Genomic DNA, 46,381 nt, shown 5'->3' on the forward strand with positions numbered 1-46,381 from the left:
GGAGGAGAGGGTGGCCGCCGAAGGCGGTCGGGTGAGGGGTTGAAGGCGGTGTCCGCCGCGACGGCGGTGACTGCTGGGCGCCAAGCCGACAGGACGATCGACCCCTCATCCGGCCCTTCGGGCCACCTTCTCCCGCATGGGGAGAAGGAGCGGGGTTTTAGCCTTCTTCTCCCCGGAGAAGGAGCCCTCCTTACATCTCACGGCGAGACGATCGCAGGGCTGACCTGATCAGCCCTGCACGCTCCAGCCTCCAAGAGATGTAAGGATCGCACCCGACCCGGGGAGGTCGGGCTTGCGACTATTCGAGATCCCTCTCTCATAGAGAGAGGGCGGGGCCCGCCGCGAAGCGGTGGGAGGGTGAGAGGTTACACCCTGGCCGAATGAGGCTTTGACGATGGTGGGTCTTGGCGGTTGGCGACGAAACCCCTCACCCTCCCACCGCCTGCGGCGGCGGGCCCCGCCCTCTCCCTATGGAAGAGGGACTCTAGGCCTGCTGCCCCAACCGCTCCCAGCCGTCAAAGAACGGGAACCTCTGCTCCCAAAACCCCGCCAACCTCGGATCCGCATCCACCCGCTTCACCACCTCCGCCATCCTCGGCGCGACCTCGTAGAACCGCACCCGGCGCGGCCCCCACCGGCTGACCACCGTCACGTAGAGGTCCAGCACGCTCAGCTCGTCCCCCAGCAGGTACCGCCCCGGACTCACCTGGCTCTCCATCATCGCCCAGCAGTCCAGGATCCGCTCGGCCGTCGCCGCCTTGATCCGCGCCTGGACCTCCGGATCATCCCCGCCCAGCCGCGACGGATCATCCCGCACCCAGAACAGCGAATAGATCGAGGCCGGGATGAAGGTCATCCAGCGCAGGAACTGGGCGCGCTCGGGGGCGTCGACGGCCGGACCCAGCCGCGCCTCGGGGAAGCTGTCGGCCAGCCAGATCAAGATGGCGGCGCTCTCGGTGAGGGTCTCGCCGGCGGGGGTGACCAGGGCCGGGATCTGCTTCAGCGGGTTGACCACGGCGACCTTGGCCGCTTGCGCCTCGCCCTCCCAGGTCGGGGCCTCGACCACCTCATAGGGCAGGCCGATCAAGGACATAGCGGCCTCGACGGGCACGCCGCCGGAGCCCAGGGCGCTGAAAATCCGGTACGAATCCATGGTCAAGCTTCCTGACTTATCCACACGCACTCACAACATCTTGTGTGACTGCGACACCGGGACCACTAGATGAACCCGAAGGCTTTGGTAGGGTGAACCCATCCTATCGCCGCCTCTCGATTCTTGCCTCCAGGGTTCGCCATGTCCGCCAAGCTGATCACCACGCCCGGCCTCCTGACCCCCTCTGGCGCCTACAAGCCGTTCCGCTATCCGTGGGCCTACGACTTCTGGAAGAAGCAGCAGCAGGTCCACTGGATGCCCGAAGAGGTGCCGCTGGGCGAGGACCTCAAGGACTGGGCCGTCAAGCTGAACGACAAGGAACGGAACCTGCTGACGCAGATCTTCCGCTTCTTCACGCAGTCGGACATCGAGGTGGCCGACAACTACATGGAGCGCTACGGCCGGGTGTTCAAACCGACCGAAGTGAAGATGATGCTGTCGTCGTTCGCCAATATGGAGACCATCCATATCGCGGCCTACGCGCTCTTGCTTGAAACCATCGGCATGCCGGAAAGCGAGTTCGGCGCGTTCATGGAATACCAGGCCATGCGCGACAAGCACGACTTCATGCAGAAGTTCGGCGTCGAGACCAATGCCGACATCGCCCGCACCCTGGCCATGTTCGGCGGCTTCACCGAAGGCCTGCAGCTGTTCGCCTCGTTCGCGATGCTGATGAACTTCCCGCGCTTCAACAAGATGAAGGGCATGGGCCAGATCGTCTCGTGGTCGATCCGCGACGAGAGCCTGCACTGCGAAGGCATCATCAAGCTGTACCATGCGTTCAACGCCGAGACGAAGTGCGTGACCAAGGCCGTGGCCGACGACATCGTCGACTGCTGCAAGACCGTGGTCACCATGGAGGACAACTTCATCGACCTGGCCTTCGAGGCCGGCGAGATCCAGGGCATGACCCCGGACGACATCAAGAAGTACATCCGTTTCATCGCCGACTGGCGCCTGCGCCAGCTGCACCTGCCGGAAGTGTACGGCGTGAAGGAAAACCCGCTGCCCTGGCTGCAGTCGCTGCTGTCGGGCGTCGAGCACGCCAACTTCTTCGAGGCGCGGGCGACCGAGTACTCCAAGGCCGCGACCAAGGGCCAATGGCACGGCGGCGAGGGCGTGTGGTCCAGCTTCGACCAGATGATGGCCAAGCGCGGCGAGACGCTGTCGGCGGAATAGGCGCTTCACGAGGGGTGTCGGCGAGGGGCGGGACCGAAAGGTCTCGCCCTTCGTCGTTTCAGAGGGCTGGGTTTCAGAGGGCCGGAACGAAGCGGTCCTTGTCGCCCCGCGCCTGGCCGGGAACGAAGCGCCAGGCGTCGGGACGGGTGACGAACCGCTCGAGCAGGGCCTGGGCGGCGGTTTGGCGGCGCGGAACGGGGACGTCGAGATCGGCGGCCAGCTCGAACCCCTCGAACGGGGCGTCGTGGATCTCGGCCTCGAAGCGATGCCGGAAGTCCTCCTCGCCGGCGTAGAACAGCGCGATCCGGCCGCTCCAGCCGATGTCGAACAGGCCGGGCGAGGAGCCTTCGGCGAAGCTGATGCGGTGCTCGGCGACGGCGTCGTGACCCAGCAGATAGATCTGGAATGGCTGGTCGCCGGGGGACCAGCCGGGCGGCAGGTCGGCGACAGGATCCAGGTCGAAGGCTTGGCCGACCAGGTCGCGCGAATCGAACCGCCGGAACGGCGGATGGTCCAGCCGGACCAGCTGGTCGTTCAGATAGCCCCACGCGGTGTTCGACAGCGTGCACTCGCCGAAGTTTTCCCACACGTCGGGCGAGGTCCAGTCGGCATTGTCGCCAGCGTCCGCCCCCGGCCCGTCGGCGGCGTAGTCCTGGGTCTTCAGATGCAGCAGCAAGCCGACGCCGTGGCGGGCGTCCAGCGCCGCGCTCAGCGAAAAGGCGGCCAGCGTGTGGCCCTGCGGCCAGGGGTTGCCGGGAAAGCGGATGCGTCCTTGCACGCGGCGCATCTTGCCGAGATCGCCCGGGCGATCAAGCGGCGGAGGCGGACGCCAATCTTGGCCATGCCCGCCCTTATGGAGCCTCGCTTCCGACACAACTGAAACCTCACCCTCCACAAGCACAGGTTGGGGGCCGTGGGGCGGGCGATGAGAGGGTATCGACGACGGCGGAGCCGGTTCGGCTGGATCATGGGCCTGTCCCTCGTCCTGCACACGATCGTGCTGGGCTGGCTGGCCTGGCCGACGTCGCCGGACTTCCTGGCCGCCGGCCCCGACCTTCCCCTGATGTCCGTCGAGCTGGTCAGCCCCACGCGTTCGAAGCCCAGTGTGACGCGGTCCTCGCCGGCGCCCGCCGCTCGTCGGGCCGTGGACCGAGCGGCGGAGCCSGGGTCGGAAGCGATCGAACCGTCCCCATTCCCGCCCGTGAGCGCGGTCGAGGCCGTCCCGGGCGGACCCTCGGCGCCGGCGGCCAGCGGCCCCGCCGCGCCGGCCAACCTCGGCGCCGCGCTTCGCGCCGGCGTCGGCTGCGCGCGCGCGGCGTCCCGGTCGCGCCAGGAGCGCGAGGCTTGCGAGGAGAGGCTGGGGCGGCTGGATCCTTCCGGCCCGCGCTACGACGCGCCGATGGATCCGGGCAAGCGGGCCTATTTCGACGAGGTCGCCGCGGCGGGGGCGTCGGGACGGAGCTATGGCGATCCGAAACCAGGGGGCGCGGCCCCCGACGGTGACTACTTCAGAGTCCTGAACTGCTCGATCAAGTTCGGCGGCGGGCGAAAGCCGAAAGGCCGGCAAGGGGAGGTGCGGCTGGGCCGCACGCCCTGCGCCATTCCCTTGCAGGGCAATTTCTTCGCGCCCGAGGCCAGCGTCCGAAAGCGCTAGAAGCCGCCGCGAACCCGCTCTAGGACAGGCTGGACACAGTCGGGAGCTCCAGCATGACCAGCATAGCGGTGATCGGCCCAGGGGCCGTCGGCGGGACCGTGGCGGCCTGGCTGGCCCAGAACCCCGCGTACGCCGTCACCGTCTGCGTCCGCACGCCGTTTGAGAGCCTGGCGGTCGAGACGCCCGAAGGCCCGATCACGGCGACCTCGCGTGTGGCGACTTCGCCGGAAGGCCTCTCACCCGTCGACTGGGTGCTGGTGGCGACCAAGACCTACGACAGCGCCGGCGCCCTGGCCTGGCTCGACGTCCTGGTGGGACCGGAGACCCGGGTCGCGATCCTGCGCAACGGCGTCGAGCACACCGTCCCATTCGAGGGCAAGGTCGCGGCCGCCGGCCTGATCCCGGCGGTGGTCGATATCCCGGCCGAGCGCTCGGCCCCCGGACGGGTGCTGCAGCGGCTCAACGGCTGGATCAAGGTCCCGGCGGGCGACGCGGGCGAGGCCTTCGCGGCCCTATTCGCCCATACGCCGATCGACTTGTTGGTCGTCGAGGACTTCACGACCGAGGCCTGGAAGAAGCTGGCCCTCAACTGCGCCGGCGCGGTCAACGCCCTGGTGCTGAAGACCGCCATCGTCGCCCACGACGAGGGCGCGGCGGACGTCATGCGGACGCTGGTGCGCGAGTGCGTGGCGGTGGGGCGGGCCGAGGGCGCGGACCTGTCCGACGACCTGGCCGACCAGGTGGTCGCCGGCTATCGGCGCCAGGTCCCGGAGTCGATGAACTCGCTGCACGCCGACCGCGCCGCCGGCCGGCCGATGGAGCTGGACGCCCGCAACGGCGTCATCGTCCGCAAGGGCGCGGCGCACGGGATCGCCACGCCGGCCAATGCGATGATCGTCGCCCTGCTGAACGCCGCGGCGCTCTAGCCTAGGGCCGGTCCTTCTTCGGCAACGCCTGGATCTGTTCCGGCGTCAGCTTGGTGATGGTCTTGGCGCGGATCGGGATGGCGAAGCCCATGCCGTCCGAGACCCGCAGGTCCAGGTCCAGCGGGTGGCAGATGCTGTCGGGGCCGCGCACGATCGAGACCAGGTGGGTGCCGGGCCAGGTCAGCTGGTTAGAGCCGTAGGCCAGGTCGACGCGGTAGACGTCGCGGCCGCGCACCTTCATGTACAGGGTGTTCTTGTCCGGCGCGGTCCAGCCGCGCCAGTCGGACAGGTAGAAGCACTGGCGGATCGGCTTGATGGCCTTGGTCGGGGCGTCGCCCTGGGCCGCCGAAGCGCCCGAGGCGCCCAGGCCGGCGACGGCGAGCCCGATCAGCGCGGCGCGCGTGACGCGGGTGAGCTTGCTCATGGCGTGATCGTCCTAAAAAGTCCCTCGGATCAAGAGATTGGTCCTCTCCTGAAGCTTGTCAAGTTTTTACTGTACATTTGAAACTGTACACGAAAACGGCCCGCCTCCGGGTGGGAGGCGGGCCGTCCGGCAGGCGTTGTCGTGTAAGGCTTTTAGGCCTTGGCGGGCTCGACCGTTTCGACCGGATCCAGCTCGCCTTCCCACTTGGCGACCACGGCGGCGGCGACGCTGTTGCCGACGACGTTGGTGGCGCTGCGGCCCATGTCCAGCAGATGGTCGACGCCCAGGACCAGGGCGATCCAGGCTTCGGGCAGGCCGAAATAGGTGAGGGTGGCCATGATCACCACCAGCGAGGCGCGCGGCACGCCGGCCATGCCCTTGGAGGTGACCATCAGCAGCAGCAGCATCGAGGCCTGCTGCTCGAACGTCAGGTGGACGCCGTGCACCGCCGTGATGAACAGGGTGGCGAACGTGCAGTACATCATCGAGCCGTCGAGGTTGAACGAATAGCCCAGCGGCAGGACGAAGCTGACGATCTTGCGACGCACGCCCACGGTGGGCAGGCCGTCCAGCAGGCGCGGATAGGCCGCTTCCGAGCTGGCGGTCGAGAAGGCCAGCAGCACCGGGGTGCGGATGAAGGCGAACAGCTTCAGGGCCCGCTTGCCCAGGAAGGCCAGGGCGGCCAGGAACAGCAGCAGCCACAGCACGCCCAGGCCCGCGTAGAACGAGCCGATGAAGCGGGCGTAGACGCCCAGGATCGACAGGCCTTCCTTGGCGACGGTGTTGACCAGGGCGCCGAAGATGGCCAGCGGGGCCAAGGCCATCACGAAGCCTGTCACCTTCAGCATGATCGAGGCCGCCTGCTCGGTGACCTGCAGCACCATCGGCGCCTTGTCGTCGAGGGTGGCGACGGCCGTGCCGACGAAGATCGAGAAGACGACGATCTGCAGGATCTCGTTCTTCGACATGGCCTCGAACAGCGAGGCCGGGATCAGGTGGTCGATGAAGCTCTTGACCGTGAAGGCGCCCGCGGCTGACGGCGGCGCGCCGGCTTCGGCGACCTCCTTCAGCACCACGCCATGGGCGGGGTCCAGCAGGTGGAACATGCCGATGCCGATCAGCAGCGACAGGATCGAGGCGGTCAGGAACCAGCCGATCGCCTTGACGCCGACGCGCCCGACGGCGGCGGCGTCCTCCATGTGGGCGATGCCGGCCACCAGGGTCGTGAAGACCAGCGGCGCGATGATCATCTTGATCAGGCGCAGGAAGATGTAGGGCAGCAGCGAGGCCAGCTCGGCGGCCTTCTTGGCGCCGGCCGGATCGAGGTACTGGTTGCATCCCCAGCCCACCGCGACGCCGAGCACCATGGCCAGGACGATCAGAATGGCGAAGCGTTTGTTCATGTATCCCCCTGGCGCCCCCCACCAACGTCTATTGGCGGGCGTCGACGGCGTATTCTGGTTTCGGAAGAACGACGCACGAGAACGACAGCGCCGCCATCCGCTCGCTCTTTGAGCATTTCAGCCCTTGTGGCCGACGAACGCGGGTTCGTCCATGCCCTTGAGGTGTCCGGCGCGGCTTGGCGCGCGCCAAGCCGGATAAACAGGCTCACCCTGCGGCGGCGGGAGGCCGTGCGGTTCTCTCTCTCGATAAGTAATAAATCATTCCCACGAGCGGGCCGATGTCTCGCCAATGTCGCGAAACATCGCTATAAGGCGCCATGTCAAACCAAGAAAAAGCAATCGCCGTCGTCGAACGGCTCAATGACGAATACGAACGCGCCGTCGGCGCCCTTCGGACCGCCCTCAAGGCCTATCTGGAACACGGAACCCGCCCCGACCCGCAGCAGCGGTTCGACGGGACCTTCGCCTATCCCGAGCTGCGCCTGACCTATGACCCCGAGGCGCTGCCGCCCAAGCTGGCCCGCTCCTACGCCCGCGTCAGCCGTCCAGGCGTCTACGCCACCACGGTCACCAAGCCGGCCCAGTTCAAGGACTATCTGGTCGAGCAGCTGACTCTGCTGATGGACGACTTCAACGTCGAGGTCGAGGTGGATCGTTCCAACCAGGAGATCCCCTATCCCTACGTGCTGGACGCCACGATCGACCTGAACCAGGCCGACGTCCGCAGTGAGGATATCGCCCGGTTCTTCCCGACCACCGACCTGGCCTTCATCGGCGACGAGATCGCCGACGGGGTCTGGAACCCGGCTCTGGAGGAGGAGCGCCCGCTGTCGCTGTTCGACGGCCTGCGCACCGACTTCTCGCTGGCCCGCCTGAAGCACTACACCGGCGCCCCGGCCGAGGACGTGCAGCAGTTCATCCTGTTCACGAACTATCACCGCTATGTCGACGAGTTCGTCCGCTGGGGCATCGAGCAGCTGAAGGCGCCTGACAGTCCCTACACGGCCCTGTCGTGCTCGGGCGGGCTGAGCATCACCGCCAATACGGCCAATCCCGAGCTGGCGGTGGCGGAGTCGACCTGGCGCAAGCACCAGATGCCGGCCTACCACCTGATGGCGCCGGGCGGCTCGGGCGTGACTCTGGTCAACATCGGCGTCGGCCCGTCCAACGCCAAGACGATCTGTGACCACCTCGCGGTCCTGCGCCCGCAAGCCTGGCTGATGATCGGCCACTGCGGCGGCCTGCGCGACACCCAGACCATCGGCGACTACGTCCTGGCCCACGCCTATCTGCGCGATGACCACGTGCTGGACGCCGTGCTGCCGCCTGAGATCCCGGTGCCCTCGATCGCCGAGGTGCAGCGGGCGCTCTACGACGCGGCCAAGGCGATCAGCGGCGACAGCGGCGACCAGCTGAAGCGCCGCCTGCGCACCGGCACCGTGGTCACCACCGACGACCGCAACTGGGAACTGCGTCACAGCCTCTCGGCCTTGCGCTTCAACCAGAGCCGGGCCGTGGCCATCGACATGGAGTCGGCGACGATCTCGGCCCAGGGCTATCGCTTCCGCGTGCCCTATGGGACGCTGCTGTGCGTGTCCGACAAGCCGCTGCACGGCGAGATCAAGCTGCCGGGCCAAGCCAACGCCTTCTACGAGCGGGCGATCAGCCAGCACCTGCAGATCGGCATCATGGCCTGCAAGCTGCTGCACGCCGAAGGCCCGAACCTGCACTCGCGGAAACTGCGGGCGTTCGACGAGCCGCCGTTCAGATAAGCGGCCGACTCAGCGGGCCCCCACCTGATCGCTGCGCGATCGTCCGCCCCCAGTGGGGGCGGAAGGCGCGCCCTTCTTCCCCCTCCGGGGGAGGAGGGCCGAAGGCCCGGAGGGGGCCTGTATTCGCTACCCCTCCGCCCAGGCCTTGATCAGCTGGTGCGCGATCGCCAGCGGCGGGGGCATGAACAGGCCGTCCAGTTCGCCCTTGAGCAGCAGGGCGGCTTCTTCCTTGCTGAACCAGCGCACCTCTTCCAGCTCGGTCTGGTCGGGGGCGGCGTCGGCGCTGTCGACGTCGGCCATCAGCCCCATCATCAGCGACGACGGCCACGGCCAGGGCTGGCTGGAGTGGTAGCGAACGGCGGTAGCGTTCAGGCCCGCCTCTTCCTTCAGCTCGCGGGCGCAGGCCTCTTCGATCGTCTCGCCGGGCTCCAGGAAGCCAGCCAAGGCCGAGAACATGCCCGCGGGCCAGGCGGCCTGACGGCCCAGCAGGCACTTGTCGTCGTGGACGGCCAGCATGATCACCACCGGATCGGTGCGTGGGAAGTGCTCGGCCGAGCAGGCCGGGCAGACGCGCTTCCAGCCGCCGTCGGCGACCTCGCTCTTCTGGCCGCAGGTGCTGCACCAGCGATGGCGGCGACGCCACTCGAACATCGACTTGGCGGTGGCCAGGATGCCGGCGTCGGCCGGCGGCATGGTCGCGGCCACCCCGCGCAGCTCTTCGAACCGGCCCAGGCCCTGCAGCGGCCCTTCGGCGGGGTCGGCCGCGCCCTCGATATCGACCGCGAAGACCGCGATGTCCTTCCACAGGCCCAGGAACAGCAGCTTCTCGCCGCCGCCCGCCAGGTCCTGGGCCATGTCGGCACGCAGATAGGCGATCTGGACGCCGGAGGGCTGGCCGTCCTCGCCGAGGATGTCCTCGACCAGCGGCTTGCCATTCCAGAGGGCGACGGCCAGCGACTCGGGATCGGCCAGTTTTTCGGCCAGCCACGACTCGTCGCCACGTCGCTCGCTGGCGCGGTTCAACGGGTTGCCGGCGAAGGTGTTGGTGATGATCGACAGAGGCATGGCGACTCTCTAGCGCGGGTATGGCCGCTCGTCACGACGTCGCACGAGCATCATGCGCCTTGCATCCGTCGCGATGAGTCGCGATATAGGCCTTGGAGACCGGCGCGGACGGAGTCCTCGCCAACCTGGTCAGGGCCGAGAGGCAGCAGCCACAACGAGATCAGCTCTGGGTCGCTGTCCGGTCTCCACCTTTCCCTAAAATCTGTCAGTAGAAGCACGGTCTAGTCGGACCGGGCCTTTTGCCGCGCGCTCCACGCCACTACACTCATCCCATGGCCGACCACGACGACCTCTCGACCGATTCCGCGCCGCCGTGGGACGAACCGCCCGCGGAAGAGCTTCCCGAGCGCGACGAGAACACCGCCGACATCTTCGGCGAGACGCCCGCGCCCGCGCCGGCGCCGGTCGAGGCGGCGCGTCCCGTTGTCGAGACCGCGGTCGAGGGCGAGAAGGGCGACGCCTATACAGTGCTGGCGCGCAAATACCGCCCGCGCACCTTCGAGGACCTGATCGGCCAGGAGGCCATGGTCCGCACCCTGGCCAACGCCTTTTCCACCGGCCGTATCGCCCACGCCTTCATGCTCACGGGCGTCCGGGGGGTCGGCAAGACCACGACCGCCCGCCTGCTGGCCCGGGCCTTGAACTACGAGACCGATACCGTCAAAGGTCCCTCGGTCGACCTGACCGTCGAGGGCTACCACTGCCGCTCGATCATCGAAGGCCGGCACATGGACGTGCTGGAGCTGGACGCCGCGTCCCGCACCAAGGTCGACGAGATGCGCGAACTGCTGGACGGGGTGCGCTACGCCCCGGTGGAGGCGCGCTACAAGGTCTACATCATCGACGAAGTGCACATGCTGTCGACGGCGGCGTTCAACGCCCTGCTGAAGACGCTGGAAGAGCCGCCGCCGCACGCCAAGTTCATCTTCGCCACCACCGAGATCCGCAAGGTCCCGGTGACCATCCTGTCCCGCTGCCAACGCTTCGACCTCCGCCGGGTCGAGCCGGACGTGCTGGTCAAGCATTTCGACCGCATCTCGGCCAAGGAGGGCGCGCGGATCGAGATGGACGCCCTGGCCCTGATCGCCCGCGCGGCCGAGGGCTCGGTGCGCGACGGCCTGTCGCTGCTGGACCAGGCCATTGTCCAGACCGATCGCGGGGCCACGGTCACGACCGCCGTCGTGCGCGACATGCTGGGCCTGGCCGACCGAGGTCAGACCATCGCCCTGTTCGAACATGTCATGGGCGGCAAGACCAAGGACGCCCTGGAAGGTTTCCGCGCCCTGTGGGGCTTCGGGGCCGATCCGGCGGTGGTCATGCTCGACGTCCTCGACCACTGCCACGCTTCGGCGGTGTCCAAGGCCCTGGGGCCGGACGCCCTGTCGATGCCCAAGGAGCAGGCCGCGCGCCTGGCCGCGATCGGGGCCCACACCTCGGCCGGCACGCTGTCGCGCCTGTGGCAGATGCTGCTCAAGGCCCATGACGAGGTGCGCCGCGCGCCCGACGCCATGGCCGCGGCCGAGATGGCCCTGATCCGTCTGTGCTACGCCGCCGACCTGCCGGGTCCGGAAGAGGCGCTGAAGGCCCTGCGTGACGGGACGCCCGTCGGTGGCGGGGGAGGCGGCGGCGTCTCCGTCGGTGGCGGTTCGTCCGGCGGCGGCGTTTCGGCCCAGGCCGTCAGCATGGCTGCGCCGGCGGCCCAGGCCATGCCGGTGCTGGCCTCGTTCGACGACGTCTTGGCCTTGATCGCGGCTCGGCGCGACATCGGCCTGCGCCTGGACGTCGAGCAATATGTCCGCCCGATCAGCTTCCGACCCGGCGCCATCACCTTCGAGGCCGCGCCCGGCGCGCCCGGCAATCTGGCCGGCCGCCTGGTTCGGGCTCTGAAGGAGTGGACCGGTCAACCCTGGCTGGTCGCCGCCGAGGGCGGCGGCGGGGCCGAGAGCATGATGGAGCGCCAGAAGCGCGAGGAGCGCGAGGCGCTGGCCGAGATCAAGCTGGATCCGTTCGTGGCCTCGGTGCTGTCGGCCTTCCCCGGCGCCGAGATCGTCGAGATCCGCAAGCTCCTCACCCCCGAGGCTCCGCCCCTGGAGCCGGACGAGGAAGAGGGCTGACCTTGAGAACTGTCATCCCGGGCGAAGCTTAGCGCAGACCCGGGACCGCGACAGACGCCGGCGTATCCGGCGGTCCCGGGTTTCGCCGGGATGACAACAAACGGAGTTGGACATGAAAGACCTCGGCGGCCTGATGAAGCAGGCCCAGGCCATGCAACAGAAGCTGGCGGACGCCCAGGCGCGTCTGGCCGAGAGCACTGTCGAGGGGACCTCGGGCGGCGGCATGGTCACGGTGGTGCTGAAGGGCACGGGCGAGCTGGCCAAGGTGACGCTGGACGAGAGCCTGATCGAGCCGGGCGAGGGCGAAGTGATCGCCGACCTGGTCGTCGCCGCCCACGCCGACGCCAAGAAGAAGCTCGACGCCAAGCAAGCTCAGATGATGCAGGAAGCCGCCGGCCCGATGGCGGGCCTGATGGGCGGCATGCCGGGCATGAAGTTCTAGCCGGACGCCAGGGGAGGGCCCGCGCATGAAGATCCGTTCGCCGCTGGCGGCCCTCCTGCTGATGGTCGCGCCGGTCGCCGCCTGGGCCGAGACCTTGCCGCCCGACCTGGCCGCCGCCGCCCACGCCTATGACGAGGCCCAGGTCCACGCCGATCGCGCCGCCCTCGAGCGTCTGGTCGCCGACGACTACGTGCTGGTCAACGGGGCGGGCGTCGTCCAGTCCAAGGCCGACCTGATCCGCGACTACATGACGCCCGGCTTCAAGCTCGACCCGTTCACGATCGAGGCGCCAGTCGAGAAGGTCCACGGCGACGTCGCCCTGCTGGGCGGGCGGGTCAACATGACCGGCACGGACGGCGGCCAGCGCTTCGCCCTGGTGGTCCGCTTCGTCGACACCTGGGCCAAGCGCGACGGCCAATGGCGGGTGATCTACAGCCAGGTCACCCGGGTCGCCAAACCCTGATGGCCGCCTCCGCCGGACCCGAGATCGAGCGCCTGATCGCCCTGCTGTCCAAGCTGCCGGGGCTGGGCCCACGCTCGGGCCGGCGCGCGGCCCTGGCTCTGCTGAAGAAGCGCGACACCCTGCTGGCGCCGCTGGCCCTGGCCATGGCCGAGGCCCAGGCCAAGGTCCGCACCTGCGGGGTCTGCGGCTCGCTGGACGTCACCGATCCCTGCGCAATCTGCTCGGACATGACCCGCGACCCGCGGCTGATCTGCGTGGTCGAGGAGGTCGGCTCGGTCTGGGCCATGGAACGCGGCGGCTCGTTCAAGGGCCGCTACCACGTGCTGGGCGGCCTGCTGTCAGCGCTGGACGGGATGGGGCCGGAGTCCCTGCGGGTCGGGGAACTGGTCGCGCGAGTCGGGGATGGTCAGGTGTCCGAGGTGATCCTGGCCCTGCCCGCCACGGTCGACGGCCAGACCACCGCCCACTATCTCGCCGACCGCCTGGCGCCCACCGCCGTGCCGGTGACCATGCTGGCGCGTGGGGTGCCGGTCGGGGGCGATCTCGACTGGCTGGACGACGGCACGATCGCCCAAGCCTTGCGCGCGCGTCGGCCGGCTTGAGGCGAATTGCGGGGACAAAGCCGGAATCCGGCTGACAGCTCCGCTTTCCCGCGCCAAGGTCCGCCCAGCCGCGTTCGACGGATTGTCGACGCGTGAGTGGAGGGACAAATTCATGAGCACGCCCGAAGACAAGGCTCCCGAAGCCGAGACCGAAACCCCGCACGTCGCCAAGGTCGGCGTCGTGGACAAGGGCCACAACGTCACCAGCTTCAACGACGAGCCGATCAACGGCCTGATCGCCGACCTCGCGGACGGCGACGCCTGATGAGCGGTCTCCCTCTCCCCTTGCGGGAGAGGGTGGCCCGAAGGGCCGGGTGAGGGGTTGTACCGGTCCGTCCGCGCGACCCCTCATCCGTCGCCTGTGGCGACACCTTCTCCCGCAAGGGGAGAAGGGGAACTTCCTCGTAGCTCCGACTCCGGCTAAGAACGGAGCATGAACTTTTCCGACTCTTCCTCGTTCTTGGCCATAATCCTGGCCGTCGTCTTCGCCCTGGCCGCCATCGCCTGCGCCTTATGGGCGCTCGCCTCCCAGCGCCGCGCCGCCAAGGCCGAGGCTCAGGCCTGGATGCTGAACGAGCGTGTGGCCCAGGCCGAGGAGCGCTCGCGCCTGCTGGAAGACCAGACCGCCACCCAGATCGAGCTGATCCGCGCCCAGGCCGCCCAGAGCGCCAACGCCGTGGCCGAGCAGCTGATCAAACGCGCCGACGAGAACGCCAAGAGCCGGGACCAGCTGACCCAGGCCCGCCTGGAGGCCCAGCTGAAGCCGGTGGCCGAGACCCTGGCCAAGTTCGAGGCCCAGGTGACGGCGGTCGAGAAGGCGCGCGCCGAAGAGTCCGGCGGCCTGAAGGCCCAGATCGCCGCCCTGCTCGAGGCTTCGACCGCCACCCAGGCCGAGGCGCGCAAACTGTCGGCCGCCCTGCGCCGCGGCGCGGGCGTGCAGGGGCGCTGGGGCGAGCAGACCTTGCGCAACGTTCTCGAGGCCGCCGGCCTCAACAGCCGCTTCGACTTCCAGGAGCAGTTCAGCGTCGACACCGACGAGGGCCGCCGCCGGCCCGACGTCAAGGTCACCCTGCCGGGTGGCGGGGTGTTCGTGATCGACGCCAAGTGCTCGCTGAACGCCTTCCTGGAGTCGCAGGAGGCCACCGACGAGGTCCTGCGCGAGGCCGCCATGGTCCGCCACGCCGCCAGCGTTCGCGCCCACATGCAGAGCCTGGCGTCCAAGGCCTATTGGGACCAGTTCGCGGGCGAGGGCTCGCCGGACTTCGTCGCCATGTTCGTGCCCGGCGACGGCTTCCTGGCCGCCGCCCTGGATCGGCTTCCGGAGCTGATGGCCGAAGCGATGGACCGTCGGGTGGTGCTGGTCACCCCGACCACCCTGTTCGCGCTCTGCAAGGCCGTGGCCTATGGCTGGCGGGCCGAGGACCAGGCCAAGAACGCCGCCCGCATCGTCGAGGTCGGCCGCGAGCTCTACAAGCGCGTCTCGGTCATGGGCGCCCATGCGGGGGCCATGGGCAAGGCGCTGGAAAGCGCCGTCGGCAAGTACAACCAGTTCGTCGGCTCGCTGGAGAGCCAAGTCCTGACCCAGGCCCGCCGCTTCGAAGAGCTGTCGGTCGACCACGAGGGCAAGGAGATCGCCGAGCCGGCGCCGGTGGAGCAGGGGGTTCGTCCGCTCGCCAAGCTGGCGGTGGGACAATCCCCCACCTTGACGCTCGGAAATGAGACGCTTACCTGACCAGTATCATGGCTATCCGTCGCATCCTCACCGTCGATAACGCCGCCGACCTGGCGACGCTGAAGAAGATCTCCACCCCGGTGGAGGTCGTCACCGACGAGCTGCGCGTCCTGATGGATGACATGCTGGAGACCATGTACGACGCCCCGGGCATCGGCCTGGCCGCCGTGCAGGTGGGCGAGCCCGTGCGGATCATCGTCATGGACCTGGCCCGTGAGGGCGAGGAGCCGGCGCCGCGCTACTTCGTCAATCCCGAGATCCTGTCGACCTCGGAAGAGGTCCTCGGCTACGAGGAAGGCTGCCTGTCGGTGCCGGAATATTTCGACGAGGTCGAGCGCCCGTCGAAGGTCACCGTCCGCTACATGACCTACCAGGGCGAGACGGTCGTCGAGGAGGCCGAGGGCCTGTTCGCCGTCTGCATCCAGCACGAGATGGACCACCTGGAAGGCGTCCTGTTCATCGACCACCTCTCGCGCCTGCGCCGCGACCGCGCCATGGCCAAGGTGAAGAAGGCGCGCCGGGCGGCCTAAAGCCCGCCGCGCCTCCGCCATCAGGCGACGAGCGCTCGTTCGACGTTTCTCTCCGCCGCGATCCTCTTTGCCAGCGCATCGACGCTCGCCTCGGCGTCGCGCAGCGAGGCCGCGAGGCGGTCGTCGGCGAACTCGTCGTACTCGACGGCCGCTACCTGCAGGTCGGTGATCCCCAGATAGCCGAGCGGCTTGGCCAAGCTGGGCACGACCAGCTCGAGGTCCGCGATCCGCCCGCCGGCGTCGTAGCCGTAGTCGCCGCGCGCGGTCAGGACCACCAACGTCTTGCCCTGCCCCTCCAGCATCGGCCAGTACGGCTCGCCTTCCCGCGCACGGTCGAAGCCGAAGGTCAGGCCGACGCGGACGATGTTGTCGACCCAGGCCTTCAGCGGGGCCGGCGGGCCGAAATTGTACATCGGCGCCCCGATGACGATGATGTCGGCGGCCTTGAGCTCGGCGACCAGGGTGTCGCTTTCGACCAGGACCTCGCGCATCCACGGCTCGCGCGCGGCCGGCGGGGTGAAGGCGGCCTGAATCCAGTCGCCGCTCACGGGACGCGGCGGTCGCGTCCCGACATCGCGATAGAGCACCGCGTCCTCGGGGCGAAGGACCCGCCACGCCTCCATGAACCGATGGGTGAGCCGGCGGGTGTGCGAGCCGTGGCGGGTGTCGCTGGAACGTCCCGAGCGGGCGCTGGCGTCGATCTGAAGAACCGTGGTCATGGCGAACTCCAAGGCTGATGTGAAATCATCTCGAAGGGCGTTTTGAACGCGTGACGCCGGCCTGACGAACGCGTAATCGTCAGGTTATGGATGAGCTCAATTCATTCACCCGCCGCCGCCTGCCACTGGGCGCCCTGCGCGCCTTCGAGGCCGCGGCGCGACTGGAGAGCTTTCGCCTGGCCGCCGACGAGCTGGGCGTGACGCCGACGGCGATCAGCCATCGGATCCGCGATCTGGAGGAGACGCTGGGCCTGAAGCTGTTCGAGCGCCACGTCCGCCGTGTCGCCCTCACCGCGCCAGGGCGGCGATTGTTCCCCGTGTTGCGCGACGGCTTCGACGGTTTCGCCGAGGCGTTGCGAGCTCTGAAACCCGACGATGGCGGCAAGACGGTCACGCTCTCGGTCCTGGTCGCCTTCGCGGCGCGTCTTGTGCTGCCGCGCATGGCCGACTTCCGGCGGATGCATCCCCATCTTCAGCTGCGGCTGCATGCGTCCGACGATCCGGTGGACCTGCGCTCCGGCGTTGCCGACCTGGCGATCCGCTACGGCTACGGGCCCTTCCCGGGTCTGATCGCCGAGCCGCTGTACGTCGAGAGCTTCGCGCCGGTTTGCAGTCCCAAGCTAGGCCTGGCTTCGCTGGGCGACCTGCGTGGCCAGACCCTTCTGCACGCCGAGTGGCGTCATCCCGCCGCCGACACCCCGACCTGGGCGCGCTGGGCGCAGATGAGTGGCCTTGTGGATCTGGACACCACTCCGCGCCTGACCTTCACCGACGACAGCCAGGCGATCCAAGCGGCGGTGGCGGGCCTGGGCGTAGCCATGGCCAGCCTGGGCCTGGTGCGCGACGAGCTGGCCTCGGGCCTGCTGGTCCAGCCGTTCGAGGCGGTGATCCAGGGGCGGCCCTATCACCTGCTGCGACTGCCGACCGCCTCGCCAGCCGTCATCGCGGTCCACGACTGGCTGCTCGGGCTGCGAGGCCCTTAATAGGGTCGCATGATCTCCACCTCGTCCTGGGCCGCCGAGAGCTTGGCGCCCAGGTCGTAGGCGCCGGGAATGTAAGGTTGCTTGGCCTGCCAGCAGGCTTCCAGGGCCTTCGCGCTGGCCCGCCACCAGCGGGAGACCGGCCCCATCTCGTCGCGACGAAGCACCAGGTCGCGCATGCCTCCGCCCGCCGGAGGTCCGATCAGCGTGACCTCCGTCACGTCGCTGAACGCGCCGCGTGGTTCTGTGTCGAGACCCGCCATCTTGATCGGTGGAAGGCGACCGATGTCGGCGATCACCGTCTCCAGCGCGGGGCAGGTCCGTCCGTCGATCCACTCGTACCGCAGGCTGACCACGCCCATTCGCTGATCGCGGCGACGGCGCTCGGCCGCCCAGACCCGCGATGGGCCCTCGCCGACCTCGTGGAAGACCACGGCCTCGTCGACGAAGATTCCCAGGCCGCCGCCTTGCTGCTTGACCCTGTAGGGCTGCGAAACCTTGAGGGCAGGGGCTTCGGCGGGGGTGATCGACGGCGCGCTCTGTCTCGCAGGGCCTTGCTGCGCCGAGCTGGGGAAGGCGGCGAGCAGGATCAGCACGAGCAGATTTCGCATGGGATCAACCTAGGCGATCGCCGAGGCGCGTCAACGGACCTAGCGCTTGCGGCCTTGATCGGTCTCGTACGGTGTTCCGTCCCGATGCCGGTACGTCCCGTCGCCCTCGCGCAGCACCAGGTCGATGTCGGGATAGTCGCAGCCGTCCTCGTTCGGCTTGCGCGAGCCGATCTCCAGCAGCAGCGCGTCGCGGTTCGAGCGGTTCTGGAAATGGTGGCCGTTGGCGACGCCGGCCTTGAAGCCCGCACAGTCGCCGGCCCGCAGCACGCTCTCGCCGTCGTTCTCGACCAGCACTACCTCGCCCTCGACCACCCAGGTGAACTCGTCCTCGGCCGTGTGCCAGTGGCGCTGGCTGGACCAGGCGCCGGGTGGCAGGCGCAGCAGGTTGACGCCGAACTGGTCGAGGCCGACGGCGTCGCCCAACTTGGTGCGGTGGCGATGCAGGCACGGTGTGTCGAACGGCGCGGGATAGGCCGTGCCGACGCGCGTCGGGGCGGTGGTCATGTCGATCTTGGGCAAGGGTGTCTCCTCCGCTGGCGCAGTTAAGCACGCCCGCCACGGGTCTCAACGGGGCAAGAGGCTCAGCCGACCCGCTGCACCTTGGCGTCGCGCTTCCAGTCGGGACGGGTCATGCCCACGAAGCCCTGGCCGGGGTCGGCGCCGTTGCGGACCAGCAGGTCGCGCAGGGTCCCGGCCGACTCGATCGCCGCGACGCCCTCGGCGGTGAAGGCGGCGACCTTGTTCTTCTCGTCGCCCCAGATGTTCTGCGACAGCAACGGGTTGGTCAGGGCCTGGGAGAAGGCGTCGATGGCCACCATCCGCAGGATCAGCGGCGGCAGCGGCGCGTTGGCGGCGGTGTCCTCGGCGAACAGGCCGACATAGAACTCGACCTTGTCGACGTCGCCGTACAGCGACTTGAGCTTGTCGGCGACGCCGGGGCGGGTGCTGATCTGCTCGAAGGCGGTCACCGGCTTCATGCCCATGGCCGCGCGATAGGCGTTGTAGGGCGCGATCTTGTTGAGGCGGGCCTGGTCGATCGCCCGGGCCTCGACGCTCTGCAGGTAGTCGGCGGTGTTGCCGGCCCCCAGCAGCGCCGCCGGCTGGGCGCTCATCCAGGCATAGGCCTTGGCCAGGCCGTGACCGGTCAGCTGGTCGCCGGCGAAGCGCAGGGTGGCGGTCTTGAGCGGCTGGCCGGCCCAGACGATGTCCTCGGACACCAGCGAGTGCCAGCGATAGAGCAGGCTGAACTCGGCGGTGATCCAGTTGGGCTTGTTCCACGGCCGCTTCCAGCCATCGCTGGGGTCGGCCAGCAGGCGGATGCGCGAGGGCGAGATGTGGTTGATGTACTCCTCGACCACCAGCTTGATGTAGAGGACGATCACCACGTTGCGGGCGGTCTCGAAGACCCGGTCGTCGTCCCAGTCCGGATGGGCGGCGGCGATCACCCCGGCCAGGCGGTTGTGCTCGCGCAGCAGCAGCGTGCCCATCATCATCGTGCCGACCGTGGAATTGGCGCGGTCGCCGCCCAGAGCGAACAGCTGGCGCTTGATCGCGATCGGCGTGTCGTTATCGACCCCTAGGGGCGGATCGAGGGTCACGAACTCGGCCAGGGTCGCACCCTGGGCGTCGTAGAGCGCCGGCGGATATTCCTCGCCATTGATCCATTGCGACTTCAGACGGCCGCGCTGGGCGCTCGACTTCAGCCGCAGGGCGTTGGTCTGCGCCTCGGTGCGGCCGTAGAGGGTGCAGAGGTCGATCTCGTGGTTGGAGGTGGTGCGGCGGCGGTCCTCGCGGTCGCTGAACACCATGGTGCGGATGAAGCCGTCGGTCAGGTACTGGGCGAAGGCCGGGAACAGCATGGTCGACTTCGGGCAATGGGTCTGCGGCGCGCCGTCCGGCCGCGCGAACACGGCGGTGGTCAGCTCTGCGCTGGGGAGCGGGCCCAGATCCACGGCCGCCAGCTGGCGGGCGCTGTAGGTGCGGTCGGTCAAGGCCGCCCAGCTGATGTAGTCGGTCTTGGTGCTCCAGGGATGCGGCCGCGGCCGGGCCTCGGCGACGATGCCGTTGATCAGCAGCCCGCTGACGAAGCGGTGAAAGGCGGGCCAGCGCTCGGTCAGCCAGGCGATGACCGGCTCCAGGGCCGCGATGATCCAAGCCAGCATGGTCGTGACCCTCCCCGTCTTGATTGAATTCGTCCATAGAACAGCTCTGGCGAGAATTCGCGAGCGTTCGATTTGCGTCCCTCCGATGAGCGGCCTAAAGGCTGGGCCATGACCAGCCCCGCCCTTGATCCGATCGATCTCGCCCAGGCCTTGATCCGCCGTCCGTCGGTGACGCCGGCCGACGAGGGCGCGATGGATGTGCTGCAGCGGCGGCTGGAAGGTCTGGGCTTCACCTGCCGGCGCATGAAGTTCGGCGAGATCGAGAACCTCTACGCCCGGCGTGGGACCGCCCGGCCGAACCTCTGCTTCGCCGGCCATACCGACGTGGTTCCGGTCGGCGACGACGCGGCCTGGACTGCTGGGCCGTTCGAGGCCGAGATCAAGGACGGGGTCCTCTACGGTCGCGGCGCGGTCGACATGAAGAGCGCCATCGCCGCCTTCGTCGCCGCCGTCTCGAAGGTCCCCGAGCACGCCGGCTCGATCAGCTTCCTGATCACCGGCGACGAGGAGGGCGTGGCCGAGGACGGCACCGTCAAGGTCGTCCAGGCCCTGGCCGCCGAGGGCGAGATCATCGACCACTGCATCGTCGGCGAGCCGACCAGCGCCAACCTGCTGGGCGACATGGTCAAGATCGGCCGGCGCGGCAGCATCAACGCCTGGATCGCCGTCGACGGCAAGCAGGGCCACGTGGCCTATCCGCACCGCGCCGCCAATCCGATCCCGGTGATGGTCGACATCCTCTCGCGCCTGCAGAGCCGGGTTCTGGACGAGGGCTACACGGGCTTCCAGCCGTCGAACCTGGAGGTGACCACGGTCGATGTCGGCAACACCGCCACCAACGTCATCCCCGCGTCCGCCAAGGCCCGGATCAACATCCGCTTCAATCCGGCTCACCAGGGCAAGGACCTGGCCGCCTGGATCGAGCAGGAGTGCCGCGAGGCCGCCGAAGGGTTCTCTGGACGGGTCGAGGCGCTGTGCAAGATCAGCGGCGAGGCCTTCCTGACCGCGCCGGGCGCCTTTACCGACGTGATCGTCGCCGCCGTCGGCGACACCACCGGCCGCGTGCCGGAGCTGTCCACCACCGGCGGCACCAGCGACGCGCGGTTCATCCGCAGCCTGTGTCCGGTGGTCGAGTTCGGCCTGGTCGGCTCGACCATGCACCAGGTCGACGAGCGGGTGCCGGTCGAGGAGGTCCGCCAGCTGGCGGGCGCCTACGAGGCGCTGATCAACCGCTACTTCGCGGCCTTCGCTTAGAGGCGGGGCGTCGGCGATGAAGGCGCTCTCGATCCCCGACGTGCTGGCCGAGGTGGCAGTGCTGGTGAAGCCGCACTTCGGCAAGGGCCGCCCGGCCGACTACATCCCGCAGCTGGCTGGCGTGCCGGGCACGAAGTTCGGCATGGCCGTGCGGACGGTGACCGGCGACGAGCACGTGATCGGCGACGCCGACGAGGGCTTCTCGGTCCAGAGCATCACCAAGGTCTTCGCCCTGGGTCTGGCCCTGAACCGCCTGGGCGACGAGACCTGGACCCGCGTGGGCAAGGAGCCCTCGGGCACGCCGTTCAACCATCTGTCCCTGCTGGAGGCCGAGCAGGGCGTGCCGCGCAATCCGTTCATCAACGCCGGGGCCCTGGCGGTCACCGACGTGCTGCTGGACGTCACCCGCGACCCAGCCGCCCTGGTCCGCGACTTCGCCGGTTTCCTGGCCGACGAGCGGCTGGAGATCGATCCGACCGTGGCGGCCTCGGAGCTGGCCCACGCCTGGCAGAACCGCGCCATCGCCAACCTGATGCGCGGCAAGGGCACGATCACCCACGACCCCGAGGCCGTGGTCGCCGCCTATTGCCGCCAGTGCGCCCTGACCATGAGCTGCCGTCAGTTGGCCCGCGCCTTCCTGCCCCTGGCGGCTGGCGGCTTCTCGCCGGTGGCGCAGGAGACGGTGTTTCCCGAGCGCCTGACCCGGCGGCTGAACGCCCTGCTGCTGACCTGCGGGATCTATGACAGCGTCGGCAGCTWCGCCTATCGGGTCGGGCTTCCGGCCAAGAGCGGCGTGGGCGGCGGCATCGTCGCCGTGGTCCCCGGCAAGGCGACGATCGCGGTGTGGTCGCCGGAGCTCGATAGGTTCGGCACCTCGGTGGTCGGCACGGCGGCGCTGGAGGCGTTCAGCCAGATCACCAATTGTTCGGTGCTTTAGATCCTCCCCCGCGATGCGGGGGAGGTGTCGGCGGAGCCGACGGAGGGGGCAAGCTGGAGGTCGGCCGTGCTGGCCCCCTCCGGCCCCCTGGGCCACCTCCCCCGTGATACGGGGGAGGATCTATTCGCCATACCCCACGCCCACCAGATACAGCCCATCCGCCGGCGCCACCGGGCCGCAGGCGCGACGATCCTTGGCCTCCAGCGCGGCTTTCACATCATCCGGTGTCCACCGCCCGGCGCCGACCTCGACCAGGGTGCCGGTCATCGACCGCACCTGGCGATGCAGGAAGGACCGCGCCTCGAAGTCCAGGTGGATCTCCTCGCCGACCCGCCGCACGCGGGCGACGTCCAGGGTCTTCAGCGGGCTCTTGGCCTGGCAGTGCATGTCGCGGAACGTGGTGAAGTCGTGCAGGCCGACCAGATGCTGGGCGGCGACGTGCATGGCCTCGGCGTCCAGGTCCTTCTTCACGTGCCAGACCTTGCCCTTGTCCAGGGCCGGCGGGGCGCGGCGGTTGAGGATCCGGTAGAGATAGCGGCGCTCATTGGCCGAGAAGCGGGCGTGCCAGTCTTCCTCGGCCAGTTCGGCCGAGAGGATCGACACCGCCTCGCGGGTCAGGTGGGCGTTGAGGGCGTTGAACACCGTCTGGGCCGGCCAGTCGCGCTCGAGGTCGACATGCACGACCTGGCCGGTCGCGTGGACCCCGGTGTCGGTGCGGCCGGCGGCGGCGATGCGCACGTCCTGGCCGGTGAAGGCCTTGACCGCCGCCTCGATCGCGCCCTGCACCGACGGCAGCACGGCCTGGGCCTGGAAGCCCGAATAGGGCCGGCCGTCATACTCGACGAGGAGGCGATAGCGGGGCATCAGTCGAGTACAGCGCCGGCGGCGATCGGGAAGCCGCGCGTGAAGACGTCAGCGTCCTGGACGCCCTTGCCCTCGCGCTGGGCCTTCAGCAGGCGGATAGAGCCCTCACCGCAGGCGATCAGCAGGTCGTCGTCCAGCGCCTGGCCCGGCGCGCCGTCCTGGTCCTCGAGACGCGACAGCAGGGCCTTCACGCGCACGGGGCCCTTGTCGGACGGCGCCTCGAACCAGGCCCCGGGGAACGGCGAGAGGCCGCGGATGTGGGCGTCGACCTCGGCGGCCGGACGGGTCCAGTCGATGCGGGCTTCGGCCGACTTGATCTTCTTGGCGTAGGTCACGCCGTCCTCGGCCTGGGGCGTTTCGCGGACCCCGCCCCGCTCGACGGCGGCCAGGGCGACCGGCAGCAGGCGGGCGCCGACGGCGGCCAGCTTGTCGTGCAGGCTTCCGGCGGTTTCCAGCCGGTCGATCCGCACCTGTTCGGACATCAGGATCGGGCCCTCGTCGAGGCCTTCGCTCATCCGCATGACCTGGACGCCGGTGACCGGATCGCCGGCCATGATCGCCCGCTGGATCGGGGCGGCGCCCCGCCACCGCGGCAGCAGCGAGGCGTGCAGGTTGAAACAGCCATGGCGCGGCGCGTCCAGCACTGCCTTGACCAGGATCTGGCCGAAGGCGACCACGACGGCGGCGTCGAGGTCCAGGGCCTGGAAGGCCTCGATCTCCTCGGGTGTCTTCATCGAGACGGGGGTGCGGACCGGCAGGCCCAGGCCCTCGGCGAAGGCGTGGACCGGCGAGGGCTTCAGCTCCTGGCCGCGGCCGCGCGGGGCCGGCGGCTGGGAATAGACGCAGACGATCTCGTGGCCAGAGGCGACGAGTTCGGCGAGGCAGGTGACGGCGAAATCGGGGGTGCCGAGAAAGGCGATGCGCATGGCGGGGGTTTAGCGGTCTCGGCGGTCCGACGCAAAGCCGACTCGGAACCTGGACCGTGGGGGGCCGTTATCCAGCGGACTTATGAAGGAGCACGACCATGCGTTCCACACTGCTGATCGCCGCCGCCGTCGCCACCCTGGGCTTGGCCGCCTGCTCGCAAGAACATGCCAAGCAAGTTGGCGAAGGCGCCAAGGCCGCCGCCTCCGACGTCAAGGACGCCGCCAAGACCATCGCCAACGACCCCGACGTCAAGGAAGCGGGCACGGCGATCAAGGAAAGCACTAAGGAGACCGCCGCCGACCTGAAGCAAGCCGCCGGCGAAGCAACCGACAAGGCTCAGGAACTCGGCGACAAGGCCGGCGACAAGGCCAAGGAGGCCGGCGGCGAGTTGAAGCAGGACGCCAAGGAAGGCGCGGCCGAGAGCAAGAAGCAACTGAACGAGGCGACGAAGTAGGGGCTAGCGAACAGGCGCGGCTTTGCTGACGACGGCCAAGTCGAGGTTCGAGGGCTCGGGTCCGTAGCGGTTGGCGCCCCTGGCGCCCCGCAGGAACCCGATCTCGATCCAGGCCCAGAGAGCCAGACCCGCGCCTGCGATCGCCAAGACGCCTGCGCCGAGCACCACCAGCGGTGGCGCGTCCTGGCTCAATCCCTGCGACGGTGCGATTAGGGACCACGGTCCGATCGTGAAGAGCAGCGCCCACCAAGCGCTCCTGCCGCGATCGTGTAGACGGCGAACCGTCACGCAAAAGCCGGTCAGGAGCAAAAGCGGAACGCATGCGAGTGGCACGGCGCCGAGCCACCCGCCTACAATCGTTCCGAAAGAGGCCAGGATCAGTAGGGCGGCGACGACCGCCGCCTGCAATACCTGAAAGCGCCAGTAGGTCAGGCGCGCCGCGCGCCCTTCGAAACTAAAAAGCGCCTTCAGATAGCCCATAGGTCGTCTCCATTCGCCGGAGACAACCCTAAGATAGCGCGCCTTCGTCGACTAGTCCCGCAGCAGGTCGTTGATCGAGGTCTTCGACCGCGTCTGGGCGTCCACCGTCTTGACGATCACCGCGCAGTACAGGCTGGGGCCGCCGTTCTTGTCGGGCAGGTTGCCGGGGACCACGACGCTGTAGGGCGGCACCTTGCCGATGTGGACCTGGCCGGTCTTGCGGTCGACGATCTTGGTCGAGGCGCTGATGAACACGCCCATCGACAGGACCGCGCCCTCGCCGACGATCACGCCCTCGACCACTTCCGAGCGGGCGCCGATGAAGCAGTTGTCCTCGATGATGGTCGGATTGGCCTGCAGCGGCTCCAGCACGCCGCCGATGCCGACGCCGCCCGACAGGTGGACGTTCTTGCCGATCTGGGCGCACGAGCCGACCGTGACCCAGGTGTCGACCATTGTGCCTTCGTCGACGAAGCCGCCGATGTTCACGAACGACGGCATCAGGATGACGTTCTTGCCGATGTGGGCGCCGCGGCGGACGATGGCGCCGGGCACGGCGCGGAAACCGCCGGCCTCGAACTGCGGGGCGTCCCAACCGTCGAACTTGTTGGCCACCTTGTCCCACCAGGGACCGACGCCGCCGCCCAGCGAGCCCGCGCGCATGACGGTGTTGGGGTTCAGGCGGAACGACAGCAGCACGGCCTTCTTCAGCCACTGGTGTGTGGTCCATTCGCCGTCGATCTTCTCCGAGACGCGAGCCTTGCCGCTGTCGAGCAGCAGCAGGGCTTCGTCCACGGCGGTGCGCACGGGGCCAGTGGTGGCGGCCGAGACGTCGGCGCGGGCTTCCCAGGCGGCTTCGATCTCGGTTTGCAGGTCTGAAAGGCTCACGGCGGCGGTCATGCTGGACTTCCTTGCAGGCGGGCCGAGTTCAGGAACTCAGGCAGGTCGTTGGTGCGGAAATGGACGTGTTCCGAGGTCGAGTCCGCGGCGTGCGGCCCGACCAGGATGGTGGTCATGCCCAGACGCGCGGCGGGGACGAGGTTCTTCTCGCTGTCCTCGAAGAAGGCGGTCATCGGCGGGTCGATGGCGTGCAGCTTGGTGATCCTGTCGAAGGTCGCCAGCGCCGGCTTGGGCAGATAGTCCGCCGTCTCGATCGCGAACACCTCGGAGAACAGGTCGCGCAGGTTCAGGTGGGTCAGCACCCGCTCGGCGTGGCCCAGCGAGCCGTTGGTGAAGATCAGCCGTCGGCCAGGCAGGCGCGCGATCGCCGCGCGCAAGGCGGGCTCGGGGACCAGACGGTCCATCGAGACGTCATGCACCTCGTCCAGAAACGCCTTGGGCTCGATGCCGTGGTTGGCCATCAGGCCAGCCAGAGTGGTGCCGTGCTCCTGGAAATAGCCGTGCTGCAGCGCCCGGGCCTCGTCGCGGGGCAGGCCGGTCTCCCGCGCCACGAATTCGGTCATCTTGGCCTCGATCAGCCCCATGAACTCGCTTTCCAGCGGGTACAGGGTGTTGTCGAGGTCGAACAGCCAGGTGTCGACGTGGGAAAGGTCGGCGCTCATCGGGAGATGAGCGTACCCGCGCCGTGTTCGCTGAACAGCTCGACGAGCATGGCGTGCGGCCGGCGGCCGTCCAGGATGACCACGGCCTCGACGCCCGATTCCACGGCGTGGATGGCGTTCTCCAGCTTGGGGATCATGCCGCCGGTGGCCACGCCCGTGTCGATCAGCGCGCGCGCCTCCTCCAGCGTCATCTGGCGGATCAGGTCGCCATTGGCGTCGAGCACGCCCTTGATGTCGGTCAGCATCAGCATCCGCTTGGCCTTCAAGGCGCCCGCGAGAGCACCGGCCACGGTGTCGGCGTTGATGTTGAAGGTCTCGCCCTCGGTCGAGACGCCGATCGGGGCGATCACCGGGATGTAGTCGGTTTCCGAGGTCAGCAGGGCCTGGATGATGTGCGGATCGATCTTGGTCGGTTCGCCCACGAAGCCCAGGTCGATGACCTGCTCGATATTGCTGTCCGGATCCTTGCGGGTGCGGGTCACCCTTTCGGCGGTGATCAGGCGCGCGTCCTTGCCCGACAGGCCCACGCCGCGCACGTCAGCCTCGGCCCCGGCCTGGGTGATCCAGTTGGCGATTTCCTTGTTGATCGCGCCGGACAGGACCATCTCGGCCACTTCCATGGTGGCTTCGTCGGTGACGCGCAGGCCATCGACAAAGGTCGACTTGACGCCGGCCTTGTCGAGCATGCGGCTGATCTGCGGACCGCCGCCGTGCACGACCACCGGATGGACGCCCAAGAGCTTCAGCAGCACCGCGTCGGCGGCGAAGACCTTGGCTACCTCTTCCTGGCCCATGGCGTGGCCGCCGTATTTGATCACGACCGTCTCGCGGTCGTAGATCTGGATGTAGGGCAGGGCCTCGGCCAAGGTCTTGGCGGTGGCCCAGCCGGCTTCCTCGGCGGCGTCGTTCAAGGCGGCTGTCCCGCAGGCGAAATTTGGGAAGGGAAATAGGCGGCGCCTCGATAGCGGACCCCGCCCCCCCTGTCACGCAAAAGGGTCCCGGAGGGGCGCCTTAGGCTCGGCGGTCGAACCGCCACTTCATGACCAGCACCGCGCCCGACATCAGCAGGCAGGCGATGTTGGAGGCGATCACCGGCCAGGCGCGGATCAAGATCCCGTAGACGACCCAGCACGAGAAGCCGGTCACGGTGACGACATAGGTCCGCAGCGAGACGGACGAGGCGTCCTTCTCGGTCCAGATCTTGATGATCTGCGGGGCGAAGCTGGTGATCGAGAGCAGGGCGGCGGCGGTTCCGACCAGGGCGGCCACCGGCGGGACGGCCATCAGGCGATCCCTCTTAGGCGATCTTGGGCAGCACGTCGCTCAGGCCCCAGAGCTCGGCATAGGCCGGGGCCAAGGTCAGGCCTATCGGGACCGGGCCAGGCGCTTGTCCCTGTTGCAGGCAGTAGCGCAGGTACGAGAGAGCCGTCTTCACGCCGTGCTCGGAATAGGGCTTGCCGATCACGCCGCACGCGCCGGCGAAGTCGTCGGGCAAGCGCTTGACGTTGGCGGTCATGAACAGGGCGACGCCGCCGCAATCGCGGGAGATCTTGCGCGCCACCTCGACGCCGGTCGGACCGTCGCTGAGGTGGACGTCCACGAGGGCCAGGTCGGGATGCAGTCTTTCGGCGAGGTCGACGGCTTCGTCGGAACTCATGGCGCAGCCGAGCGAGTGGCAACCCACCTCCTCGATCAAATGTTCGAGTTCGATCGCGAGGAGCATCTCGTCCTCGACGATCAAAACATCGAGCGCACGCCCGGTCATACGAAACTTGTCCTTACCTCAATGCGCGCCGTTCACAGGCAGCAGAACGATTACGCGAGTGCCAGGTTCCGCGTCGGTGGTCTCCCATTTCGCTTTCAGCTGCTGGCAGAGCAGTTGAACGATGGTGAGGCCAAAGCCGGACGGCTTACTGTCCTTATCCATGCCAACGCCGTTGTCGGTGATTTCGATCCGAAATTCGCCGTCTTGGCGGGTGACGCTGACCAGGATCCGGCCGCCGTGGCCTTCCGGGAAGCCGTGCCGCAGGGCGTTGGTCAGCAGTTCGTTGACCACCAGGGCGAACGGGGCCGCCTTGGCGGCGGCGATGTCGACTCGCTCCAGATCCAGCTGCACCGTGACGTCGTCGCGCATGGCCGAGCCCATCAGGTCGGCGACCATGTCGCGGATGAAGGCCGAGACGTCGAAGCGCTCGACGTCCTCGCTCTGGAACAGGCGGCGATGGACGGTGGCGATCGCGTTGACCCGGCCCAGCATGCCTTTCAGCGACGCCTTCAGCGTGGGGTCAGTCACCCGCCGGTTCTGCAACAGCAGCAGGCTGGAGATGAGCTGCAAGTTGTTCTTCACCCGATGGTCCACCTCGTGGAGCAGGGCGGTCTTCTGCTCCAGGGCGAGCGTCAATTCGTGGGTGCGCGCCTCGACCAACTGTTCCAGGTCGTCGCGGCGGTCGCGGAGACGGACCTCGGCCATCTTCTTGTCCGTGACGTCGAGCAGCGAGGCGAAGAAGTAGACGATCTCGCCGGTGTCGCTACGGACCGGCGACAGGGAAAGGGCGTTCCAGAAGCTCGAACCGTCCTTGCGATAGTTCAGGATCTCGACGGAAAGATCCTCGCCTGCCGCGATGGCCTCGCGCAGGGCCAGCACCGCTTGGGGTTCGGTGTCGGGACCTTGCAGAAAGCGACAGTTACGGCCGATGACCTCGTCACGGTCGTAGCCGGTCAGCTTCAGGAAGGCGTCGTTGGCGAAGATGATTGGATGGTCGGCCTGGGTGGCGTCGGTGACCAGCATCGCTATGCGGGTAGCGCGGATCGCGGCCGCGAAGGGGTCATCGACCCCGTGACCGGCGGCCAGTCGGTCGCCGGCGCGTCGTGCTTCCGAATAGTCGCTCATGCGTACGGTCAAGCTCCCACCACCCCGTGGACGCTGAACGTACCCGATGATGTCGAGTTCCCAACATAGGATGTGGAAACGGCGGGGACCCGCTGAGAGCTCCCGCCGTCAACCGGCCCGCGGGCCGGYCGCCGCGCGCTCCAAGATCCATCCGTGCTTCCCGGAACGGACGGATCTCGGCAGAGCGTTACTTGGGCTGGTAGATCTTGTCGAACAGGCCGCCGTCGGCGAAGTGCGTGGCCTGGGCCTTCTTCCAGCCGCCGAACGTGTCGTCGATGGTCACCAGCGGGATCTGCTTGAACTTGCTGGCGTACTTGGCCGCCACGGCGGCGTTGCGCGGGCGGTAGTAGTTCTTGGCGATCAGTTCCTGGGCCAGTGGGCTGTATAGGAAGTTCAGATAGCCTTCGGCGATGGTGCGGGTCTTGTGGCGGTCGACGTTCTTGTCGACCAGGGCCACCGGCGGCTCGGCCAGGATCGACAGTGACGGATAGACGATGTCGAACTTGCCCGGCAGTTCTTCCTGGGCGAGGTAGGCCTCGTTCTCCCAGGCCAGCAGCACGTCGCCCAGGCCGCGCTGGGTGAAGCTGGTCGTGGCGCCGCGGGCGCCGGTGTCCAGCACCGGCACGTGCTCGAACAGGGTCTTCAGATAGGCTTCGGCCTTGGCGGGACTGCCGCCCGGCTGCTTCAGGGCCCAGGCCCAGGCGGCGAGATAGTTCCAGCGCGCGCCGCCCGAGGTCTTCGGGTTGGGGGTGATCACGTCGATCCCCGGCTTCACCAGATCGCCCCAGTCCTTGATCTTCCAAGGGTTGCCCTTGCGGACCAGGAACACGATCGTCGAGGTGTAGGGCGTGGAATTCTGCGGCAGGCGCGACTGCCAGTTCGCCGGCAGCAGCTTGGCCTTGGCGGCGATCTCGTCGATGTCGTAGGCCAGGGCTAGGGTGACGACGTCGGCCTGGAGGCCGTCGATCACCGAGCGGGCCTGCTTGCCCGAGCCGCCGTGGCTCTGGTTGATCAGCAGGGTCTGGCCGACCTTTTCCTTCCAGTACTTGGCGTAGGCGGCGTTGATGTCCTTGTAGAGCTCGCGCGTCGGGTCGTAGCTGACATTGAGCAGGGTGATGGTCTTGCCCGCCTGGGCCGTCGCCAAGCCGGGCGCGACGCCCGCCGCCAAGGCCGCGGCGCCCGCGCCGGCGCCGGCCAGCAGGCCACGGCGGGTCGGAGCCTTGATGATGTCACTCATGGGACGATCCTTTCTGGAGGGTCTTTCGCGGCGACGGGTCTGCGCGGCGGTCTTGGAGGAGAAACGCTTGGAGCCGCTGGCCCCGGACTTCAGCCCGGAGCCAGCGGCTCCGGTAACTAGAACGCGAACTGGCTGCGGAGGTTGACCGCCTGGTAGCTCTGGCTGAGCGGCAGCAGGCCGCCGGCGGGGTCCTTGCGGTCGACGTCGACATCCAGATAGTCGACCGAGAACTTGGTCACCGAATTGGGGAACCAGTTCAGGCCCACTGTCCAGATGGTCTGCTCGCCGCCACGCACGCGATCGCCGGCCAGGGCCGCGTTCTCGTGGTGGTTCAAGTCCAGAACCGAGTAGCGGCCGGCCAGTTCCCAGGCGCCCCACTTGTGGGCCTTGGGATCGAACGGATTGGCGATGGCCGGGGCGTCGAACGCGAAGTTGTTGGCGTTGTACTTGCGGGCCTCGCCCGTCAGCACCCAGCCGCCTTCCACGTACCAGCCGGTGAACTTGGGATCGCTGACCCCGACGGCCGGGTTGCGGCGGTCGATCTTGTAGCCGAAGTACTCGCCCTGGATCAGCAGGTTCTTCTTCTGGGCGGCCAGTTCCAGGCCGTAGTGGCGCGCGCCCTCGGCGTCGATGGCGCCGGTGGTGACCAGCTGCTGGCCGTCGACGCGCAGTTCAGGGCGGTCCTGCAGGGTGACGTTATAGGCGCCGGTCACGGCGGCGCTTTGGGCCGGCGTCGCCACGACGCTGGCGTTGGCGCCGACGTGGATCAGCCAATCAAGGCCCTTGGCCGGGACAAAGGCGAAACGGCCCAGATAGCCGAGCTGCTCGTCGAAGGTCTGGCCGTCGCCGGCCTTGGCTCCGGTGACCGCGCCCGACAGCAGCCAGCGCTCGCGGACGACCTGGCCTTGCAGGGCGATGCGGCGGTCGGCGCCGGCCAGGCTACGGGCGGCTTCGACCGAGGACGGCCGTTCGGGGAACAGCGAGCCGTTGGTCGAGGCCGCGTCCTCCAGGCCCAGGTTCGGGGCGTAGGCGCCGACCCGGATCTTGAACGGGGCGTAGTTGTACTGGACGTACAGCTCCTGCAGCTGACCAGCGCCGTCGGTGCCCGCGCCGCCGAAGTCCAGCAGGATCGAGTAGTCGAAGTTCTTGGCGAACTTGCCGTCGACGCCCAGGCGGGCGCGGCGGAAATTGGTGCCGTTGTTCAGGTCGCGGGCGTTGCCGAGCACGGCCGGCAGGCCCTTGTCCTGATAGTACTGGGCGGCGTCCAGTTGCATCACGCCGTGCAGGGTGGCGCTGTAGGCCCCGTCACCAGAGGCGATCGTCGGCTTGGCGCCGGCGATGCTGACGGTCGTGGCGCTCTGGACCGTGCGGACGTCCTTGAAGCTGGCGGCCGTGGCGGCCTTCAGGTCGGCGACCTGCTGCTGCAGGGTCGAGAGCTGGGCTTCGAGGGCGGCGATGCGCGCGGCGGCGTCTTGCGGTGACGCGGTCTGGGCCGCGGCGGCGCCCGCGGTGGCCAGCAGGGAGACGCCCGCGATCAGCGCGGTGCGAAAGGCGGTTTTTGTCTTGATCATGTGTAGTCCCCTCTCGGCGCCGCTGAGCGGGGCCGGCCTGCCGAGCTAGGGAAAACCATTATTCCTAGCTCCGAAATAGAGATTAGGGAAACCGGCCTTGAGTTTTTCTGGAGGCGCGGCGAAATGTCGCGAAAAAGGCCGCGAAACTTCCATCAAATCAGATGCTTAAACGATTAAAGATCCGTGCACGGAAAAGGCCGCCCCGGTTTCCCGAGGCGGCCTTTCGTATTTCCAGCGCTCAACTGAGGGGCTTGGCGGCCCTTTAGAACATCGCCCGGCCGGCCAGGCGCAGGTTGTAGCGCTTCTGCTTCTTGGCGGCTTCGACGCCGCCCTCGATGGCCAGATAGGACATCGGGGTGCCGGCGCGCAGGGCGAAGCCGGCGGTCAGCGCGCCGTCCTTGTCGTCCAGCGCGGCCAGGGTGAAGGGATTGCCGCCCTTGAAGCGGGCCACCGTGTCACCAACCGAACCGGCCAGGGTCTGGCGATAGCCGACCCGCACTTCCGGGCGCCACCAGACGTTCTTGCCGAAGTCGGCGCCGAACACCACGCCCAGCTCGCCCGAGAGGTTGCTGGAGGTGCGCTTGTCGACGGTCAGGTCGAAGCCGTCGCCGCCGCCCTTTTCCGCGCGCTTGCCCTCGCGCAGCCAGACATAGTCCAGGCGGCCCTCGGGACGGGCGAAGAAGCGGCCGAATTTCTGCTCGTAGGCCGCGCCGGCATAGGCGTTGGCGGTGAGGCCCTTCCAGTCGGCGTTGTTCTTCAGGACCAGGTCGGCCACGCCGTCGCCATTGGTGTCCGGGGCGATGAAGCGGCGGTCGCCCTGGAAGAAGCCATAACCCACGCCGCCGCCGGTGTTGAAGCGCCAGCCGCCGACCGAACGACGCCAGTAGGCGCCGGTCTGGACGAACGAGGCGGTGGTCTGCTCACCGACCTTGGCGACGGTGTCGTGCTCCTCGACGCTGACATAGGCCAGGGTCAGGCCCAGGGCCCCGCCCGCGTCGCCCATGGCCTCGTAGCCGGCCACGAAGCCGAACGCCTGGGTGTCCGAACCCAGGGTCTGGTCGGTGTCGCGGCGGGTCAGCGAGTTGATCTCCTGCACCCACACGCTGTCCGGCCCGTAGCGGTCGCCCGGATCGGGACGGAACATCGTGGCGGCCGAGACTTGCTGGTTGACCGACTGCAGGGCCGCGAACAGGCCCTCGCCCTGGTCGGGCAGCATCTGGTCGTAGAGGTCGCGGAAGCCGTCGCGGGTGCTCTGGCCCAGGAAGTTGGCGGCGAGGGTCGAATCGGTCCCCAGCGCGGCGAACACGGCGTCGTAGGCCGAGGTCTCGGCCTTGTTGAAGCCGATCTCGGCGGCCGAACGGCGACGGACGTCGATATAGACGTTGTTGGTGTCGGCGCGGCTGGTGGCCACGTACAGGTACGGCGACTCGGCCAGCAGGCCATTGCCGATCGTGCCGACGCTGATGTTCGAGCCCTGGATCACCGTGAAGGTGGTCGGCGTCTTGACCAGGTTGGCCAGGCGGATGCCCAGCTCGGCGCCGGTGGCGATGCTCGTGGCGCCCGAGACGACCAGCTTGGTGTTCGCGCCGGCGGCCGGATCGGCCGAGAACAGCAGCTTGGCCTTGCTGCCGACGGTCAGGCTGGAGACGTTGATGGCGTCGGTGTTGACGATGCCCAGGCTGCCGTTGGCCACGGCGATGTCCAGCTTGCCGTCGCTGTCGCTCAGCTTGCCCAGCGCGACCGCGCCRCCGTCGATCGACAAGCGGTCCTGGCCCGCGCCGAACGACATCGCGCCCAGCAGGCTGCCGCTCGACAGGTTCAGGGTGTCATTGCCGCCGCCGAACAGCACGTCGCCGATGGTGCTGGGCGCCACGGTCGTGGAGGTGGCGTCGGCGCTGGTGACGGTGTCGGTCGAAGGGAAGGTGGTGGTCGAGGTGAAGTCGACCGGCCCCGACTGGGTATAGGTCACGCCGGAATTGTTGGCCCGCAGGTCCAGGGCGATCGCCTGACCGCTGGTCGTGACGGTGGCGGCCGTGCCGTCCTGCTTGAAGGTCGGGGCGCTCAGCAGCGCGCGGATCGTGCCGGTGTTGGTGATCGTCTTCAGGGTTCCGGCCTGGTCGAGGATCGCCACCGCGTCGCCCGTTTCGCCGGTGCGCGAGGCGCTGATGCCGCCGGTGTTGCGGATGCTGGTGCTGGTCGAGCCCGCGCCGAGCACGATGCCGCGCGCATTGGCGGTGACGCCCGACGCCGCATAGGACGACGAGGTGGTGACGATCGTGCCGCGGTTCAGGATCTCGTTGGCGGTCGCGCCCGAGTTCAGGATCACGCCGGTCGCGTCGGCTTCGTAGGTGGTGGCCGAGATCTGGCCGTCGTTGCGCACGCCGCCGGCGATCGTCGTCGTGCGGCCGCCGCCGGCGCCGATCGATAGGCCCGTGGCCGAGACGCCGTTATAGACGCCGGCCGCGCCGATCGTCCCCTTGGCGACCAGGCCGTAGGCGTTGCTGCCTGTTCCGACCGCGCCCAGGGTGACGTTCTGGCTGGCCGAGCCGATCTGCAGGGCCGGGGCCGACCCATAGACGCTGATGCTCGACGTGCCGGTGGTGCTGGAGGTGATCGTCGTGGTGGTGGTGACGCCGTCCGTCCCGACCTTCGTCGAATAGTTGACGCCTTGCAGCAGCACCCCGCCGGTCACGTCGCCGGCGATGCGCACGGCCGGGCCGCCTTGCTGAAGGTCGTCGGCGTCCAGCTTGTTCAGCGCGTCGACCGTGGTCGGGCGCGAGGTGTAGCGATAGCCGGTCGCGCTGGTCGAGCCTTGCAGGACCAGGGGGCCGGCGATGTTCGAATCGATGGCCTGAGCGACCGCGCCCAGGCCTTGGACGTTGATCGCGCCGCCCATGGTCACCTTGCCGGTGACCGGCGCGGCGATGCGCACGCCATAGGCGTTGTCGCCGGTGACGCTGATGGCGCCCAGGTTGGTGACGTTGCCGACGATCGGGCCTTCCAGCAGCATGCCGGCCGAGTTGTTGCCCTCGATGCTGATCACGCCGGTCGCGTCGCTGACGATGTCGCCGGTGAAGGTCCCGGCGTTGGTCAGTCGGATGCCGATGCGATTGCTGCCCTGGGCGAACACGCCGTCCAGGTCGCCGTCCGAGTCGGTGTCGGTGGCCGTATAGTCCTCGAGCAGCGAGATCGTGGCGGAATTGAGCAGCGAACCGGTCCGGCCGCCGATGATCAGCACGCCGACGCCGTCGTTGACCCCAGTGGTCCCGATGGTCCCGAGGTTCGTGACCTTGTTGTTGCTGTCGATCGTGACGACCGCGCCCGCCGTGGTCGGCTTGATCGAGCCGTCGGCGGTGATGCGGATGTCATCCGCCGCCGTGCCCGTCGCGGTGCTGGTCGCGATCGGCGTCGTGCGCGCGGTGGAGACCGAGGTTTCCGCCGACGCGGCGAAAGCCATGGCCAGAAGAGGAGCGGCCGCGACCGTCGCGACCAGGACCTTGCGCTGCATTACGAACGACACCTCGATAGAAACCCGGGCACTTAATTCGGGTCACGATGCGGCGAAAATGCGGTGAGTCCCGCTCGCGACACGTACTAAGGCGCCAACCGTCTATCGCATGGCTTGGCAGGGCGCCATATCTGGATCGACGAATCGCCTCTCGCTTGAATCGATGAGCCTCCCCATGCCGCTGGCGAACACGCCCCCGGACGGATCAGAAAGCCGCCGCGCGACCATGTTTTGGCCATCGATGATCGGTCCCGGCGTGATCCTGGGCCTGGCGGTGACAGGACTGGCTCAGCCGGCTCCGGCGGTTTTCGCGGCGGTGGCGGCCGGCGGCGCGGGCTGGTGGCTGACGCGGCGCGTGAATCGGCCGCCCGAACGCCCCGTCTCCGGAATCGGTCTGGCCCAGGTCGCGGCCGTCGAGGAGGTCCCGCCTTTCGCCGCCATCCTGGACCGCTTGCCCGATCCCCTGATGGTGATCGCCGCCGAAGAGGCCGACGACCTGACCGGCCGCCGTTTCCTGTTCGCCAACGCCGCCGCGCGCGAACTGTTCAAGATCCAGCATCAGGGCGCGCTGCTGGTCACCGCCGTGCGCAATCCGCGCGTGCTGGAGGCCGTGGACGAGGCGCTGTTCGGCGGCGTCGAGGGCGTTGTCGAGTTCGAGACCGGCGGGACGCAGGGCCGGGCCTGGCTGGCCCATGCCCGGCCGCTGAAGGAAAGCGTCGGCCGTTCGCGCCTGGCCTTGCTGGCCCTGCGCGACGAGACCGACGCGCGCCGCAGCGAGCGCACCCGCGCCGATTTCCTGGCCAACGCCAGCCACGAGCTGCGCACGCCGTTGGCCTCGCTGTCGGGCTTCATCGAGACCCTGCGCGGCCATGCCAAGGATGATCCGGGCGCTCGCGACCGGTTCCTGGGGATCATGCTGGCCCAGGCCGAGCGGATGGCGCGCCTGATCGACGATCTGATGAGCCTGTCGCGCATCGAGCTGAACGAGCACATCGCGCCGCTGGGCCGGGTGGACCTGGCCATGGCCGCCGTCGACGTGATCGACGCCCTGGCGCCGCAGGCCCGCGAGAAGGCGGTGAGCTTCGATCCCGTCCTGCCGCCGCGCGGCGGGGCCGTGGTCGAGGGCGATCGCGATCAGATCATCCAGGTGATCCAGAACCTGATCGACAACGCCATCAAGTATACGCCCAAGGGCGGGGTGGTGCGGGTCGAGATCTTTCCGGGCCTGGCCGCCGAGGCCGCCGCCGCGCCGCGCGATTCGTCCTCCGCGCGGATGTCGCTGCTGACGCCGGACCACGATCTCGCTGAACGCTACGCGGTGCTGCGGGTCACCGACCGGGGCCCCGGACTGGCGCGCGAGCACCTGCCGCGGCTGACCGAACGCTTCTATCGCGTCGAGGGCCAGAAGAGCGGCGAGCGCTCGGGCACCGGCCTGGGCCTGGCGATCGTCAAGCACATCATGAACCGCCATCGCGGCGGCCTGACCGTCGAGAGCGTGCAGGGCGAAGGCGCCACCTTCGGCGTCTATCTGCCGATGGCCAAGGTTGGCGCGGCCTCGGCTTCGCCCCCTGCAACGGCGGCGGCCGAGGCCTAGGTTCCTAGAATTCGTCCCAGGCCTCCGCCTTGACGGCCAGGGCCGCGCCGCCCGGGCGGTGCGCCATCCGCGGCGCTGGTCGATGCTGGGGCGCACGACCAGGCTGTTCCATCTGCGCCCCGCCGTTTCGGGCGGCGGTGGTCGCGAACCGCGCCACCATGCGGGCCAGATCGGCGGACTCCGTCTGCAGGCCGGCGGCGGCGGCGTTGGCCTCTTCCACCATGGCCGCGTTCTGCTGAGTGACCTGGTCCATGCGATTGACGGCGGTGTTCACCTCGCTGAGGCCCGTCGCCTGCTCGCGCGAGGACTGGGCGATCTCGGAGATCAAGCCGTCGATCTGTCCGACCTTCTCGGCGATCGTCGAGAGCGCCGCCCCGGTGTCCCCGACCAGGCGGACACCCCGCTCGACCTGGGCGGTGCTGCTGGCGATCAGGGTCTTGATCTCCTTGGCCGCGTCGGCCGAACGCTGGGCCAAGGCCCGGACCTCCTGGGCGACGACCGCGAAGCCGCGACCCGCGTCACCGGCCCGGGCGGCCTCGACCCCAGCGTTCAGCGCCAACAGGTTGGTCTGGAAGGCGATCTCGTCGATCACGCCAATGATGTTGGTGATCTGGCCCGACGACTTCTCGATCTCGCCCATGGCGGCGACGGCGTCGCCGACGATCTCGCCGGAGCGCGCCGCGTCGGCGCGCGCGCCGGAAGCGGCCGTGGAGGCTTGGCGCGCACCCTCGGCGCTGCGCTTCACCGTTGCGGTGATCTCGTCCAGCGCGGCCGCTGTCTCCTCCAGGCTGGCCGCCTGCTGTTCGGTGCGGCGCGACAGGTCGTCAGAAGCGGTCGAGATCTCGCGAGCGCCCGCGCCGACCCCGTGAGTCGCCTGGGTGACCACGCCCATGGCCTCGTCCAGCACCGACATGGCGGTGTTGAAGTCGTCACGCACCTTGCTGAACTGCGGATCGATCGCGCCCGCGATGCGATAGGTCAGGTCGTTGCCGGCCAGGTGCTCGAGCCCCTGGGCGATCTGATTGACCGCATGGACGCGACCGGTCACCTCGGTGGCGAACTTCACGACCTTGGTGATCCGGCGCTTGTGGTCGAAGATCGGATTGTAGGAGGCCTGGATCCAGACCTCGCGCCCGCCCTTGCCCACGCGCATGAACTCCGCGGCGACGAACTCGCCGGCGTTCAGCTTGCGCCAGAAGTCGGCATAGTCGGCGGAGGCCGCATAGCGCTCCTCGACAAACATGCGGTGGTGCTTGCCTTGGATCTCGGACAGCGAATAGCCGAGCACGCTCAGGAAGTTCTCGTTGGCGGTCAGGATTTCGCCGCTCGGCGTGAATTCGATCACGGCCTGGACGCGGCTGATCGCCTCCATCTTGCCGCGCTCCTCGGTGCTGCGGCGCTTCTCCTCGGTGATCACCGCGGCGACCTTGACGATGCGCGAGACACGGCCGCGCGTGTCGCGGACCGGGTTGTAGGAGGCCTGGATCCAGACCTCGACCCCGCCCTTGCCCAGACGCAGATATTCGTTGGCGTCGAACTCGCCGCGACCCAGCTTCTGCCAGAAGGCCACGTAGTCAGGACTGGCGGCGTAGGCCGGATCGACAAACAGGCTGTGATGCTGGCCGACGATCTCGTCCAGCCGATAGCCCATGGCCGCGCAGAAGTTGGCGTTGGCCGCGAGGATCTTGCCCTTCGGGTCGAATTCGATCGTGGCCAACGACCGGTCGAGCGCGGCTAGGGTTTCCACCGCGTGGGCGTTCGAACGCTTGAACATCATGTCGTCGCTCCTCGGGGCGTCTTCTATTCGAGGGCAGACTGGCGGCGAAGCTGGTCAACAAGTTCTGAACACGACACATCGTCAGATGTCGCACCCCGCCCGACCAGGGGGCGAGCGAGCTCGCATCTCCATGGGACTTACATTAAGTATCTGAAATAACTAGGTAAAATTCAGCGCCAAAGATCTATTTTCGTACGCACGGTGAAGGTGCGACATATCGCGCAACAGCGTTATGCGAGGGCGCATTCCGCCGTCGTTCAACCCTGGGACGGACGCTGTCGTCAAACTGTCATCAATCCGTCGCATAAGCACAGCGACGGCCCGGCATAGATCTGGCCGGGGGAGGGCGCGCGATCCTGCGGCGCTCTCGACAACCTTCGCGCAAGATTAGCCTCACGCATGCTGACCTGGCTCTCGCTCATTGTCCTGGCGCTGTTCTCCGGCGCGGCCTTCGTGGCCGGTCGCCGTCGCGCCGTGGCCGCCACCGGAGGCCGCGCCCGCGTCCTCCATTCCCTGCCGAACTATTACGGGACCTATGCGGCCCTGTGGGCCGGCGCGCCGGCCGCGCTGCTGCTGCTGGCGGGCGCCATGTTCGGCGGTCGCGTCGAGGACGCGGTCCTGCAGTCCACCCGCCCAGCCGCCGTCCAGGCCCTGGAGCTGGACCGGCAGGCCGTCTTCTACAGCGACGCCCAGGCGATCGCCGCCAAGCAGGCGCCCAGCGAAGTGGCGTACGAAGGCGAACTGAAGGTCGCCCTGGACGCCAAGGTCGCCGAGGCCAAGCGCGTCGGGACCTTGATCAACATCGGCATGCTGGCCGCCGCCGCCGTGCTGGCCTTGGCCGGTTTCCTGCTGGCCTTCCCGCGCATCTCCACCGAATTCCGCGCCCGCAACCGGGTCGAGGGCTGGATTGGCGTGCTGCTGATCGGCTGCTCGGTCGCGGCCGTGCTGACCACCCTGGGCATCGTGCTGTCGCTGGTCTGGGAAAGCTGGCGCTTCTTCCAGAGCGTCAATCCGCTGTCGTTCCTGTTCGGGACCGAGTGGAGCCCGCAGATCGCCATGCGCGCCGACCAGGTCGCCTCGGCTGGCGCTTTCGGGGCCGTGCCGCTGTTCGCCGGCACCTTCCTGATCATGTTCATCGCCATGGCGGTGGCCGCGCCGGTCGGCCTCTACTCGGCGATCTATCTCTCGGAATACGCCGGTCGCGGCGTCCGCGGCGTGGTCAAGCCGCTGCTGGAGATCCTGGCCGGCGTGCCGACCGTGGTCTACGGCTTCTTCGCCGCCCTGACGGTGGGTCCGATCTTCCGCGCCGGCTTCAACGCCCTGGGCGCGATGGTGGTCGGCACGCTGCCGGGCGTCGGCCAATATCTGATGGAAGTTCAGAACCAGATGGCCCTGGTGGCCGGGGTGGTGATGGGGATCATGCTGATCCCGTTCGTCTCCTCGCTGTCGGACGACATCATCAACGCCGTGCCGCAGAGCCTGCGCGACGGCAGCTACGCCATGGGCGCCACCAAGTCGGAGACGGTCAAGAAGGTCATCCTGCCGGCCGCCTTGCCGGGCATCATGGCCGCCATGCTGCTGGCCGTGTCCCGCGCCGTCGGCGAGACCATGATCGTGACCATGGCCGCTGGCCTGCAGGCCAAGATGACGGTCAATCCGCTCGACACCGTCACCACCGTGACCGTCCAGATCGTCACCCTGCTGACGGGCGACCAGGAGTTCGACAGCCCCAAGACGCTGTCGGCCTTCGGCCTGGGCCTCACCCTGTTCGTGGTGACCCTGTGCCTGAACATCGTCGCCCTGCGCATCGTCCAGAAGTACCGGGAACAATATGACTGACGCGACCTTCGGCGCGGCTCCCCCGCGCTCCGCCGCCTCGACAGCCATGGAAGCCCGGCTGAAGAAGCGTCACCGCAGCGAACGGATCTTCAAGGCCCAGGGCCTGGCCGCCATTATCGTGGCTCTGGTGTTCCTGGTCGTGCTGGTCGGCCGGATCGTCAGCCAGGGCTACACGACGTTCGAGGCTCACACCCTCAGCGTGCCCGTCTATCTGAACCCGGACCGCATCGACACGTCCGACCTCAGCGGCGTCAACTATGACTACATCGTCGCCGAGGCGGTGATGAAGAAGTTGGGCCTGCAAGATGACGACCTGGGCACGGTCTCGACCAAGGTCCAGGACCTGGTGTCGCGCGACTTCGGCTTCCAGCTATTGAACAAGCTCAAGGCCGACCCGTCGCTGATCGGCAAGACGATCGAGGTCTCGGGCTCGCTGAAGGCCGACGCCGACCTCTATTTCAAGGGCGAGATCAAGCGCTCGACCGCCGAGGGCGACCGCAAGCTGGACAACCAGCAGCTGGACTGGCTGGAGCAGCTGAAGAAGAGCGGCGCGATCAAGTCTGGGTTCAACTTCGCCTTCTTCACCAACTCCGACTCGACCGAGCCCGAACAGGCCGGCGTGCTGGGCGCGGTGGTCGGCTCGGCCATGATGCTGATCATCACCGCCCTGATCGCGGTGCCGGTGGGCGTGCTGGCCGCGACCTATCTGGAAGAGTTCGCCCCGAAGAACCGCTGGACCGACATCATCGAGGTCAACATCAACAACCTCGCGGCCGTGCCGTCGATCGTCTACGGTCTGCTGGGCCTGGCTTTGTTCATCAACTGGCTGAACGTGCCGCGGTCCTCGCCGCTGGTCGGCGGCCTGGTGCTGGCCCTGATGGCCCTGCCGACCGTGATCATCGCCACCCGCTCGGCCCTGAAGGCCGTGCCGCCCTCGATCCGCGAGGCCGCGCTGGGCGTCGGCGCCAGCAAGACCCAGACGGTCTTCCACCACGTGCTGCCGCTGGCCATGCCCGGCGTGATGACCGGCGCCATCCTGTCGCTGGCCCACGCCCTGGGCGAGACCGCCCCGCTGCTGATGATCGGCATGGTCTCGTTCGTGCCCGGCGTGCCGGAAGGCTTCACCGGCGCCGCGACCGTGCTGCCGGTCCAGGTGTTCATCTGGGAGAACGCGTCCGAACGCGCCTTCCATGAGCGCACTGCCGCCGCCATCATCGTCCTTCTCGTCTTCATGATCGTCATGAACGCCGCGGCCGTGATCCTGCGCCGCCGCTTCGAGCGCCGCTGGTGAGACCCCCCATGACCCAGATCCTGAACCCTCTCGCTCCGCCCCTCGTGAAGGGACACGCCATGACCGTCCAAAGCCCCGACGACACCGCCCACACGCCGATGATCCACACCGCCGTGCCGCACGCCCACGCCGCCGCCCCCGTCGGCGAGCCCAAGATCAAGGCGCGCGACGTCAAGGTGTTCTACGGCGACAAGCAGGCGCTGTTCGACGTCAACATCGACATCCCGGCCAAGTCGGTCACTGCCTTCATCGGCCCGTCGGGCTGCGGCAAGTCGACCTTCCTGCGCTGCATCAACCGCATGAACGACACGATCCCGTCGGCCCGCGTCGAGGGCGTGATCGAGATCGACGGCAATGACGTCAACCTCAAGAGCGTCGATCCGGTGGTGCTGCGCTCGCGCGTCGGCATGGTGTTCCAGAAGCCGAACCCGTTCCCGAAGACGATCTTCGAGAACGTCGCCTACGGCCCGCGCATCCACGGCCTGGCCACCGGCAAGGTCGAGCTGGAAGCCATCGTCGAGAGCAGCCTGAAGAAGGCCGGGCTCTGGAACGAAGTGGCCGACCGCCTGCACCAGCCGGGCACCGGCCTGTCGGGCGGCCAGCAGCAGCGCCTGGTCATCGCCCGCGCGATCGCCGTGTCGCCCGAAGTGATCCTGATGGACGAGCCCTGCTCGGCCCTCGACCCGATCGCCACCGCCAGGATCGAAGAGCTGATCGACGAGCTGCGCAGCCAGTTCTGCATCGTGATCGTCACCCACTCGATGGCCCAGGCCGCCCGCGTCTCGCAACGCACGGCCTTCTTCCATCTGGGCAAGCTGGTCGAGAGCGGCCCGACCGAGGAGATGTTCACCAATCCTCGCGACAGCCGCACCCAGGACTACATCACCGGCCGCTTCGGCTAACCAGAGCGCGCGGGAGGATCATGAGATGACCGAACATACCGTCAAATCCTACGGCGAAGAGCTGGCCCACCTCACGGCCGAGGTCACCCGCATGGGCGGCATCGCCGAGTCGCAGGTCGCCGACTGCATCGCCGCCATCGCTCGCCGCGACGGGCCGTTGGCCCAGGCCGTGGTCGCCGGCGACGAGCGCCTGGACGCCCTGCAGGGCGAGATCGAACGCAAGGCCTTCCGCCTGATCGCCCTGCGCCAGCCGATGGCCGTCGACCTGCGCCACGCCGTCGCCGCCCTGAAGATCTCGATGAGCCTCGAGCGCTGCGGCGACATGGCCAAGAACATCGGCAAGCGCGCGCTGATCCTGACCGAAGCCGATCCGATGACCGCCCTGACCCGCTCGATCGAGCGCATGGGCAAGCTGGTGCAGAGCCGCCTGAAGGACGTGCTTGACGCCTACACCACCTCGGACCTGCAGCGCGCCATCGGCGTGTGGAGCCGCGACGAGGAGGTCGACGAGCACTACAACTCGATCTTCCGCGAGCTCTTGACCTACATGATGGGCGATCCGCGCACGATCAACGCCTGCGCTCATCTGCTATTCGTGGCCAAGAACCTCGAGCGCATCGGCGACCACGCCACCAACATCGCCGAGATCATCCACTTCGAGCTGACCGGCGACGAGCTGATCTCGCAACGTCCCAAGCTCGACGTCGTGTCGCAGTAATCGATAGAGGCGACCTGAAGTGACTCCCTACGTTCTGGTGGTGGAAGACGAAGACGCCCTGGCCACCCTGCTGCACTACAACCTCGACAAGGAAGGCTACCGTGTCGGCGTGGCCGGAGACGGCGAGGAGGCCTTGATCATGGCCAACGAGCGGGCCCCGGACCTGGTCATCCTCGACTGGATGCTGCCCAAGGTCTCGGGCATCGAGGTCTGCCGCCGCCTGCGCGGCCGGGCCGAGACCCGCAACGTGCCGATCATCATGCTGACGGCGCGCGGCGAGGAGACGGACCGGATCCGCGGCCTCGACACCGGCGCCGACGACTATGTGGTCAAGCCGTTCTCGATGGTCGAGCTGACCGCCCGCGTCCGCGCCGTGCTGCGCCGCATCCGCCCGGGCCTGGCCGACGACCGCATCACGGTCGGCGACATCATCATCGACCGGGTGGCCCACCGCGTGAAGCGGAACGGCAAGGAGATCCACCTCGGCCCGACCGAGTTCCGCCTGCTGGACTATCTGATGCAGCACCCGGGCCGGGTGTTCAGCCGCGAACAGCTGCTCGACGCGGTCTGGGGCTCGGACGTCTATGTCGAGGCCCGCACGGTCGACGTCCACATTGGTCGCCTGCGCAAGGCGCTGAACGGCAGCTCGGACGGGGATCCGATCCGCACGGTGCGCTCGGCCGGCTACTCGCTGGATCTTGACGCGGCCTGAGGTCCAGTCGGCCGTCTCATCCGAGGCATTCCTTCCGGGAGTCAAAGCGCGCGCCGCCCGCCGGCGCGCGCTTTATTGCGTTGACCTGGACCGTTTCTCGGCTTGACGTCCGGCTTCGCTTAATGGTGGTGAGGCAGAATGTCGCTATCCTAACGGTTGCTGAGTTTACCGCCCGTTAAGCGTGTGCGGAAGAGACTTGCGGAAGTATTTATCGCCGATTCAACTTGAAAAGCAGCCGTAAGGCTCAGGTTGGGCGGATGTCTCATGTATAAATACAAGTGCTGTCAACGGTCTCGGCGAAGGCGCGCTGGTAATGGCGACGTCTTATCCGTGCAACGCCAGTATTGGCGGGCCTTTTTGATAGCGCCGGGGGGTTTATCGTCGTGTCTTATACAGCGCGAGCGGGCCTCTTTCCGTCGTTTGTCCAATCCTCGCCCCGAGGCTGACGCGGGCCGGAGTTCTCCATGCGCATGACGATCAAGCTCAAACTCGCCCTGACCTTCGGGGCGCTCATCCTGATGATGGTAGGGGCGACCCTGTTCGGGGTGAACCAGCTGCGGTCGCTGAATACTGGCCAAAAGGCGATGGTCGAAGGGCCGGTTGCGCAATTGCAGCGCAGCCAGGCCGTGGGCATCGCGCTGTTGCAGTTGATCCGCGCTCAGAAAAACATGGCCCTGGCCGACGACGCCGAGGAGCTGAAAAGCCAAAACGCCAAGGCCGAAGCCAGCAAGGAAAAGGTCCGGACGTTGCTTGAGGCCGGCCTTAGCCACGCCTCGGTGGAGGGCAAGCCGAAGTGGGAGGCCTTGGCGCGCGACTGGGCGCTGTTCGCCGAGGGCGACGAGATCATGCGCGGCGACATCCTGGCCGGACGCCGCGACCGGGCCATCGACCAGATGCATAACGCGCAGCGCAAGATCACCAATCGCATCACCGGCGAGGTCGATAATCTGGTCGAGCTGCAGGAAAGGCGCCTGGTCACCGCGGACGACGCCAGCGACCATGCCTATGCGGCCTCGCGCAACGCCCTGATCGCCGTGATCCTCGTTTCGGCCCTGCTCGCGGTCGCCGCCGCGGTCTGGATTGCCCGCACGATCGCCCAAGGCTTCGGCAAGATCGACGGACTGGCCAAGGCCGTGGCGCTCGGCGACCTCGGCCAGAGCGTCACCGTCAAGACCAACGACGAAATCAAGGACTTGGTCGAGACCGTCAATCGCATGACCGCCAACCTGCGCGCGACGGCGGCTCTAGCCGATCAGGTGGCTTCGGGCGACCTGTCGGTAGAGGTCAAGCCGCTGTCGGACAAGGACGTGCTTGGCCATTCCCTGCGCGGCATGGTCGCCAATCTCCGCGAGAGCGCCGCCCTGGCCGACAAGGTGGCCGACGGCGATCTCACGGTCCAACCCACGCCGCTGTCCGACAAGGACGTCATGGGCCTGGCGCTGGAGCGGATGATTGAACGCCTGCGCGGCGTGGTCTCCGACGCGATCTCGGCCTCGGACAACGTATCGGCGGGCAGCCAGGAACTGTCGGCCGCCTCAGAACAGGTCAGCCAAGGCGCMACTGAACAGGCCTCGTCGGCCGAAGAGGCTTCGGCTTCGATGGAAGAGATGGCCTCGAACATCAAGCAGAACGCCGACAACGCCGCCCAGACGGAAACGATCGCCCGCCAGTCGGCGATCGACGCAGAGGTCTCGGGCCAGGCCGTGGCCAAGGCGGTCGACGCCATGCAGACAATCGCCGAAAAGATCACCATCGTGCAGGAGATCGCTCGCCAGACCGATCTGCTGGCCCTGAATGCGGCCGTCGAGGCCGCCCGGGCCGGCGAGCACGGTCGCGGCTTCGCCGTCGTCGCCTCGGAAGTCCGCAAGCTGGCCGAGCGGTCGCAGACCGCCGCCACCGAGATCGGCGCGGTGTCCTCGGAAACGGTCAAGGC

General features: G+C 68.1%; 44 protein-coding genes and 1 other RNA gene. 23 read left to right on the forward strand and 22 right to left on the reverse strand.

From position 1 onward, the window contains the following. Positions 1–484: 484 nt before the first annotated feature. On the reverse strand, positions 485–1,153 hold the full coding sequence (locus AC1DSO_RS12355; RefSeq protein WP_477069135.1) for a glutathione S-transferase family protein: 669 nt from the start codon (positions 1,151–1,153) through the stop codon (positions 485–487). Between the two features lie 141 nt (positions 1,154–1,294). On the opposite strand from AC1DSO_RS12355, the gene AC1DSO_RS12360 reads away from it, so the two are divergent. Continuing rightward, a complete protein-coding gene (locus AC1DSO_RS12360; RefSeq protein WP_477069096.1) occupies positions 1,295–2,332 on the forward strand; it encodes a ribonucleotide-diphosphate reductase subunit beta in 1,038 nt (345 codons plus the stop codon). 73 nt (positions 2,333–2,405) lie between these two features. Here AC1DSO_RS12360 and AC1DSO_RS12365 read toward each other — a convergent pair whose 3' ends face one another. After that, on the reverse strand, positions 2,406–3,110 hold the full coding sequence (locus AC1DSO_RS12365) for a hypothetical protein (protein ID WP_477069097.1): 705 nt from the start codon (positions 3,108–3,110) through the stop codon (positions 2,406–2,408). A 189-nt stretch (positions 3,111–3,299) separates the two neighbouring features. Here AC1DSO_RS12365 and AC1DSO_RS12370 point away from each other — a divergent pair, with 189 nt between their 5' ends. Both AC1DSO_RS12370 and AC1DSO_RS12375 read left to right on the forward strand, forming a co-directional pair. Continuing rightward, a complete protein-coding gene (locus AC1DSO_RS12370) occupies positions 3,300–3,986 on the forward strand; it encodes a hypothetical protein (protein ID WP_477069098.1) in 687 nt (228 codons plus the stop codon). 53 nt (positions 3,987–4,039) lie between these two features. Beyond that, positions 4,040–4,912, forward strand: coding sequence for a 2-dehydropantoate 2-reductase (locus tag AC1DSO_RS12375; RefSeq protein ID WP_477069099.1), 873 nt, complete (start codon positions 4,040–4,042; stop codon positions 4,910–4,912). A gap of 1 nt (position 4,913) precedes the next feature. On the opposite strand, the gene AC1DSO_RS12380 is transcribed toward AC1DSO_RS12375, so the two are convergent. Further along, a complete protein-coding gene (locus AC1DSO_RS12380; protein WP_477069100.1) occupies positions 4,914–5,336 on the reverse strand; it encodes a DUF6491 family protein in 423 nt (140 codons plus the stop codon). Between the two features lie 152 nt (positions 5,337–5,488). Then, positions 5,489–6,739 (reverse strand): dicarboxylate/amino acid:cation symporter, encoded by a 1,251-nt coding sequence (locus AC1DSO_RS12385; protein WP_477069101.1) that lies wholly within the window; start codon positions 6,737–6,739, stop codon positions 5,489–5,491. A 317-nt stretch (positions 6,740–7,056) separates the two neighbouring features. On the opposite strand from AC1DSO_RS12385, the gene AC1DSO_RS12390 reads away from it, so the two are divergent. Beyond that, the gene (locus AC1DSO_RS12390) at positions 7,057–8,511 is read left to right on the forward strand and encodes an AMP nucleosidase (protein ID WP_477069102.1); all 1,455 of its coding nucleotides are present in this window, start codon (positions 7,057–7,059) and stop codon (positions 8,509–8,511) included. Positions 8,512–8,637: 126 nt separating this feature from the next. On the opposite strand, the gene nudC is transcribed toward AC1DSO_RS12390, so the two are convergent. Further along, positions 8,638–9,576 (reverse strand): NAD(+) diphosphatase, encoded by a 939-nt coding sequence (gene nudC / locus AC1DSO_RS12395; RefSeq protein ID WP_477069103.1) that lies wholly within the window; start codon positions 9,574–9,576, stop codon positions 8,638–8,640. Positions 9,577–9,669: 93 nt separating this feature from the next. Here nudC and ffs point away from each other — a divergent pair. The 8 genes from ffs (at position 9,670) to def (ending at position 15,459) form a co-directional block, all read left to right on the forward strand. Next, an RNA gene (gene ffs / locus AC1DSO_RS12400) (signal recognition particle sRNA small type) lies at positions 9,670–9,767 on the forward strand. A gap of 81 nt (positions 9,768–9,848) precedes the next feature. Beyond that, positions 9,849–11,690, forward strand: coding sequence for a DNA polymerase III subunit gamma/tau (locus tag AC1DSO_RS12405; RefSeq protein WP_477069104.1), 1,842 nt, complete (start codon positions 9,849–9,851; stop codon positions 11,688–11,690). Between the two features lie 112 nt (positions 11,691–11,802). Beyond that, a complete protein-coding gene (locus AC1DSO_RS12410; protein ID WP_047406638.1) occupies positions 11,803–12,132 on the forward strand; it encodes a YbaB/EbfC family nucleoid-associated protein in 330 nt (109 codons plus the stop codon). 25 nt (positions 12,133–12,157) lie between these two features. Continuing rightward, a complete protein-coding gene (locus tag AC1DSO_RS12415; RefSeq protein ID WP_477069105.1) occupies positions 12,158–12,595 on the forward strand; it encodes a nuclear transport factor 2 family protein in 438 nt (145 codons plus the stop codon). Beyond that, positions 12,595–13,197 (forward strand): recombination mediator RecR, encoded by a 603-nt coding sequence (gene recR, locus AC1DSO_RS12420; protein WP_047406632.1) that lies wholly within the window; start codon positions 12,595–12,597, stop codon positions 13,195–13,197. The genes AC1DSO_RS12415 and recR overlap by 1 nt, the downstream gene beginning before the upstream one ends. 112 nt (positions 13,198–13,309) lie before the next feature. Then, positions 13,310–13,462 (forward strand): hypothetical protein, encoded by a 153-nt coding sequence (locus AC1DSO_RS12425; protein WP_477069106.1) that lies wholly within the window; start codon positions 13,310–13,312, stop codon positions 13,460–13,462. Positions 13,463–13,630: 168 nt separating this feature from the next. After that, a complete protein-coding gene (locus AC1DSO_RS12430; RefSeq protein WP_477069107.1) occupies positions 13,631–14,929 on the forward strand; it encodes a DNA recombination protein RmuC in 1,299 nt (432 codons plus the stop codon). An 8-nt stretch (positions 14,930–14,937) separates the two neighbouring features. After that, positions 14,938–15,459, forward strand: a complete 522-nt coding sequence (gene def / locus AC1DSO_RS12435) for a peptide deformylase (RefSeq protein ID WP_047406625.1) — start codon at positions 14,938–14,940, stop codon at positions 15,457–15,459. A gap of 20 nt (positions 15,460–15,479) precedes the next feature. On the opposite strand, the gene AC1DSO_RS12440 is transcribed toward def, so the two are convergent. Continuing rightward, positions 15,480–16,178, reverse strand: coding sequence for an FMN-dependent NADH-azoreductase (locus AC1DSO_RS12440; RefSeq protein WP_477069108.1), 699 nt, complete (start codon positions 16,176–16,178; stop codon positions 15,480–15,482). An 86-nt stretch (positions 16,179–16,264) separates the two neighbouring features. On the opposite strand from AC1DSO_RS12440, the gene AC1DSO_RS12445 reads away from it, so the two are divergent. Then, entirely contained in the window at positions 16,265–17,161 is an 897-nt protein-coding gene (locus tag AC1DSO_RS12445) for a LysR substrate-binding domain-containing protein (RefSeq protein WP_477069109.1), read from the forward strand. Here AC1DSO_RS12445 and AC1DSO_RS12450 read toward each other — a convergent pair. The 3 genes from AC1DSO_RS12450 to AC1DSO_RS12460 all read right to left on the reverse strand — a co-directional run bounded on the left by AC1DSO_RS12450 (position 17,158) and on the right by AC1DSO_RS12460 (position 19,931). Next, positions 17,158–17,769, reverse strand: a complete 612-nt coding sequence (locus AC1DSO_RS12450; protein ID WP_477069110.1) for a hypothetical protein — start codon at positions 17,767–17,769, stop codon at positions 17,158–17,160. The genes AC1DSO_RS12445 and AC1DSO_RS12450 overlap by 4 nt on opposite strands. Before the next feature lie 39 nt (positions 17,770–17,808). Continuing rightward, complete coding sequence (locus AC1DSO_RS12455; protein WP_477069111.1) at positions 17,809–18,288, reverse strand: cupin domain-containing protein; 480 nt, start codon at positions 18,286–18,288, stop codon at positions 17,809–17,811. 62 nt (positions 18,289–18,350) lie between these two features. After that, entirely contained in the window at positions 18,351–19,931 is a 1,581-nt protein-coding gene (locus AC1DSO_RS12460; RefSeq protein ID WP_477069112.1) for a peroxidase family protein, read from the reverse strand. A gap of 108 nt (positions 19,932–20,039) precedes the next feature. Between AC1DSO_RS12460 and dapE the strand changes: the two genes are divergently transcribed. Then, positions 20,040–21,185, forward strand: coding sequence for a succinyl-diaminopimelate desuccinylase (dapE, locus tag AC1DSO_RS12465; RefSeq protein ID WP_477069113.1), 1,146 nt, complete (start codon positions 20,040–20,042; stop codon positions 21,183–21,185). Between the two features lie 16 nt (positions 21,186–21,201). Further along, positions 21,202–22,122, forward strand: a complete 921-nt coding sequence (locus AC1DSO_RS12470) for a glutaminase (RefSeq protein WP_477069114.1) — start codon at positions 21,202–21,204, stop codon at positions 22,120–22,122. A 120-nt stretch (positions 22,123–22,242) separates the two neighbouring features. On the opposite strand, the gene truA is transcribed toward AC1DSO_RS12470, so the two are convergent. Together truA and fmt are read right to left on the reverse strand one after the other, a co-directional pair. Continuing rightward, positions 22,243–22,986: a tRNA pseudouridine(38-40) synthase TruA gene (truA, locus tag AC1DSO_RS12475; RefSeq protein ID WP_477069115.1), complete on the reverse strand. Its 744-nt coding sequence runs from the start codon at positions 22,984–22,986 to the stop codon at positions 22,243–22,245. Continuing rightward, on the reverse strand, positions 22,986–23,912 hold the full coding sequence (gene fmt / locus AC1DSO_RS12480; protein WP_477069116.1) for a methionyl-tRNA formyltransferase: 927 nt from the start codon (positions 23,910–23,912) through the stop codon (positions 22,986–22,988). Before fmt ends, truA begins: the two co-directional genes overlap by 1 nt. A 98-nt stretch (positions 23,913–24,010) precedes the next feature. Between fmt and AC1DSO_RS12485 the strand changes: the two genes are divergently transcribed. Next, positions 24,011–24,367, forward strand: coding sequence for a cell surface protein (locus AC1DSO_RS12485; protein ID WP_477069117.1), 357 nt, complete (start codon positions 24,011–24,013; stop codon positions 24,365–24,367). Between the two features lie 3 nt (positions 24,368–24,370). On the opposite strand, the gene AC1DSO_RS12490 is transcribed toward AC1DSO_RS12485, so the two are convergent. The 10 genes from AC1DSO_RS12490 to AC1DSO_RS12535 all read right to left on the reverse strand — a co-directional run bounded on the left by AC1DSO_RS12490 (position 24,371) and on the right by AC1DSO_RS12535 (position 35,627). Beyond that, positions 24,371–24,847 carry a DUF805 domain-containing protein gene (locus AC1DSO_RS12490; RefSeq protein WP_477069118.1) on the reverse strand — a complete coding sequence of 159 codons (477 nt, stop codon included), beginning with the start codon at positions 24,845–24,847 and terminating at the stop codon, positions 24,371–24,373. A gap of 51 nt (positions 24,848–24,898) precedes the next feature. Beyond that, complete coding sequence (gene dapD / locus AC1DSO_RS12495) at positions 24,899–25,747, reverse strand: 2,3,4,5-tetrahydropyridine-2,6-dicarboxylate N-succinyltransferase (protein WP_477069119.1); 849 nt, start codon at positions 25,745–25,747, stop codon at positions 24,899–24,901. Beyond that, positions 25,744–26,409: a pyrimidine 5'-nucleotidase gene (locus tag AC1DSO_RS12500; RefSeq protein ID WP_477069120.1), complete on the reverse strand. Its 666-nt coding sequence runs from the start codon at positions 26,407–26,409 to the stop codon at positions 25,744–25,746. Before AC1DSO_RS12500 ends, dapD begins: the two co-directional genes overlap by 4 nt. After that, positions 26,406–27,320, reverse strand: a complete 915-nt coding sequence (gene argB / locus AC1DSO_RS12505) for an acetylglutamate kinase (protein ID WP_056053203.1) — start codon at positions 27,318–27,320, stop codon at positions 26,406–26,408. The genes AC1DSO_RS12500 and argB overlap by 4 nt, the downstream gene beginning before the upstream one ends. A gap of 100 nt (positions 27,321–27,420) precedes the next feature. Then, positions 27,421–27,693, reverse strand: coding sequence for a SemiSWEET family sugar transporter (locus AC1DSO_RS12510; protein WP_477069121.1), 273 nt, complete (start codon positions 27,691–27,693; stop codon positions 27,421–27,423). 13 nt (positions 27,694–27,706) lie between these two features. Further along, positions 27,707–28,174 (reverse strand): response regulator, encoded by a 468-nt coding sequence (locus tag AC1DSO_RS12515; RefSeq protein ID WP_477069122.1) that lies wholly within the window; start codon positions 28,172–28,174, stop codon positions 27,707–27,709. A gap of 18 nt (positions 28,175–28,192) precedes the next feature. Beyond that, on the reverse strand, positions 28,193–29,299 hold the full coding sequence (gene lovK, locus AC1DSO_RS12520) for a photosensory histidine protein kinase LovK (RefSeq protein ID WP_477069123.1): 1,107 nt from the start codon (positions 29,297–29,299) through the stop codon (positions 28,193–28,195). 187 nt (positions 29,300–29,486) lie between these two features. Beyond that, positions 29,487–30,536, reverse strand: a complete 1,050-nt coding sequence (locus tag AC1DSO_RS12525; protein WP_477069124.1) for a sulfate ABC transporter substrate-binding protein — start codon at positions 30,534–30,536, stop codon at positions 29,487–29,489. Positions 30,537–30,652: 116 nt separating this feature from the next. Then, a complete protein-coding gene (locus AC1DSO_RS12530; RefSeq protein ID WP_477069125.1) occupies positions 30,653–32,107 on the reverse strand; it encodes an OprO/OprP family phosphate-selective porin in 1,455 nt (484 codons plus the stop codon). 262 nt (positions 32,108–32,369) lie between these two features. Beyond that, positions 32,370–35,627: an autotransporter family protein gene (locus AC1DSO_RS12535; protein WP_477069126.1), complete on the reverse strand. Its 3,258-nt coding sequence runs from the start codon at positions 35,625–35,627 to the stop codon at positions 32,370–32,372. A gap of 163 nt (positions 35,628–35,790) precedes the next feature. Between AC1DSO_RS12535 and AC1DSO_RS12540 the strand changes: the two genes are divergently transcribed. Then, the gene (locus tag AC1DSO_RS12540; RefSeq protein WP_477069127.1) at positions 35,791–37,209 is read left to right on the forward strand and encodes a sensor histidine kinase; all 1,419 of its coding nucleotides are present in this window, start codon (positions 35,791–35,793) and stop codon (positions 37,207–37,209) included. A 4-nt stretch (positions 37,210–37,213) separates the two neighbouring features. On the opposite strand, the gene AC1DSO_RS12545 is transcribed toward AC1DSO_RS12540, so the two are convergent. Next, the gene (locus AC1DSO_RS12545) at positions 37,214–38,986 is read right to left on the reverse strand and encodes a methyl-accepting chemotaxis protein (protein WP_477069128.1); all 1,773 of its coding nucleotides are present in this window, start codon (positions 38,984–38,986) and stop codon (positions 37,214–37,216) included. A 399-nt stretch (positions 38,987–39,385) separates the two neighbouring features. On the opposite strand from AC1DSO_RS12545, the gene pstC reads away from it, so the two are divergent. From pstC to AC1DSO_RS12575, 6 genes are all read left to right on the forward strand, one after another. Then, positions 39,386–40,825: a phosphate ABC transporter permease subunit PstC gene (pstC, locus tag AC1DSO_RS12550; RefSeq protein WP_477069129.1), complete on the forward strand. Its 1,440-nt coding sequence runs from the start codon at positions 39,386–39,388 to the stop codon at positions 40,823–40,825. After that, complete coding sequence (pstA, locus tag AC1DSO_RS12555) at positions 40,818–42,116, forward strand: phosphate ABC transporter permease PstA (RefSeq protein ID WP_477069130.1); 1,299 nt, start codon at positions 40,818–40,820, stop codon at positions 42,114–42,116. Before pstC ends, pstA begins: the two co-directional genes overlap by 8 nt. 59 nt (positions 42,117–42,175) lie before the next feature. Further along, complete coding sequence (gene pstB, locus AC1DSO_RS12560; RefSeq protein ID WP_477069131.1) at positions 42,176–43,018, forward strand: phosphate ABC transporter ATP-binding protein PstB; 843 nt, start codon at positions 42,176–42,178, stop codon at positions 43,016–43,018. A gap of 25 nt (positions 43,019–43,043) precedes the next feature. Beyond that, entirely contained in the window at positions 43,044–43,736 is a 693-nt protein-coding gene (phoU, locus tag AC1DSO_RS12565) for a phosphate signaling complex protein PhoU (protein WP_477069132.1), read from the forward strand. Positions 43,737–43,755: 19 nt separating this feature from the next. Beyond that, positions 43,756–44,448, forward strand: a complete 693-nt coding sequence (gene phoB, locus AC1DSO_RS12570) for a phosphate regulon transcriptional regulator PhoB (RefSeq protein ID WP_477069133.1) — start codon at positions 43,756–43,758, stop codon at positions 44,446–44,448. 464 nt (positions 44,449–44,912) lie between these two features. Continuing rightward, positions 44,913–46,381, forward strand: a 1,469-nt coding sequence (locus tag AC1DSO_RS12575; RefSeq protein ID WP_477069134.1) for a HAMP domain-containing methyl-accepting chemotaxis protein, incomplete at its 3' end; no start/stop codon positions are given.

The sequence above is a fragment of the Caulobacter sp. P4_E5 genome (genome assembly GCF_056401555.1).

Bases quoted from the DNA above. Each gene is read 5' to 3' on its own strand.
- AC1DSO_RS12355 (WP_477069135.1), bottom strand. From the start codon at position 1,153: ATGGATTCGTACCGGATTTTCAGCGCCCTGGGCTCCGGCGGCGTGCCC.
- AC1DSO_RS12360 (WP_477069096.1), top strand. From the start codon at position 1,295: ATGTCCGCCAAGCTGATCACCACGCCCGGCCTCCTGACCCCCTCTGGC.
- AC1DSO_RS12375 (WP_477069099.1), top strand. From the start codon at position 4,040: ATGACCAGCATAGCGGTGATCGGCCCAGGGGCCGTCGGCGGGACCGTG.
- AC1DSO_RS12380 (WP_477069100.1), bottom strand. From the start codon at position 5,336: ATGAGCAAGCTCACCCGCGTCACGCGCGCCGCGCTGATCGGGCTCGCC.
- AC1DSO_RS12385 (WP_477069101.1), bottom strand. From the start codon at position 6,739: ATGAACAAACGCTTCGCCATTCTGATCGTCCTGGCCATGGTGCTCGGC.
- AC1DSO_RS12390 (WP_477069102.1), top strand. From the start codon at position 7,057: ATGTCAAACCAAGAAAAAGCAATCGCCGTCGTCGAACGGCTCAATGAC.
- nudC (WP_477069103.1), bottom strand. From the start codon at position 9,576: ATGCCTCTGTCGATCATCACCAACACCTTCGCCGGCAACCCGTTGAAC.
- AC1DSO_RS12405 (WP_477069104.1), top strand. From the start codon at position 9,849: ATGGCCGACCACGACGACCTCTCGACCGATTCCGCGCCGCCGTGGGAC.
- AC1DSO_RS12410 (WP_047406638.1), top strand. From the start codon at position 11,803: ATGAAAGACCTCGGCGGCCTGATGAAGCAGGCCCAGGCCATGCAACAG.
- AC1DSO_RS12415 (WP_477069105.1), top strand. From the start codon at position 12,158: ATGAAGATCCGTTCGCCGCTGGCGGCCCTCCTGCTGATGGTCGCGCCG.
- recR (WP_047406632.1), top strand. From the start codon at position 12,595: ATGGCCGCCTCCGCCGGACCCGAGATCGAGCGCCTGATCGCCCTGCTG.
- AC1DSO_RS12425 (WP_477069106.1), top strand. From the start codon at position 13,310: ATGAGCACGCCCGAAGACAAGGCTCCCGAAGCCGAGACCGAAACCCCG.
- AC1DSO_RS12430 (WP_477069107.1), top strand. From the start codon at position 13,631: ATGAACTTTTCCGACTCTTCCTCGTTCTTGGCCATAATCCTGGCCGTC.
- def (WP_047406625.1), top strand. From the start codon at position 14,938: ATGGCTATCCGTCGCATCCTCACCGTCGATAACGCCGCCGACCTGGCG.
- AC1DSO_RS12440 (WP_477069108.1), bottom strand. From the start codon at position 16,178: ATGACCACGGTTCTTCAGATCGACGCCAGCGCCCGCTCGGGACGTTCC.
- AC1DSO_RS12445 (WP_477069109.1), top strand. From the start codon at position 16,265: ATGGATGAGCTCAATTCATTCACCCGCCGCCGCCTGCCACTGGGCGCC.
- AC1DSO_RS12450 (WP_477069110.1), bottom strand. From the start codon at position 17,769: ATGCGAAATCTGCTCGTGCTGATCCTGCTCGCCGCCTTCCCCAGCTCG.
- AC1DSO_RS12460 (WP_477069112.1), bottom strand. From the start codon at position 19,931: ATGCTGGCTTGGATCATCGCGGCCCTGGAGCCGGTCATCGCCTGGCTG.
- dapE (WP_477069113.1), top strand. From the start codon at position 20,040: ATGACCAGCCCCGCCCTTGATCCGATCGATCTCGCCCAGGCCTTGATC.
- truA (WP_477069115.1), bottom strand. From the start codon at position 22,986: ATGCCCCGCTATCGCCTCCTCGTCGAGTATGACGGCCGGCCCTATTCG.
- fmt (WP_477069116.1), bottom strand. From the start codon at position 23,912: ATGCGCATCGCCTTTCTCGGCACCCCCGATTTCGCCGTCACCTGCCTC.
- AC1DSO_RS12485 (WP_477069117.1), top strand. From the start codon at position 24,011: ATGCGTTCCACACTGCTGATCGCCGCCGCCGTCGCCACCCTGGGCTTG.
- AC1DSO_RS12490 (WP_477069118.1), bottom strand. From the start codon at position 24,847: ATGGGCTATCTGAAGGCGCTTTTTAGTTTCGAAGGGCGCGCGGCGCGC.
- dapD (WP_477069119.1), bottom strand. From the start codon at position 25,747: ATGACCGCCGCCGTGAGCCTTTCAGACCTGCAAACCGAGATCGAAGCC.
- AC1DSO_RS12500 (WP_477069120.1), bottom strand. From the start codon at position 26,409: ATGAGCGCCGACCTTTCCCACGTCGACACCTGGCTGTTCGACCTCGAC.
- AC1DSO_RS12510 (WP_477069121.1), bottom strand. From the start codon at position 27,693: ATGGCCGTCCCGCCGGTGGCCGCCCTGGTCGGAACCGCCGCCGCCCTG.
- AC1DSO_RS12515 (WP_477069122.1), bottom strand. From the start codon at position 28,174: ATGACCGGGCGTGCGCTCGATGTTTTGATCGTCGAGGACGAGATGCTC.
- lovK (WP_477069123.1), bottom strand. From the start codon at position 29,299: ATGAGCGACTATTCGGAAGCACGACGCGCCGGCGACCGACTGGCCGCC.
- AC1DSO_RS12525 (WP_477069124.1), bottom strand. From the start codon at position 30,536: ATGAGTGACATCATCAAGGCTCCGACCCGCCGTGGCCTGCTGGCCGGC.
- AC1DSO_RS12530 (WP_477069125.1), bottom strand. From the start codon at position 32,107: ATGATCAAGACAAAAACCGCCTTTCGCACCGCGCTGATCGCGGGCGTC.
- AC1DSO_RS12540 (WP_477069127.1), top strand. From the start codon at position 35,791: ATGCCGCTGGCGAACACGCCCCCGGACGGATCAGAAAGCCGCCGCGCG.
- AC1DSO_RS12545 (WP_477069128.1), bottom strand. From the start codon at position 38,986: ATGATGTTCAAGCGTTCGAACGCCCACGCGGTGGAAACCCTAGCCGCG.
- pstC (WP_477069129.1), top strand. From the start codon at position 39,386: ATGCTGACCTGGCTCTCGCTCATTGTCCTGGCGCTGTTCTCCGGCGCG.
- pstA (WP_477069130.1), top strand. From the start codon at position 40,818: ATGACTGACGCGACCTTCGGCGCGGCTCCCCCGCGCTCCGCCGCCTCG.
- pstB (WP_477069131.1), top strand. From the start codon at position 42,176: ATGACCGTCCAAAGCCCCGACGACACCGCCCACACGCCGATGATCCAC.
- phoU (WP_477069132.1), top strand. From the start codon at position 43,044: ATGACCGAACATACCGTCAAATCCTACGGCGAAGAGCTGGCCCACCTC.